This is a genomic window from Enterococcus pernyi (assembly GCF_045371165.1).
GTDB lineage: Bacteria > Bacillota > Bacilli > Lactobacillales > Enterococcaceae > Enterococcus_B > Enterococcus_B pernyi.
In genome coordinates, this window is sequence record NZ_JBIQDM010000009.1 from 1 (window position 1) to 57671 (window position 57671).

Sequence of the window (57671 nt, forward strand, 5' to 3'; positions counted from 1 at the left end):
ATATTGATCAGGGTACCGTTGTGATTATCGAATAAGGCTTGTGCAAGCCCTGGTCCTGCCGCGCCGTACGTCACACTATCATAACCATTGATCGCTGCGACAAAAAGTGCTTTAGCGCCACCTAATGAGTGTCCTGTCGTTGAGATCGTATAGCCATCTGATTTGGGATACTGCTTTTCAATTTCACGGGCATAGTTCAAGGCAGAAGCAAATGCACCATTTGAGTGTTTATTACTTCGACCAATTTCCCCAAGGTTAGTATGCCAATCTTTGAGCGAAGTCGTGCCAGCATAGGCAATCGTCAGGTTTTTGGTGATGACGGAGTCGGGGAAGCCATTGACTTTCATCAGCTCTTCATCATCAAATGCCTTGTACTGATCCTTAAGTTCAGCGACCACCATTGCCTGCATACTGTTTTCCTTTGGTTTAGATTCATTACCTATTTTATCTTTATCTGTATTTAAAGTTCCTATAACGATATGGTTTGTTCCAAGAGGTTTATCACCATAATTTACCTTGCTACTTTCTAATTGATATATAAATTCAGATAAGTATCTATTTTGATCCATTAATTTATTCCTCCTGTATAATAAACAATTTGATCATCTGAGATATCAATCCCTTTTTCTTCCTTTCTTTCATCAATAAAATAAGGTCCCTGACCTCTGCCACTAGTTATTCTGTAAATAAACTTATCTGTTTCTGCAGATATTGTGTTTAACAATACTTCTTCTTGATAAACATCATTAACTGTGAAATAGATCACTAATGAATTCATCGGACTAACCGAATATCCAGTAAATTCTATCTTCTCAATATTCGAATACTCTCTGATACTCAACATTTTTTCTAAATATTCTTCCGTTGTTATTCCTCCTTCTTTTTGATATTCTTCTACGATTTCCTTTTGTTTCTCACTATCTCTCGTATAAATTCGATAGTTATTGTACACATAATTCGCCAAATCTTTCTGTATTTCCAGCAATTCTTGGCGATCTTCTTCCCTTTTATCCATATGCATTTTTCCTCCGATTCCTCCTAAAATAATTACTACTAATACACCTAACCAAAGTCGTTTCTTCATAGCTCCTCCTTTCAGATTCTATCTTGTTCTATATATGTTCAGACTAAGCTTCTCGCTTATTCTGGAATTTTTATGTAATATATATTTTTTTCATAGTTATGTACTTCTACAATAAAAGATAATTATATGAATAGGTAATACGTCATAACCGTTGATTTCTCTCACCAATTTCCTCAAGGTTTGTATGCCAATCTTTGAGCGAAGTCGTGCCAGCGTAAGCAATCGTAAGGTTTTTGGTGATGACGGAGTCGGGGAAGCCAGGTACTTTTTTTAATTGCTCTTCATTGTACCCAAGATATTCCTCTTTTATTTTAGCAACTACCATTGCTTGCATACTATTTTTCTTTGGCTTAGATTCATTGCCGATTTTGTCTTTATTTGTATCTATTGTATCTATAACGATAAATTGAGTCCCTTTTACTAGTTTACCGATTTTTACTAGACCGTTTTCGATACGATATACAAATTTAGATATCTTTCTATTTTGGTCCATTAGTCTATCCCTCCCCTATAGTATATAATTTGATCATCAGGGAGTACAAGTTGAGTTTTTGCTTCTTTTTCAGTGATATAATAGGGACCCTCACCTGTACTATTAGTTATTGTATAAATGAACTTGTCTGTTTCTGCTGACCTTGTATCTAACCATACTTCTTCTTGATAGACATCATTAACTGTGAAATAGATAATTAATGAATTCATTGGATCAATGGAATATCCAGTAAATTCAATTTTAGTTATCTCCTCATATTCTCTGACCTCCAACAATGCTTTCAAATATTCTTCCGTTGTCATTTCACCTTGTCCGCGGTCATACTTTCTGAAAATTTCTTCTTCTTTCTCCCGATTGTTTACATAGAGACGATAATTATTATATACATAATTCGCCAGATCTTTCTGTATTTCCAACAGTTCTTGACGATCTCCTTCTCTTTTATCCATATACATTTTTCCTCCAATTCCTCCTAAAATAATTACTACTAATACACCTAACCAAAGTCGTTTCTTCATATACGCTCCTTTATCTATGAATATCTGTTCCCTCATATTATTTTCTATCATAGGGTTACTCTCTTTTTTGTTATATACGTTTTTTCACTCAATTGTTTTTATGTAAAACTTCTCACTATGCCTATGGTCGTATCACTAAGGATTGATATCGGATGTTTTTTAATGAAAAAAGACATCTAAAACAGAAGGATTTCTGCTTTAGATGTCTTTATGACTATAAGATTATTCGCTAACTGTTACGTCGCCTGTTACTGATGCGTCGTTTTCGTCAAGTTTTGCTGAATCTTGGTATTCTTGTTTTTCAAATGTTACGTTACCCTCTACTTTTGCTCCGTCTAATACAAAGCCGTTCGCTTTTACAAGTACGTCACCTTTGATTGTTCCGTGAACGATATTTGTGTTTTCTGATTCAACGATCAATGTTGGAACAGTGATTGTGTATTCAGCAGTTACGTTACGGTCATCGTCTTGTGAGTACAAAGCAATTTTACGGTAGATGTCTGCACTTGCATCATCTTTGTCATGGAATTCGCCTGCGATAGTTACATCATTTGAGAATGTCACATCACCTGTTGCTGCAACGATCCAGTTACCGTCAGCTGACATTGCTTTTTCTAAAACAGCTGGATCATCACTGATTGAAGCTGTTGATACAACATCTGCTGAACTTTCTGTTGTACTTACTTCTGTTGTTGATGAAGCTGAACTAGAATTAGATGAATCATTGTTGTCAGCACCACAAGCTCCTAAAGCCAAAAGTGCTGTTGCTGTTAAACCTAATAAAGATAATTTTTTTGATAACATTAAATTTCTTCCTCTCTTTTTGTATTCCTATGAAATTATACCATGAAAGCGTACTTATGTGAAATAATCTTCATGAAAAGAAAAAATATTTTATATAGTAGAAAATTTACGATAACATCCTCTAGTTATTCTTGTTACGCCAAGAATAAAAACAGCTAGTCAAAGGTAACTAATTCCGTATTTTCAACAAAAAAGTCAAAGAATGTGTCATTTGCCATCGGATGAAAATAGGCATTGATGATTCGGATCAGTGCATTATGGCAAACAAGCAAGTAGACATTGTCCTCATCTTCTAAGCACTCTTTCAATAAAGGAGTGATCCGTGCATACACATCTAAAACCGATTCCCCATTTGGAAAACGTACCGCAAAATTTTGGCGTGCACGTTGAAAGTCTTCGTCTTCGCTAGGACGCCCATCATAATCCCCAAAATCCATCTCGATCAGTCGTTCATCCACTGTCATAGGTAGATTGACTTTTTTGGCTACCGCTTGTGCCGTATCTCTTGCGCGTTGCAAAGGGGAATGTATGATCTTGGTGATCGGTATTTCCAAGTTTGCAACTTTTTCAGCGAGTTTTTCTGCTTGTTGTTTACCTTTTTCTGTTAATTCGATGTCTGCATGGCCACAAACTAAGCCTTGAGCATTCCAAGTCGTTTCGCCATGTCTAGTAATATATAACATTAGATAACTCTCCTTTATTTTATGCTCTTTCAATTTTATCATACAATTTCAGTCCAAATGGATCATCTGCTTGGAGTCGACGACGTTCGATTAGCCTTAGTGATTCAAATGTGTGTTTCTCTTCTTCTCAAGTCGATTCTTTTCGTTGCGACTTTTTCTAAGAATCGCTGGTCATGGTCGACGATCAACATCGCTGGTTTGACTTGTACTAAAAGCTGCTCGATTTGTTCTTGATTGAACACGTCCAGATAATTCAATGGCTCATCCCAGATATAAAGATCTGCGGATTGTGCAAATGATTTGGCTAATTCCACTTTTTTTCTTTGCCCCATACTCATGTTTTCAATGGAGGTATGAAACACGTCTCTTTCCATTCCTAATTTACGAAGATTATTTAAAAAGAGTTCCCAGTCTAGCTGATTCTTTTGCGCAAAATCTGTTAATGTTCCGGTGTTATCTTCATAGTTTTGGCGAACATAACTGATGCTGATTGTTGCCGGACGTGTGACATCCCCCTTGGATTGACCAGTAAATTCCCCAAGTAAATACTGGATGATCGATGATTTACCACTACCATTAGGTCCAGTTATTGCCACACACTCTTGTTGCTCGATGCTAAAGCTGATAGGATCGAATAACATCTCTTCATAGCCTAATTGTAGATTTTCTACTGTCAATAAGCGTTTATGATGCGACTGATTTGGGCACATATTCAATGAATCGATCGACTCTAGATCTTTCAATAATTTCTCTTTCTCACTAATTTGAGTTTCCATCCGATTGACGATCGCTTTTGAACGTTTCATTGTACGAGCAGCATCCGCTCCAATTGCGCCACGATTGACACGCCGTGCTTCGGTATCAATAAAGCCAACACGTTTTTTTGTTTTGTCTCCTTCTCGAGAGTTAGCCCACTCCGCTTTTTCAGCTGCGGTTTTTTTCAAACGTCCGACTTCTTTTTTGATTTTTTGGTTTTGTGCTAACTCAAATTCATCTTTTCTACGCTTTTGTTCTTCGTAGACGGAATAATTTCCTTGATAGATCACTAATTGACTTTTTTCGATGACCAAAAGATGGTCAACGACTTCATCAATAAACTGACGATCATGACTGACAACAATAAACCCTTGTTTTTTCTTATTCAGGTATTCAGCTACTTGCTGACGCCCAATCACATCTAAGTGATTTGTTGGTTCGTCAATCAGTGGAAAATGCAGCTCATCGGTAAATAAGAGAGCCAGCAATACTTTTGTTTTTTCTCCGCCGGAAAGGGAATCGTAAGGGCGCCAGAGAATTTCCGGATTTGCCTGCATCAACATCAGCTCACGCTCGATCTCCCATAACTCACAATCTGAAACTTCTAACAACACATCATAGGTTAGTCGATTCGTTTCCCTGACCTGTTGTGGAAAATAGACAAATTCTTGTTGATGGGTCACTTGTCCTTGATAAGGTAGTTTGTTTTGCAAAATAGTTAATAACGTCGTTTTGCCACGACCATTTCGACCAATCAGTCCTAATTTCCATGTGGAATCAATATTTAAGTTTGCTTGATCGAATAACAGATCGTCTTGGCTGTCATAGCCAAACGTCAATTGTTTGATTTCGATTTTAGACATTTATCTTCACCTCGTTATAAAAAAGACCAGTCCTATTTTCAGAACTGGTCAAAGAAGATGAGTACAAAAAGAGACCCACTCATTGAAAACAGCCAATTCTGAAAATCTGCATACTATCCCCTTGAACGAACAAGGTATAGTTAAAATGCAGCTTCAACAAATTGACTTACTTTTTCAATGCGCGGATCCCTCACTTTGTCTTTATTTGCCACTAGGTTACCATAGGTGTTTTAAGACTGTCAACCAATAAATTATTGAAACAAGCCACTGATTGCCTGTGAAAGCAGTCTGACGTTCTCTAGTGTTTCTTGATGATCCAATGCCTTATCAAGAGAAGTTGGGCCAGTTTGGATACTAAATACACTAGGAAGGATCGTCGTTAATTCACCTAAATCTTTTTCCCGACTCCCACAGAACGCTACAACTTTTTTGTTGTGTTTTTTTGCCAAAGAAGCTACACCATAAGGCACTTTCCCATGAATTGTCTGTTGATCGATCCGTCCTTCTCCTGTAATCACGATATCGGCTGATTTGATTTTATCTTCTAAGTCTACTAACTCAGAGACAGTCATAAAACCTGCTTTCATCGTAGCCCCGACAATGGCTAGAGCGCCTCCGATTCCACCCGCTGCGCCACTGCCAGCGAGTTTATTCAAATCAATTGCTGTGCTTTCTTTGATTTGTTCAACGATCTTTTCTGCTTGGGCTTCCAAATATGCTAGAGTTTCTGGTGAACCACCTTTTTGTTTCCCAAATAGTTGAGTCGCACCCTGTTTGCCAGTGTAAGGACTCGTAACGTCCGCTGCGATCGTTAATCGTTGCTCGATTCGCTCTAATTGAGAGACGTCGATTGTCTCGATGGATAACAAAGGATTCCCTTCTGTAACGCCATTTAGTTTCGCCCCTAATGACTGCAATAAACCCAAGCCTCCATCAGAACAACCGCTACCACCTAATGTTACGATAACTTCGTCTACTTGCTGATCCAAAGCATCTTTGATCAACTCTCCTAAACCAAAACTTGAAGCTAACCGGATCGTTTGATCTGTCGGTTCGGTCAACAAGTCCAATCCAATGACTTCCGTCGATTCAATGATGGCTAACTTACGGTTCTTTTTTTGTGTCAGTAAATAACGACATGCTTTTTCCCGAAAGAGCAAATCTGGACAAAAAAGTGTTCGCCATTCCCCACCTAAAGTAGCGTAAATCACTTCAGCAGTTCCTTCGCCACCATCTGCGATAGGTTGATTGACTGTTTGTTCCGCCTCCCCCCAGCCTTGCAATGCTGCTTGGTTGAGTTCAATAGACGATGCGCTACCTTTAAACGAATCGATTGCTGCAAGTAATTTCATTCTGAGACTCCTTTTTCTGCGATGATTGAACAACGTGTTTTTCTTTAACTATATCATATCTAACGTGCTTCAATACCGCTATATTCATAGATAGAAAATACTTCAGGATCATAATCGATAAACCGCTGTGACCAATTTTCTACATCAAAAAATTCGATGATCTCACGATCGACGGTTTGATAAGGGCTATCTAAGAAGGCAGGAAGTTCATCCAAATTCCTTTCTTCCAACAAGAAAATATTTTGTGGATTGTAGAAACGATACCCGGAAATCGCTTTGTTATCAGTGACTAATTTTTTTTGGAAGAAAATAGATTCAAATGTTCGTAAAGTCACACCACTTTGACCTTCTCGCAACAATTCCAAAATACCGGTCGAACCATTCGTCTTTTGTAAATATTCTGTATAGGTCAGATACCCTTCTTGATCATTTCCACGACTTGGTAAAATATAAAAGTTTGTTGAAATACCTAACTGTTCAAATGCGGCTTGATAATCATCTGCTCGTTGTTTTCTGCCGTTATCAGTTGCTCCAAAGAACAGATCAGTCGTGACTTCAGCTTTTGGTAATTCCATCTCTTTTGAATAAAAAGAACTATTGTGTTTAATCCCTAACTCTTTTGCTTCTAAAATATCAAAATGGTAAATGTCATCAATTGCTGGTTCTGCTTCTGCTTTCTTCAATAATTGAAGGTGTTCTTCTTTAAAATGGTTCCAAAAGAAGAGGATGATCTTCGCATTTGTGTACGGTCGAATACGAGAAGCAAATGCCACATCAAATCCATAATCTAAAAAAATAATTAGTTTATATTGATCGAGTTGCTGTTGGAACGATGACATAAAGAAATCATCCATCAAATCTTTTGCTGAGATGACGTCCATTGTTTGTACGTATGGGAAAAAATATAACGCCTTATTTTTCGCTATAAGCAATCGTTCGTGTTGGCTCATAGTTATCAACTCCTTATTTTTACTTACTCAAAACAATCCTATTAATTATGGGTTTCCTCTTATAATAGCCCTGCATGAAAGGAAAAAGCGAATGAAACGCTTTCGTTTCAAGTTATTTTTTATAGAAATATAACAATAATTATCAAAACAGATAAGAGTTCTATGATTGTTTCATTAAAAATTACAAAAAAGTTTTCAGAATAGTTGTAATTGTCAGACAATTTGTTATTATAGAGAATATTATTTTATAACCTATTTGTTTTTTCATTCATGTTTTTAGAAAAGAGGGTTTTTGATGGAAAGTACAGAACAAACAAAATTAAAAAAACAGCTAAGCTCCAGACACATCACGATGCTTGCTTTGGGTGGTGCAATTGGTGCTGGTTTATTCAAAGGAAGTGGTGAAGCCATTGGGATCGCTGGTCCTGCGGTCTTGCTTGCTTTTTTGATCGGTGGTGGTATTTTATTTATTGTTATGAGTGGTCTGGGTAAGTTAGTTTTAGACGGTGGGGATACACAACATGGATTATCTGGCTTGATTCGCCCTTATTTAGGTAATCATTCTGCGGATTTCGTCGACTGGGTCTATTATTCCATGTGGATGATCAATATCATCGCTGAGGCTGTAGCAGCAGCTTCCTTCTTACAATTATGGTTTCCGCATGTTCCTGCATGGTGTTTCATCTTACTTTTAGCTATTTTAACGACTCTGATCAATCTTTATTCTGTCCGCTTGTTTGCTGAAACCGAATATTGGTTGGCTTTTGCGAAGATCAGTGTCATTATCTTGATGATTCTTTTCGGGTTATATCTCGTCGGACAACAAATGTTAGGAACTGGAATTTTTCCTACATTAAGTCAATTGACTGATCACGGTGGCTTTACTCCCCATGGATTAAAAGGGGTCGTTAGTTCATTACTTGTCGTTATCTATTCATATGGTGGGTCAGAATTGATTGCAATTACTGTCAGTGAAGCGGACGATCCTAAAAAAGCCATACCAAAAGCGATAAAAGGGGTCATGGGCCGAATTGTTTCCTTCTATATTATTCCGCTTTTCTTATTGCTGATTCTTTTCCCTTGGAATACTTTAGCTGGTTCTGCGGTTAGCCCGTTCGTCTTGGTGTTTGAACAGATGAATATCCCTTTTGCTAGTGATATCGTGAACTTCGTCATTGTCTTGGCACTCTTTTCATCGATCAATTCTGGCGTTTATGCTTCTTCTCGTCTCTTGTTTTTCCGTTTGAAAGACAAAAAAGGCACCGCCAAGAAACTGGCAAAGTTGAACAAACATTATGTGCCACAACGTGCTGTATTATTTTGTACCAGCGTGCTATATCTAGGGGTCATCCTTTCCTATTTCGTAGGTGACAAACTTTTCGGTTACTTAGCCGGTTCTCTTTCTTATACGGTACTCGTGATTTGGCTAATGATCAGCGCTGCCGCTTTTCGTTTAGCATTGAAGAAAGGCACTTGGCAAGCCAAAAGTTTTAATTTATTTGCTTTGATCGCGTTAAGCTTGATCTTGATTGGGATACTCATGACAAATTCAATTGGTGTAACGGTCTTGACAGCTTTATTATATGCGGTGATTTTCTTTAGCTATCAAAAGAAAAAAGATGTCTTTACGATAAAAAATGAGCCTTTTTCTTCGATATGATTGATGGTAAAGATAGATAACTAAAACTTCCCCATGAACCAGCTAGAAAATACGAGATCACTTGATGGATCTTTGAGCTTTCTAGCTGGTTTTTATTAATCTTTTTAGAGAACTTTGAGCCTGAATGAACCATTCGTCCAAAAAGATCCCCCTCGTTTTTTTGCAACGACACTTGAACAGATGTTGTTTCACTTCATCGATACGTTCACTTGATAAGTCAATCCATTGATTATCCAAAAAAAAATAGCCCCCCGCTGATTGGGTGACTATTTTTTTGAGTTTATATCGTTTCCTTCACAACGTTCAATTGTTCCTGCTTTTCATTATTTTTTGCAATACCTAAACCAGTAATGGCACTGACCATTGAAAAGACGGGAGAAAGCAAACTGAAAAATACGAATGGTAAGTAGGTCATCGTTGGTATTCCAAACGTGCTGGCAACAAAACTACCGGCAATCCCCCAAGGAATAAGGTAATTGATGACTGTCCCTCCATCTTCTAAGGTACGACTCAAAACAGTTGGATCAAGTCCTGCTTTTTTGTATGTTTCTTTGAACGCATTTCCTGGTAAGATCACAGATAAGAACTGTTCACCGATAAACAGATTGACACCAATACTTGTCATTAGTGTCGTAAAAATCAGTTTAGGTATCGTCGTCATTTTCTTCGATACCACTTCCATAACTGTAGAGATCAACTCAAATTCGATCAATAAACCGCCTAATGAAAGCGTCAGAATAATCAAGGAAACTGTAGGCATCATACTTTCGATCCCACCGCGGCTAAGTAACGCATCGATTTGCGTGTTTCCTGTTTCAGATAGAAAACCAGATTCGAGGACTGTCGCTAGTCCTGAGAAGGAAGTGCTTGGATCTTGGATAAAAATCATTCCAACTGCTACGGCAATATTCAACAGGATCGTTAAGATCGCTGGAACTTTTTTCCAAGCACAAACCAACATCAAGAATAAAGGGATTAGAGACCAGATCGAAATCGTAAAGTTGTTTTCTAAAATAGTTGTTACATTTTGGATTTCTGTCAAGCTGGCACCTTTATCTGTATGTCCTAAAAATGCAAACAAAATCAAAGAAACAATAAATGCCGGAAGTGTTGACCACATCATATGTTTGATATGTTTAAATAGATCCGCATCAACAATGGCTGCTGCCAGATTTGTCGATTCAGATAATGGCGACATCTTATCTCCAAAAACTGCCCCAGAAACAATAGCACCGACAACTAATGCGGGGGTCAATCCCAACGTTGTGCCGATACCGAAAAAGGCGATACCGATGGTTGACATGACAGTAAAGGCACTACCGACTGCACTGCCGACAATGGCACACACAACAAAAACTGAAGGCACAAACCATGGGACACTAATGATGTTAAAGCCATAGACCATCAACGTTGGAATGATGCCAGCTTGGATCCAGACCGCAATCAATGCGCCGACTAAAATAAAGATAAAGATCGGGATGATCCCCGGTTTGAGACCGTTGATGATTCCTTCATGTAATCGATCGGTTGGCTGTTTCTTCACTACTGCGTAGACCATGACCATACCAATAGCAATCAAAATCGCGATATTCGGTGAAATCTTAAAGCCAACTACTCCGGCTGCTATCGTTGCAACGATAATTATTAATACACTCACTGCTTCTATAAAACTAGGTTTTTTTATTTTTTCCATATCCATTCTCCTTTTTTAAGTTTGTTACGTCTTAAAAAAGCTTCGATATCGAATGACTCCGCCACAATTCATCTGCGTTTCCTCCCTAAAAAAAAGACAAAAAGATCTGTTTTCAACTAAGGACGAATTTCTCCGCGGTACCACCTTAATTAAAAACAGATCTGTTTTTCACTTTGATTTGAATGATTTAATTGTTAAAACTTTTCCTGTAATTCATAGAATTGGCTTGGTCGGTTCGCAGCAACCACCGACTTTCTGAACAAAACACCAAAACTACTACTGGGTGAAAAGTGAACTTTCATGAAGTTTACCTGCATCTGTCCAATTTGTCAATCTAAATGTATTTTTTCTGAAAACAAATGTTTTGATTCATAACGATCTAGTCCTTTCACCCATCCATCATTTTCCGTTATTTTTTTGCAAGGATTGCTTGATGCTCCTGCTTTATTTTATCTAGAAGTTCTGGCTTTCCAAATAGATCTAATGCAGTATTTGCCAATAGTTCAGCAGCAATGGCAATCGAAGCTAGTCCTTTTTCACTACGAGCAGCTGCTTTAAATTCTTCCGAATGACCGGCGATATATTCATCAGCAATCGAGACGGTTGGTTGGATCGTCGGAATCACATGGCTCACGTTACCAACGTCAGAAGAACCTAGACTTGTTTGTTCTTTTGTTTCGATTTCTTCATCAGGTACACCTGCTGCATTCGCATGACTGAAGAACAGCGCATCAAATGAAGGCGTCACGATCACATCATCGACAGAATTTTGGAACAATCCAAATTCATAACTTGTTCCCGTACTCAAAGCCGCCCCTTTCACGATATTTTCGACTTTTTGATACACCTCATTCAATGTCTGACGATTTTTTGCTCGTAAGTAGAATCGACCTGCTGCGTATTCGGGAATCACATTCGCAGCGACTCCCCCATCCGTGATGATCCCATGGATACTGACGTCTTTTGGCAGTTGCAGGCGCAACGCATTGATTCCATTAAACACTTGAATCAACGCTTCTAAGGCATTCACTCCTTTATCTGGTGCGGCAGCTGCATGGGAAGCAACACCATGGAACTTGATGTCCACCGGGTCATTCGCTAATGATTCTGTCGTTTTGCCGTAACGATATGCAGGATGGACACAAAGTGCTGCATCCACATCTTCAAAGAAGCCTTCCCGTACAAAACTTCCTTTAGCTGATCCGTTTTCGCCTCCCTCTTCTCCAGGTGTGCCATATACCCGAATCTCTCCACCAATCTCAGCAATTCGTTCGCGCAAGACACTGGCAGCTAAGACAGAATACGTACCAAACAAGTTGTGTCCACAAGCATGACCGATTCCTGGTAAAGCGTCAAATTCTGCTAAAAAAGCAATCGTTGGTCCTGGTTTTCCTGAAGCGTAACGAGCATCAAATCCTGTTCGATGACCAGCAACATCTTTTGTGACAGAAAATCCTTCTTTTTCTAATTGTTTGATCAAAGCATCTGAGGAATAAAACTCATAATTACTTACCTCAGGATGGTCATGGATATCTAGTGCTAATGCTTGATATTCAGCTAATCGTTGCTGGATTGCTTCCTTAAAAGAATGTGTTGTTAAAGTAGATGTTGTCATATTGGCTTCCTCCAGTTTGCTTTTTATTTTTCACCAAATGTTTCCCAGGCAGGTACGCTTGATCCTTTTGATGTTTCTTCGATCACTTTTGCTGTTTCTTCCGTTTGATAGGTGTCAACGATCTTTTGATAGATTTCGTTATTTTCATCTTCTTTTCTTGCTACAATGATGTTGACATATGGTCTGGCACTGTCATCGACAGGTTCTAAAAAGATAGCATCACTCGTTGGGTTCAATCCTGCATCGACTGCCACACCACTGTTAATCACTGAAAGATCCACGTCATTCAATGCACGAGCTGTTTGTGAGGCATCCAGTTCAGAGATGTCTAGTTTTTTTGTATTTTCAGTGATATCTGAAGTAGTCGGCGTTTGGCCTTTCGCTGGATCAACTTTGATCAAACCAGCTGTTTGTAGCAATAGCAACGCCCGTCCGCCATTTGTGACGTCGTTTGGAATAGCTACTTTTGCGCCATCCTTGATATCATCAATGGATTGGATCGTATTGGAATAGATCCCTAAAGGTGCATTCACTGTGTTGCCGATCGAGACTAGATCCGTTCCGTGTTCCGTATTGTAATTGTCTAAAAAGAATTGATGTTGAAAAGCATTGAGATCGATCGAGCCATCTGCTAATGCAGCATTCGGTTGATTATAGTCGGTAAATTTCACGTATTCTAAGTCAATATCTTCTTTTGCTAAACGTGCCTTGACATCATCCCAAACGTCAGTGTCCTCTCCAATAATCCCAAGTTTTACTGTCGTTTGTTTTTTTGTGTCTGTTTCGGCATTGCCTTGGCTACAGCCAGCCAACCAAATAAGTGCAACAAAAGCAAGTACTGTATAACGAATGAGTTTTTTCATGATGATTCCTCCAGTTTAATGTGATATTTTTTTGATCAATAAATTGCTGATCCATTGACTTAAGAAAACAAGGATCAAGATCAACAAAGTGGCGACGATAGTCACGTCTGTTTGAAAACGATTATACCCACGAGAAATAGCTAGGTTTCCTAATCCTCCTGCCCCAACTGCTCCTGCCATAGCAGTCAAGCCAATGACATTGATGATCGTCAATGCAGAGACACGAATGATCCCTGGCAAGCCTTCGATCAAATAGACTCTAAAAACGATCCCTATTGGACTGGTTCCCATAGATTCGGCTGCTTCAATCACTCCAGGATCTACTTCTAACAACGCATTTTCCACTTGTCGAGCGAAAAATGGCACAACACCAAAGATCAAAGGGACTAAAGCAGCTTTCGCGCCGATCGTAGTACCGACTAAAAAGCGAGTCGTCAATGCCAGTAAAGAAAGTAAAATGATAAAGGGAATCGAGCGGACAACATTGATGACCTTGTCTAGTACCTCATAAAGCAAGCGATTTTCAAGCAATCCTTGGGGCCGTGTCACAACCAATACGATCCCAAAACCAAGACCGATCGCACCTCCGATCAACGCGGTCCAAAAAGACATATACAACGTTTGTTTCGTCGCTTCAATAAATTCATCGGGTATCAAATAGACATTAGGTAAATAGGTTTCTAAGAAATGGGTCATATCAGCGTCCTCCTTGAATCACTTTCATTTCCTTACTTGCGCCATTTTTTTGTAAAATCGTTGCTTGTACACCGGATTCAATAAGATAAGCCAAGGCTTTTTCTCGTTGATGGATCTCTCCTGATAAAGTAACGATCAATCGTCCTAATGGGGTTTCTTGTAATAGTTCTACATTGCCGTATAAAATATTCGCACTGACTTGGTATTTGCTATAAAGTTGTGCGATCAACGGTTCATTCGTTTGTGTGCCCACATAACTCAATTCCACTAACCATTTATTGGTCAACTGATCTGCAAAAGCACGATGCGAGCGAATCGTTTCTAATGCTTGGTCAACGTGGGTGGCTGTCCGGATAAACTCTTGCGTCAAAACTTCTTTTGGTGCACTGAAAATCTGAACGCTACTTCCCTGTTCGATCACTTCCCCGTTTTCCATCACAGCTACTTTGTTGCAGATTTCTTTAACGACTTGCATCTCATGTGTGATCAAAACGATTGTCAACCCTAATTGCTGATTCAGTTTTTTCAATAAAGCTAAAATCTGATGGGTCGTTTTTGGATCTAAGGCACTCGTTGCCTCATCACAAAGTAATACTTGCGGATCACTGGCTAATGCACGAGCGATAGCAACTCTTTGCTTTTGTCCTCCTGAAAGTTGTTTTGGATACGCAGTAGCTTTTTCTTCTAACCCGACTAATGTTAAAAGCTCATTAACTTTTTGACGACGCTCCTGTTTCGATTTTTTCGTATATTTCAACGAGAAATCGACGTTGTCAAAAATCGTGCGACTTTCCATTAGGTGAAAATGTTGAAAAATCATCCCGATCGATTTTCGTTCTTTTCGTAATTCTTTCGGGGATAGTTTTCCTAGCTCTGTTCCATTGATGATGACTTTGCCACTTGTTGGTTTTTGTAACAGGTTCATGACACGAACCAGCGTACTTTTCCCAGCACCTGAATAACCTACGATTCCGTAAACATCCCCTTTAGCAATCGAAAGATCCACCTGTTTCACTGCCTGGATCGTCTTTTCTTTTTGTTGGAAAGAAACATTTATTGCTTGTAATTCAATCATTTTTACTCCTCCTTCGGTTTGACGATAAAAAAAGGCATCCTCAAGAAAATGACTCATCACTTTCTTGAGGACGCCTTTTTGCGTGTTACCACCTCATGTTCAAGTTACACTTACATGTAACTCCTCTTCGAGTACAATCATACTCTAGCAAGCTAACGGTTGCGACCGTCACCGTCTCACAATTTTGCTCGGGGTGAATTGCTCAATAGCCATTTTCCAAACATGCCGCCTTGCTTCTTCTCAGCTACCGAAGCTCTCTGTTAAAGGTTTTTGTATTTGTACTTACTATTTCAACGCAAAAAATATAAAAAAAATCCTTTTATCAGCATAAATCTACTGATAAAAGGACGACGTATCGTGGTACCACCTTTATTCGGAAGTTTCCTTCCCTCGATCCAACATCTCTTTACGAGAGATTGGTTGTCCGTTTTAACGGTCAGACATTTCCGAACTTGCCTACTTATCGACAAGTTATTCTCCAAGGCCATTTTTCAACTTTTCTTACTTGACTCTTTCCACCAACCAGAGCCTCTCTTTGAAGTTTCCAAGTTTACTTTCCTTATCAACGAATCCATATTTTGTTGTTGAGAACACTTTATCTAAGTGAAAACAAAAAGTCAAGCAAGAAATTTAAAAAAATATGCACTCAGTCGATTGATCAATAAAAAAATCGTTGGTGGCACTGGATTTCCAGCCGTTTATTTTTTTCCTTTTTGTTTTTCTAACATCTCCAACACGATCAAAAGATCGGTACCTTCTGCTAAGATCGATAAATCTGCTTTTTCTCTTTCGGTATAAGCCCGATCAAAGCTTGAATCTGGAATCAAAACAACACCCATTCCTGCTCGTGATGCGGCGGTCGCACCAACCAAAGAATCTTCCACTGCAAAGGCTTCTGACGCTGTCAATCCCGACCGCTCTAGCGCAGTTAGATAAGGAATTGGTGAAGGTTTATTTTCAGACACTTCATCCCCAAAGGTATATGTATGAAAATAAGGCTTCAAAGAAAATTGATCCAAAATATTGTTTGCTCGTTTTGTTACCGTCGTCGTTGCGAGACCAAGAATGAGTTTTTGGTCATTCAATTCTTTCAATACTTCTTTTGCATGAGGTTTTAATTGGATAGCGCCACTATGCAGTTGTTGATAAAAATATTCTTCTCGTTTTTCGCGAACCTTTTGTACCATTTCCGGTGTTCCCGCCATTTTGATCAACAAATCATAGCTTTGTTTCCAATTTTTTCCACCCCATGTATCAACGATTTCTTGAGGTATTTCGATATCAAATTGCTTGAATCCCCATAGCCAACCGTCACGATAAGTTCTTTCTGTATCAACTAATAGTCCATCTAAGTCAAATATTGCACCCTTCATATCCACTGATCCTTTCAAAAAAACAATATCTGTAGTGTATCATGTTTTTTCATTCAAACCAATGGGATCTCAAGCATTTTTGTTATGAGTAATAATTACACTCACCCTCCGTACTCAATTATTCGGATTCATTTTAGTTATTTTATTTCTACGAATCTTTAATAATTGATTCGTAAAATTAGCCCAATCGACTGCCCTTGGAGGAACTAACCAAATGATTTGGAACAAGTCTCCAAAAGAACAGATTTCTTTATCTGTCAAAAGTAGATCTGTTTCATCATCTGCCTTCGTTTGGTAGATGATATTCAAGTCAGAGATTTTCTGGATATTATTTTTGATCAACGCATTAAATTGTGGTCCAAAGGAAAAATCAATGCAAATACGGAGCGGTTTCAATTGTTGATCGATGGGTAATATATCCATCATCACTAACACATAATGAAAAAATAAAAATTCTTTTGCGAGCCAAATTTGCTTGTTCTTTTTTTGTTTTTTGATGTAATCTCTGCAAAACAAAAAATATTCTGGATACATTTCATAAAAATAAGTGACATCCAGGTTGTTATTGTCATCAATATTTTCTTCTTTGAAATATTTGATCTTCAAATGCAAGACCGTCAGCTGTCTTCTGATTTCTTTTAGCTGATTCTCTGAGAGAATAAATGCTTGTCCAAGTTCTTCAAGAAATAAGTCATTCAAGGCAAGTATTTCCTTTAGTGTCACTCCCTCAATAAGTTCCGGCTCATTGATTGCGCCTTCGACAACAAGATAAGCAAAAATCTGTTGCGCTTCGCTATATAGCTCTTTTTCCGTATCGATCTTTGCCTCTTTTTCAAGCCAAGAAAATATGCTTCGAAAGAAATCATTAGTTTCTAACATTTTTTTATTGAATGTCAATTGACTTTTTTTATTCTCGGACATTCGCCAACCTTGCTTTATTCGAATCAAGCTGACTGAAAGAAAATGTTGGAGTTTTGTTTCACTAAAACCTGTAAAAGAAGCAGCGAATTTCGGTTCAAGCAACCGAATCAATTCTTCCACTGGTTTCGTGATCTCTGTTGGATAAACCGAATAAGCCCGTCCGTATAATTTGGTGAAATAAAACGTCACCAATCCACGTACAGAGCCTTCTTCCCCACTTAGTAAGAATTTTTTTGTGACTGTAAGTTTTTTGTCTGCTAATCTCGTACGCATGTCTTTCAGCTTTTGGTAGACGAGGGGATGACTGATATAATTCTTGATTGCATAGTCATTGACAGATTCGAACGTTTCAAAAAATATTTCTTGTAACATCAAAAAACCAAAGGAATGGCGGACATACATTTCACCTAAAATTGTCGAATTCCCTCGACCACTCTCAATCAGTCGGACGTTATTTCCTTCGAAAAACAGTTGAAATTCATCCGTTAGCCCATAGTCCACAAAATCATGTGACAATTCTTCCATTGACTTATTCAGCAAAAAATAAGAGATATCCAATTCTTCCAGCACTTTTTCATGATTTTCAATTAAAAGTGGCTTTGTTTCCAAATAACGTAGCAACTCTAACTTTCGTTGCGCTGGCTTATCTAAAAATAGTTTGAACATTTTGATTTCCTCTACCTTCTGGTTTTTCTCCATAGAGTATCGTACCTGAAAATAAGTAGCTCATTGCTGCCATCTGACTATTATCTGAACTAGCAGAACCAGAACCACTCGACTGTGGCAACATCACTTGGCTATGAGAGTGATCATCAGAAAAAAATTGATCATCTAAGGTTATTTTACGTGATGTACTAGCAATCTGGCTAATAATATCGCCCTGGTTATCTAATAATTTTGTTTTGTTTGGTCGCTTTTTTTTAGGAATTGAAGAATCTTGATACGGTAATTCGGCTGGTGGTTGTTCTTCAACTTTCTGCTTTTCGTTATTTATAATTGCAGTATCTTGTGATTGTTCGGTGTGTTCAACCTTTGCTTCTTTCTCATCCGTTACAGGCCGTTGGGGAGTAACTGGTTGAATTTGGATTTCTTCTGTTGGATTCAACGGATCATAAATGATCGTTTCTGCATATATATAGTTGGAAGATTCAAAATAGACTGCCGCGAACAAAAGTGTTCCTAATATGGCGATTTTTTGTCTTTTCACTTTTCTCCCCCTTTTTTGATTAGACATTTTAAGTAAGTGAAACCATTCGTTTCCAAGCAAAAATTGTCTGACTGATCTTATTTATTTGATCAGTCAGACGTTTTTTTATCAGGGATTGATATTATTTATTTTCAGATTCGTCTTCATCTTTTTGTTTTTTTCTTTTCCAAAAAATAAATAGAAGTAAAAGAATCAATAATAATAGGATACCGAATAATAGATAGATCCAAGTATTGTCTTGTTCGATCGTCACATCTTTTTCGTTTAATTCCCTAGCAACTTCGCCTTTGATTTCAAAGTCTTTTTCAAATTCCCATTTATATTTATAGGTTTCCTCAGAGCCATTAGAAGTTTTGACTTTGTATTCTCCATCTTCAGCTTTTTCGCCGTAAGCAGTCATCTTCATCGTATACTTCCCTGCTTCCAACTTTTCACCATTTAAAGAAATGGGGTAAGCAAAGTGAGAATTTGGCGCCATTTGCATACTTTCGGCTTGGCTTTCGTACAGCACTTCAGCTGATCCTTTTTTCGTGATCGTTGTTGCTACATTCAATTGATTCAAGTAAACCGCTTGAGGGTTTTGCAAATGTACATTGATCACATTTCTCGCATTGACTTGTGCGGGTTCCACTTTCGTTGCTTTGAGATCAGGCTTGATCGCTGTCATATTTTGACGGATCAATAATGCAACTACGTAAGAGTACTCATTTTTGATGGCTAATCCTTTATCTTCGGAAGAAGAGTCCTGAGTGTCATCCGTTTTTTCTTTAAAAGTGATCCCGCCTGCCATGACACCATCAAATTTTTCTGCTGGCATCGTGACTGTGATTGGCACTGTCACTTCCGAATGTTTTGGTAACGTCACTTCTGGCTCTGCTTTCGCATAATCTTTTAAATTGTAAACCAAACTATTATCGGGTTCAATTTTATTTTCACCATACTCCACCACACCATTCAAATTAGTTGTTGCACTGTTGATCGTGGTTTCGATCGTGATGTCGTTGTCTGTGTCATTGCGTAATTGGACTTCGATTGTTTGTTGTTTGTCAGGTTCCATCAATAGATCGAAATATGTTTTTTCTTTATCGATTTGATTTTCAGGAATCACTGGGGTAACCGCAAAATTAAATTCTGATGCAAAAGTTGATTGGACTGGAACCATACTTAGCATGGCAACAATGAGGCTGACAATAAGGATAAATCTTTTTTTCATAATATTTTTAACTCCCTGATAAATTAGATGTTGGCGAGGCTATGACAGAAGCGTTCTATCCCTTCAAAGGTAACTAATATCACTGCGTTGCACCAATTTTTTTTAGGTCAAGACAAAAAGTTCTTTCATTTTTGCCTTGACCAGATTGTATTCGATTAGTTTCCTGGCGCATCTGTTAACGTCCAAGTGAACGTTGTTTGATAAGCTTTTGCGTATTTTGTCGTTGAACCTGGTACTTCTAGTGCAATACTATTTTTCGCGGTATCCACTGAATTTCCCCAATCCATCAAATACGTTCCAGCACCTTCACCATTTTTCGCACTCATCACTAATGATTCACTACCACTTGGATCTAAGCTGAAAGTTGCAACGCCTGTTGGTTTTGCTGATTGTGAACCAGTCACGACATTACCATTTGATAATGTGATTTTTGCACCTGTCAATTCTTGGTCTTCCGCTGTTTTGAATTGTGCATTTTGTTTTACTTTCAATGTCCAACCTGTTTCAGTTCCGCGGTTGTCAGATACTTGAACAAAGTTTGGTCCTTCTTTTTCAACATCACTTGCATCTTTATATTTTTGTGCTGCAGCATAGTATGTTTGCGTTTTAGACGTGATTTTTTGTTCACCGAAGACTAGACTTGAAGCAAAGTCGATCGACAATGGTCCATTTGTACCTGGATTTGGCTTACCATCAGGATTTGTTGGATCAACTGGCGTCACTGGTTGTTCTGGATCAAGTGGATCAACTGGATCAGTCGTCTCTGTATTTGGCACATAATTGATGACACCATTTGAAGTATACTCTCCACCATCAGCTGCTGCTACGCTAACTGTGCTAAATACTCCGCCTAATAACATTGTTGATAATAAGATCATTGGTGATTTTTTCATTTTTATTTTCTCCATTCTTAATTTCCTGGTGTATCAGATAGATTCCAAGTTAATGTTGTTGAGTACGTGACTGCATCTTTCGGCGTTTTACCCGGGATGGTCAATGAAACACTTTTTGTAACCATTGAGGATACGTCTTTATTTTTTTGGTCTTTCATTGTGATTGTCTCCACTTTATCCCCCCACGCTTCGATCCACGTGCCAGAACCTGCATCTTGTCCTGCACTTAGAACAATTGATTCTGCACCGTTTGGATCTAAGGCGATTTCAGTGGTCGCAGTCGGTGCAGCCACACCCTCTGCATTTGATTTGACTACCGGATCTTGCAATTCGATTACCGCGCCAGTCAACGTGTTGTTTAATGTGTCATCGTTCTTAAATTGACCGTTTTGACATACTTTCAATGTCCAACCAGCATTATTTCCTCGGTGATCAGACACTTGGACATAATCTGGTGTGACTAGATCCGAAAATGTGCCATCGTCATTTACATAAGTCTGTGCTTTGGCATAATAGGTTTCTGTTTTATTCGATATCTTATTCATGCCGAAATCAAAACTTGAAGCAAAGTCGATCGATAGTGGCCCTTTTGTACCTGGTTCTGGGTCGGTTCCATCTGGATTAGTTGGATGAACCGGTTTGTCTGGATCAGGGTCGATTGGATTGACTGGATCGGTTGGTTCCGTATCAGGTATAAAATTGACCGTACCGTTACTTGTATACTTTGCTTGATCTACTGCTTGGACGGTAACCGTAACTCCTGTCAAAAGACTAATGATCATTAAACCACTTACTGTTTTTTTCATACGATCCCCCAAAGTGATTCATTTTCTGCCTTTTTCTTTTATGGTGCTGGAGTAGATTTAAGGCTCCATGTCAATGTGGTGCTATACTCTTTCGCTAATTTGACCGTTTTACCTGGTACGTTAAGTTTTACAGCAGTTGCGCCTTGTGTGGCATCCGTACCAAATTTGTAGATCCAAGTTCCCATGCCTTTACCCGCGTCAGCAGTCATCAAGACTGATTCGCTTCCAGGAGTCAATGTGTTTTGTGTTACTAGATCTGGTTTGTATTGATCATCCATGATCGATGCACTTGCACCGTTACTTAAGGATAGTACTGCACCAGATAACTCTTCATCAGCATCAGTTTTGAATTGACTGTCTTGCTTGACAGATAAGCTCCATCCTTCTTGTGTTCCACGTTTGTCTGTTACTTGGACGTAGTTTGGTCCGTCTGTTCCATCTTTGAATGTTTGGATCTGTGCATAGTAGTCTTTTGTGACAGTAGTGATTTTTTGTTTCCCAAATTGGAAGCTTGAAGCAAAATCAATTGATAATGGTCCGTTCGTCCCTGGATTTGGTCCATTTGGATCAGTTGGATCTACTGGTTCTACCGGACTTGTTGGATCAGTTGGATCAACCGGGTTTGTTGGATCGGTATCTGCTTCAAATGCGATCACTCCATTTGTCTCATAGCTTGCAGTTTCATCCGCAGCAAATACTGTGCTTGTTCCTACTAGTGTACTAAATAAAATAATTCCAGCTGTTAACAACGTTGTCTTTTTCATTTTTCTCTTCTTCTCCTTTTTATAACAATAATTATCAATACGATCAAAAGAAGGAAACTTCCAATAATCGTAAATTGTTTACTTCTGTATTCTCCAGTTTTTGGTAACTGTTTGCTATCCCCTTGTATCGCCTCTTGCTGTTCCACAGTTGCTCCATTTTTTTCAGAGGACGTTTGATCCTCTTGAGTAGAGCTGGGGGAAGTTGGCTCACCCACCCCTTCTTCGGAACTGCTACTTCCTGCTTCAGGATATTCATAGGTGCCATAAAATCCTGTAACACCCTCACTTTTGAACGATTGCTCTTCATCGGCTAGACCAATTGGCGTTTGAGTAAAAAGAAGTTCTAACAACACAAGGATCTTCCACCTTTTTTTCTTCATCTTTCCCACCTATTCTCTATCGTCGTGTTTTCTATGGGTTACCAGGTGCTGCAACCAATGACCATGATAATGTTCCTTGATAACTTCCGACTTTTTGTTTTTCCGGAGGAACAGTTAACTTGATTCCTTTGTTGTTCGTTTGTCCCCACTCTTGATTGACAAGATATTCACCATTTGTCGTCAGTGTCTTCTCTTCCACGATCACTGCATTGGGGCCGAGTACGGTATTCTTTGTACCGTCTGTAAATGAAAGTGTATTAGAAAGTTGGGTTGTCCCCGAAGTCAAAGGTTGTTTTTCAGTGACTGTCAATTGCCAACTATCCCGTTCAGAACCTCTTGTATCTTTCACGATCAAATCACCTTCGATCAATGGCCAATACGTTTGAGTCGTTGTCTTAACTTTTTGTGTCTCGAAATTCATCGTATTTGGTACTTCTTTAAGCTCTAATGTCCCTGTAATTGCTACATTGATTGTTTTTTCAGTTGTTATTCCATTTAGTTGATAGCTATACGTCGTTGAAACATTTTTTAAAACTTCCGCTTCTGTCGCATTCTTGATTGCTGAAAACGTTGCGTCTGTCAACGTTGGTACTTGATTCGCACTGCCATCGGCTAAGATCACTTGTGCCAGTGTTCGTTGATTCAACTCTTGTTGAGACGTCAACCCATTGGCATCAGATAAACTCATCCGAACATCTTTTGCATAGACTGCAAAACTGCGATCCGTCGAAATCGTTGCTTCATTTTTTACAACAATCAAGTTTGCTTGTTGTTCCTTTTCATTCCCTGTCGTACCGACTTTGTAATCAATGACATGTTTTCTGGAAACTTCATCTGCAGCTAGTGGTTGCTTGATCTCGTCCATCACATCAGCGGTGATCGAATCCGTAAAGAATGGACGTCCCTTCGCCTCCATCAATGTTAAAATCGATTGTTTATCGACTAAATCTTGTGCTTCTTTTTCAGAAATGATCACATTTTTAGCAGAAAGCTCAGCTGCATTCGAATACTTCACTTTGACTTCATAACTGTATTCGCTATCTGGCGATTGCCAATCGATCGTTGAAGAATCCTTTTGTTCAGCAATCGTTGTCGGGGTATCTCCTTTTTTTGAACTGATGATTTCTGCTTGGTACAACCATGAACCAGTTGTTTGTGTTTCTGGTTCAAAGCTTAATTTTGGTGTGATACCTTTTCCTGATGGAATCACCAAGCGCCCTTTTTGAACTTTTGTACCTGCAGTTTCTGTTCCCCATGCATTCAAGACTAATGGCGCATTTCCTTCTTTCACTTCACTGACGTCATGAAAAATACTTCCTTTGCCTTGAGCGATCCCAGGATTTTCTACTTCATAATCGATAACTGAACCAGGTATGGCGATACCATAACCACTACCGGATTTTGAGACATCGTTATCTCCGATGAAGCTTTTCCCAGTTGCTTTTTCAGTTCCTCTGAAATTCAAAGGTGTTAGCTTTGTTGCATTGGCAATCGTTGGATTGATTGTCAAAACTTGATAGGCTTTATTTGCACCGAACCATGTACCGGTACTATCTACTTGCGTTGCTGAATCTCCAGTAGTTGACTTGATCCAGACTAATTCATCTTTTGCAGGATCAGGAAACTCGACATCTGAAATATTCACTTTTCCTGTTCCAGGAATCGTTTCTAAAGTGGCTTCATCCTCTATAGTTAACTTAGCTGCTGAAATTAAGTTACTAGAAGTTGAAACGCCGATCCCAGCATTTTTTGACAGATGGATGTCCCCAAATGAATGATAGGTTGTTGCATGATTGGCAGCAGTCGCAGATAAACCATTTTTGATATTTCCGCCATTTGCCATTAATTTCAATCCGTTTGTTACATTTAATTCGGTGAAATTGACGATGCCTAGTCCAGTAAGATTGATTGGATCAGTTTGATAGTTGTTTGTACCATCGACATTCTCACCAAAATTGAACACGACTTTGTTTGTACTAGCACTAGCGATCGTATTCGTAAAGTTATCACTGGCTGAACCACCGGATAAACCGTTGATGCTGACCGCTCCTTGAACATTAGCAGTAACATTACGCAAAATTTTCCCACTGCTGATATTGGAATACTGTGTAGCATACAGATTACCAATACTAGAACCCTCCGCTTGGATATTCATCTGGATCGAGCCATTTTTGGTGTACGCAGCATTACTACCACCATCCCCATAAATGCTCGCACCATTTAATGAATCCACACCTGGTTTGGTAAAGATATTCAACGTAATCGTATTGTCTGCAGATGTCCCCAAATTCGTGTTTTGTCCATATGGTCGTCCACCTGTGATATACGTATTACCTGGCAACTTGAATTCACCGTCATAGTTTCGTAAATCGATGAGTAAACTAGCATTTCCAAGTAGTGACCCATAGTTTGTGATACCACCAGAAAAGCCATTAGAACCAGTTCGTGGAGTACCAGAGAAGTTCCCACCATAGATGCGATTATCTGAATTTCCAGTGACAGTATGTCCACCACTTGCGCCATAGGATGCACCCATTGAAGCATTAATGACGCCTTCATAAACGGTCACTCCTACGTTTCCGACAATTTTTTTGTCATCCCATCCGCCACCAGATAAGAACCAGTCTACTTGACCATCATTGACGATGGTTTGTCCGTTACCATACACACGTGTACCTGCATAGCCTGTACCTTCTAACGTATCAGCGATTCCACCATTTAATATGTTTGAGCTATTTCCTTCAATAACCCCTGAATAAGAACCACCATAAGTCCATCGCGCTACAGTATTATTTAATACTGTTTGTGTATCTCCTTTAATATAGATGTCCCATGTATCATTTGAAGCAGGATAACCACCTCCACCTACAACGTCCCAACCAGAAGCTTCCCCACGATTTTTCTTCGTGGTCGAATAGGCTAAATCGGTTGGCATTGATCCGGAATAGGCAAAGCCAGCTCCGCCGATTGAACCATCTGCATTAGCCGTTCCAACTTCAATCGTTGTGTTACCTTCGATGTAGCCACCGCGACCTGCTGCTGTTGTCCAAATTGCACCATTATTGAATGAACCACTGACTAATTTTGAGGTGATGTTACCGAAGACTTTGAACTCTGCTGCAGCTTTGGCTAAATCCGCTCTTTGTTGTGGTGTATACGCATCATAGGTTGTTTCATTTGATGCCCCAATCCCACTTTTATTGAATTTAACCACGTTATTGCCGGCGCCCCCATTGAAGTCATTGATTCCACCGGCAGATGGGGTTCCTGCTTTGACCGTATTCGTGATATTCCCAGTGACCGTACCGGTATAACGATTGCCGCCTTCAAATTCTGCCCGTCCAGCACTGTATAAACTACTATCCAAATTTGTTTCGATTCCGTCAGTTGAACGATTGGTTCCGATATTTCCTCGAGAGGACCCACCGATGAATCGTTCCCCTGCGCCGTACCAACGACCATAACCTGAAATGTTATTGGTTACTTTTCCACCAATATTCCCGTAGATGACACCACCATAAAAGGTACTTAATTGAAACCCTGTTGCACTATTTGTAATCCCGATAGTTGTAGATACAGTGCCCGTAACATTTGCTGTATTGGTCGCACTGGTTCCATTTCCACCACCGTACAAATTCGTGATTCGTCCACCCGCATTATTGATAATCGTAGAGACGTTTCCATCAACGGTACCAATATTAGCTCCTCCTGCTAATGTATTGATTCCCCCATTATTCGTATTGTTGATAACGATACTCGTATTCCCTTTCAGCGTGCCGCCATTTTGATTACCACCAAAGATATTCCATGTATAAGAACCTGTCGTATTGATGGTGATTACCGGATTCCCTACGACATCTCCTGAATTGCTTCCACCATAGATTGAAATACCATTACCGTTTGCTCCCCCATTCAAATTCAAGCTGTGTCCATTCATATAGAAGTAAGAGCCGGTATAGCTAATATTTCGTAAAGTAATCGTTGAACCAAAGTAAGCATTCGCAGTAAAAGCAAGTGTTTTTGCACCAGATGGTACCGTTAAATCTTGTGTGATTGGATCATCTGAATGGCCAGTGATCACTAGTTTATTTACTTTATCTTTTAATGAGGCAAACGTAGCATTAGTTGCATCGACCGTACTTGGAATATTGTTAGCGACTGTTGCAGCTGTTAATGTGACGTTTGATCCAATATACATGACGTAATCTTGCATATTGCCCGCATGATACAAATCATTTAATGCCGCTTTTACTCCGGCATCTGATGCAGCATATGTCTGGTAAGCTTGCGTGCTATCTGTGGGATTTGGTACAACAAGTACTTTCGTCTTATCCGCGGTAGCAATCGTATCTTTGATCGAAGCATCTGTACTTCTCAAAGAGCGGAACGCCTGTTGTTTAAATACTGCTTTTAATTGTAGATCCTTCGTCACTGTTAATTGGCTGATTTCTTCATTCGTATAGAGTTTGCCTTCAACTTCCCAACCGTTCAATTGTTGATCATCCGCAAAACTCGGGATATCATTACTTGCTAATTTTTCGTTTTCCTTCACTGTCAGTTCTTTAACTTCCGCTCCTGATTCGAATAAATGAGTGCTATCTGTCATAAAAGTTAAAGTAAAGTGTTTTTCTTCAGTCGTCGATTCTTGTGTCTGCGCCTCTGACTGTTTCACCTCCTCTTTTACTGATTCTGTTGTCTGTGTGACTGTCTCTTCACTTTGCATGGTTTGATCAATCGACTCTTCTGTTTGAGTTGTGGGTGATAGAGTGACTGAGTCATTTTCAGCATCCACTGCCTGCACGACGGTTGACAATGGAGAAGTTATTCCTGAAAAAAGAAGCATTGCGGCAACACACATAACAATATTTTTTTTCATCTTATCTTCCCTTCTGCTTCATACAACAAAATTAACTTATTGATAATTATTATTGCTTGCTTGATTCTTTTTGTATTGTATAATGTTAAATCCAGTTATTTTTAAAAAAAATTTCTTTATTACTGAAAAACGATTATTTTTTTTCAGAGCATTTTATTTGACTTTAAAAAATAACAAGCTATTTCAAAAAAATTCAATTGAAAGTAAAAAAGCTGTTATATCAACGTTAATCATGTGTCGCTAATTCGCTTTATCACCCATTTTCTGCTTATTTAATTTTCTACCATGAAAAACGAATGAAATTTTCATGAATTATATTATAGTAAAGAACCAGTCATTTTTTTAAACGGCTATTTTTCCGAGTGCGTTTTGTTGTTTTTTTATTTCGAGTTTTGCATTATAATCTTATTTTTTTGTTTATACTCATCGAATGACCATGCGTAATCCCTTCAAAAATGAATACATTCTATTCCCAAACACCATTTTTCATAAATAAGCCATCATTCATAAAAATTTGTAAAATACAATTTTTCATGAATGATGGCTTATTTGTTTGAACACTTATGTTCCGACCTTAAAGGATCAATTTTAGACTCCACTATTTTCGACTCAAACCTCTGTAACAAAAATTTTATCTACCTGTCTCAACATTATTAGCTACCGATCTAAACAAACAGCTATTTTTATAAACGATAGCGCAACTATTCGTGACCGTAACCCCAACTACACTCACTTATCATTAGTTATTCGCTTAAATCTACTTAGAGTAACTACGACAATATATCATTCCCGCTTCTATTGAAGCCACGATTCCCAGCATACTCTTATGATCGTATTTCCCAAGAGTATTTCCCCGTCGGATTGCTTCAATTGATCCATTCTTCGCCCCCTTATCCCGTTGCGAGTCAAGAAGTGAGACAAATGATCCATTTGATTCAATGTTTGATCGAACTGCTATATCAATGGTTTATCGTTATCTAGTTTTTCTAAAAATCAAGCATTTTGAGTCTTACTTGAATCATAGATTTTCTTTATCCAACATAACAATAGCTGGCAACGGGTAATAATAGATTGCTTTTAAACAATCGCTCGAACACATTGTATAACGCTTGTTTCCGTTATATTTAAATATAATTTATTCTTTTTTGAAAAATTATTTAAATATAACTTACGCGAGTACTTGACTTTTTTAGTAGCGCAGAAAAAAAATAGATTAGGTATTTAAAATACCTAATCTATCAGCGTTTTACTATTGATGGAACGATGCAGCGATTCGCTAAAATTTTATAGAATAAGCGAACCATTTAAATGAAGTTTATTTTTTTATTGAAATCTTACCTGAAGGATGCTCAAATTCCCCGTACGAAAGTGCAGAAAAGATTTTCTTTTACAATAGTTCTCCAAATTTATTGATATAGATTTTTTTCATGAATGTAACTAATCCTAAATAAGCGATAACAGTCACGATCAACCAAATCCAATAGTTAGCTGGTAATGGTAACAATCCTAGTCCTTCACCAAAATTAGTAAAAGGAAGAACAGAACCTACCAGAATACCTAATGTTGTAATTGAAAACATAATAAAAGTGGCATTACTTTGCAAGAAAGGCACTTTAGGTGTCCGTAACGCATGTAACACTAAGGTTTGCGTCCATAAAGATTCAACAAACCAACCAGCATGGAACAATGCGATAAATAGAACTTGTTGTGAGCCAGTCAATGTATGGTAACTTCCACCAACCACTGCTGGACAAATCACAAAGTACATCAATAGATAGGTCGTGATGTCAAAAACGGAACTCGTTGGTCCGAAGTACACCATAAATTTGCCAATACTTGATGCTTCCCATTTTTTTGGTTCATGCAAATATTCTTTATCCATTCTATCCCATGGCAAAGAGATACAAGATACATCATAAATCAAATTTAAGAATAAAATTTGTAACGGTAGCATAGGTAAAAATGGAAGGAATGTACTAGCTACTAAGACAGAAAACATGTTGCCAAAGTTTGAACTAGCTGTCGCTTTGATGTATTTCATAATATTGCCGAAAGTCTCTCTACCTGACAATAATCCTTTTTCTAAAATCATCAAATCTTTTTCTAACAAGATAACATCCGCTGATTCTTTTGCAATATCTACTGCTGTATCTACTGAAATACCGATATCTGCGACTTTCATTGCTGGTGCGTCGTTGATACCATCGCCTAAAAAACCTACTGTGTGACCATTGTTACGTAAGGCAGTGGTTAATCGTGCTTTTTGTTGCGGATTCAATTTGACAAAGACATCATGTGCCTCAGCAACTTTTCCTAATTCCTTATCAGACATCTCAGCGATTTTCTCGCCAGTGATCAATTCATTGATTTGTAAGCCTACTTGTCGACAAACAGAACGTGTGACCAACTCGTTGTCACCAGTCAATACTTTTACAGCAACACCATGATCTTTCAAAGCTTTCAATGCTTGTTTGGTTGTTTCTTTTGGTGGATCAAGGAAAGCAAGATAGCCAATCAAGACCATTTCTGACTCATCTTTCACTGAAAATTCTCCAACGACACTTGGATTCGTTTTTTGCGCGACACCGATCACACGCAACCCATCTTCATTCAAGTCCTTCACTTTCGCCAAAACTGTTTCTCTTTGTTCAGCAGTCAATGGTTTGACTTCACCACCAAGGTCGATGTATGAAGAGATACTTAACATTTCTTCGATTGCACCCTTTGTGATCATTTGCGTTTTTCCAGCTGGGTCAGCCACCACGACACTCATTCTTCTACGTTCAAAATCAAAGGGGATTTCATCTACTTTTTGATAACGAATCTTCTCTGTATCTAACGTCTCAACTGCTTCATCGATAATGGCAACATCTAAAAGATTCTTTAATCCAGTTTGGTAGTAACTATTCAAGTAGGCGTGGCGCAGTACTCGGTCATTTTCATTTCCTTCACAATCCATGTGGTATTCTAAAATAATTTTATCTTGAGTCAATGTACCTGTTTTATCTGTACAAAGGACATCGATCGCACCAAAATTTTGAATGGCATTTAGATTTTTGATGACTGTTCCTTTTTTTGCCATAGCACTGGCACCTTTGACCAGATTTGTCGTAACGATCATCGGTAGCATTTCTGGTGTTAACCCAACAGCGACTGATAAACCAAACAAGAATGCTTCTAACCAGTCTCCTTTTGTAAATCCATTGATCACGATCACAGTTGGTGCCATCAATGCCATGAATTTGATCAACAACATGGATGTTTTTTGGATGCCTAATTCAAAGCTTGTTTTTATCGGTTTTTGTGATAAGTTTTGTGCCACATGTCCAAACATCGTGTCGTTCCCAACAGAGATGATGATACCTTCTGCACTACCACTGATCACATTGCTTCCCATGAATGCAATATTTTCATAACTCGTTTCGCTTTGTGTTCTTCCAGAGCACACAGTCGCATGTTTCTCAACGGGATAGCTTTCACCCGTTAATGCCGCTTGTGAGATAAATAAATCTTTAGCAGAAAGCAACCGCATGTCTGCTGGGATCATATCTCCCGCTGACAAACGAACTTGATCGCCACAAACAATTTCCTCCATAGGAATTTCTTTGTATTCACCATCTCGTTTTACGGCAGCTGTTACTTTCACCAATGATTTCAACTTTTCAGCAGCTTGGTTCGAACGTACGGATTGGATCAAGGTCATCGTGCCACTGACTAACACCATGGCAAAAATTATGATTACACCAAACAAATCTTTATCTGCTGGAGCAGCTAATAGATACTCGGTGATAAAAGAAATAATTCCTAAAGCAATCAATACTAATGTGAAAGGGGTGATAAACGCCTTGATCACTTCTACAATAAACGGCGTTTTCTTTCCATATGAAATACTATTATTTCCATAAGTTTCTCTTAAATTTTCTACTTGTTCTGAAGACAAGCCTTTTTGTGTTGTTTGAAATAAGTCAAATAACTGTTGCTTATTTTTACTAGCAAAACCAGCGTAGACTTTTTTTGTTTCTTTCTTTTTTTCCATCTCGTGTTCCTCCTTTGATCTTATCAAGCACACACTGATATCTGTTGTGCGCTTGATCGTTTATCTAATCAACGGAGACAGAGTGTTCTAAAGGCGCTGAGAACAGATAGATAATAGTCTCAACATACCAACGCTTTGTCTCCTTGTACACCGGACTTTCATCCATTTGTTCTCATCTCCTTTCGTTTACTTAAATTACTTTCTTGGCCGACTACTGGATACTTCAACTTCCCAACTTGATCACCCTCTAACACCTTTTTATTTGAAAAAACAGATTGGTGAGAAACAAAAAACCTTTCGCCAAAACTCAGCGAAAGGTCAAAAAAGTGCACAAAAAAAAGCATGGATGATCTACTCGTTGAGTTTTGGCACTATACAACGTAAAAAGCAAAAGCGCTTTTAGCTACCTTATGAAAAGCCTTATCTCGACAATTCCTGTTCTACCCATTGGCGTCTCTCGACATTTTTGGGCAGTAGCCTATGTTTGTATAGGAGCCTCACCTAACAAATCTTATTCAGTTTTCCCTCACCTAATGTAACAACTATTGGCTGGAATGTCAAACACATTTTCAAAAAAATTGAAACTCTAAGGGATTCGTTTGTCATGTTTTCTTTCTCTAGGTATAATGAACCTATCACAACAGATCGGAGTGAAGGATATGGAACGTACACTTGTTATTATCAAACCTGATGGGGTAAGACGTCATTTGATTGGCCGAATCATCCAGCGTTTTGAAGAAAAAGGATTCGCAATCGCTGAAATGAAATTCGCGACGATGACTGAAAAACTAGCAAAAGAACACTATCAACATCTATCTAATCGAAGCTTTTTCGATGACTTGATCGACTATATGACTTCTGGTCCAGTCGTCTATCTGGTATTAACAGGTGAAGATGTGATCGATCTCGTACGCAAAATGGTCGGTGCAACAAAAGCAGCGGATGCCGTTCCTGGGACGATCAGAGGCGATTTTGCCTTACCTGGTACAGAAAATATCATTCACGCTTCGGATTCACGAGATGCAGCCAATACTGAGATCACACGTTTCTTTCCGCCATTCGATACAAAGAAAGTAGAAGATGCGAAAAAATAAATTTTTTGCTCACTGACTTTTTGAGTGCATAAATTTTTGATCATCTTATTGATATGCCAGTCCTTCTGTTAGAGGTCATGCTCCACACGTTTAGTGAGAGGATTGACTCAATACTAGAGGGACTGGTTTTCCTTTTGTATTAAGTCAAATGCCCACTAAATAGCCGCTTTCAGCAAATCTCTAGCGTTGTGCTTGGATAGACAATAGTTTTTCTTCTAATTCATCTCGCTCTTCTTTGCCTAAGGTATACTCGATCACTGCAAATAATGACTCAAACTCCTCTTTTTTGATGGGTTCCCCTAATGCGGTGGCGATCAATCGACGATAATAATCGGACATCAAATTCTCGTAAATGACTGCTGTCTTTGATTTCAAACCTAAACAACGATACATATCTTCATTGATGCTTCGTGCTTTTTTATATCTTTTTTTGTCGATATAATAGATAGTCAAATTCTTTAAAAAAAGAAACAAACACTGATCATAACCTGACTTCATTGCTTTACGCATTCGTTTTTTAATTTTCAAATAATTGTTTTCGATAAAGGAATCGCTGAAAATAAAGGGGAACTCTGCTAATAAGTCTAGTTCATATCGACCAAATTCTTTCAGTTTCATAAAGTAATCTTCGATCATTCGTATCTCATATCCCAAAAATTCCAATTGGATATCTGGCTTCACACTTGATTTCCAATACATATGTATATTCAGTACGAGATAGTAAAGATCAGCCGTTCGCTTAAATTGCTTGCGATTGTCGGCAATTTCTTTGTAGGGATCAAAATCATCCTCCTGAACTTTATTCAAAAGATTACGTGTTTTTCTCGTTTTCCGTGGTTCTTCCACTTGATTTCGTAGCGATTCGTATTCAGTAAGTGTGATATTCAACCGATCAAGAAATGCCATCAGTGTTAAAAAAGAAATTTTTTTGATCGTACGATTCTCGATCCCCACAAGCGAAGTTTTTGAACATATCCCTTCTGCCAATTGTGACTGTGTCAACTTGCGACTTACCCGTAATTTTTTGATCAATTCTCCATCGTGCATAATACGCCTCCTTTAGTGTGTGCATTTTCCAATAAGATCCTCTTCGTCAGAACAACAACCGAAAAAGAGAAATAACTATCGAAATATTTATTGCATTCACTAATTAAGTACGCATAAATAAAAAAAATATTTGAAGAACAATAAAAAAACTTCTAAAAAGTGAAATTACAACTTTTTAGAAGTTTAGTAAGGTTGTGAAAGAAGCGCTTTGACCTGAACAGTAAGATGAAAAGGCAGAAAATAGTACCTCATATTTTTTGATTTTTCTGTTTAGTGTTGAAGGTCAGCTACTTGAACACCGTTGATCCAGGTTGTGAGAAAGCCGTTCAGCTCCGAATATTAAGACGAAACTTGAGGAAATAGCTTTCTATATTTTTTCAAGTTTTGACTTAATATTGAAGGAGCTGGCTTTCGAACACCGTTTATCATAGGTTGTGAAAGAAGCCTTCAGATAGCTTACTCCTTCACCGACATCTAGCCATGTCTATGGTTTGTCCGCCGATCCATCCTCTGCAGGGTATAGATTGGTTGTTGTTTGATCATGATTTTTAGAATAGACACTTGTTGAGGCTGCACCTTTTTCTTTTTCAATTTGTTGGTTCCGTTGCACTTGATTCTTATAGTCATACTTTGCAGGATCGATCGTCGTAAATCCATTTGGCACATAGAATCGCAAAAGATTTTCTTGATTGAGTTTATCAGAAAGACTCAAAGCTGTTTTTACCTGATTTTGTTCTTGTGCGACTTTTTGTTCCGCTGCTTGGTTTTCTTCAAGTAATGCCCCTGTTTTCGTATCATAGATTTTTCCACCTAATACGGTGTAATCCGGCGCGACAAAATTCCCATTTCTGAATGCCACGACTTGATCATGTTGAGGTGAAAGTAAATCTGTACCAAAATGGATATAATTTTTGTCCTCGATTCCTAATAAATGGAGTAAAGTTGGTAAAACATCGATTTCACCACCATACTCATGTTTGACTGTTCCTTTTGTATAACCTGGAATATGGAACATCAGCGGTACTCTTTGCATCTGCGCATTATCAAAATCGCCCCATGTTTCTGGATCTTTTCCTAGTGCTGAAGCAAGGTCTTTATTGTCCGTATTTGAGATACCAAAATGATCCCCGTAAATCACGAACATCGAATGGTCATAAATCCCAGAAGCTTTCAAATAAGTAAAGAACTGTTTGAGCGACTGATCTAAATAATGGGCCGTTCGCACATAATTATCAACGGTACTATTTCCTGTATTTAACGAAGGAAAATCAAAGTTTTTGTCATCTGTATAATAAGGGGTGTGATTCGTGACAGAAAGAAACTTCGCATAAAATGGTTGTTGCAAATGTTCGAGATAGTTTGCGGATTCTCGAAATAGATTTTTATCTAAAATACCATAGCCAAGCATCTCATCTGAATCATCGAAATATGAGCGATCAAAGAAATTATCATACCCTAGATTTTTGTATACATGATCACGATTCCAGAAACTACCGACATTTCCATGAAAAACCGCACTGGTATAGCCTTGTGTCTGATCCAAGATGGCTGGAGCAGCTTGGAACACATTATCTGAACCTAATTCTGTAAACAACGAACCTTGGGGTAACCCAAACGTCCCGGTTTCCAACATGTTCTCAGCATCACTGGTTTTCCCTTGTCCAACTTCATGGAAAAAGTTATCAAAACTGATTGTTCCCTGATCGGTAAAGAGACTATTTAAAAAAGGAGTGACTTCTTGTCCATCTACTTTCATATTGATCAAAAATTGTTGAAAACTTTCCAAATGCAATACGATCACATTTCTTCCTTTTGCAAGTCCAAACATCTCTGGATCAGGAACAGCGTAATGAGATTTGGTGTAATCGAGGACTTCATCTAAGCCATTGCTGCTTGCATGCGCTCTGACACTGCTAGTGATCCCTGTTTTTATCCCATCATAAATCGTATAGGCATCAAGTCCAAGATATTTGACAATATAAGAACGATCGAATGTCCTTTGCAATAATTGAGGGCGATTCGCTTCACTCATTGCCAGATTGCCAGAAAAGATCAACGCAGACAAACAAGTCACCGCAACCGCCACTGGCTTACGCACAGGGAGTGCTTTCAATGGTACTTTTTTTATAAATACGCGAATCAGCAGAAAAGCAAAGACGGCGATATCGATCCAATAAAGGATATCATGAGGCTTCATCAAAGAAAAAGAGCTACCAGACAATCCCTGGGAAACCTTGGAGAAACCTAGTGCTGATTTAACGGTAATGAAATCTGTGAACTCACGATAGAAAATAATATTCAAATATAGCAATAACGTGTTTAAAAAATCGATGATAAATAAAACGATCAAACTTGTTCTGACTTTCTTAAAATACAAAGAAATCCCAAAAAACAATAGCGTTGTCGCTATTGGATTGATCCATAAAATAAACGTTTGGATGCTTCCTTCTACGCCTAAAGAAAAATCAGTATAGTAGGCAAAAATCGTTTTCATCCAAAAGAAAAAGCCAGCAATCAAAACGATGAGTACTTGATGTTGGCCAATTTTTTTTAGTTGTGTCAAAGTCACCACTTCTCTCTAAATTATTGTTCCTGTCTATTTTGCTCCTAAACATTTAGTTTTTGCTAAAAAAATCTGTTTTTTTACTCTTTTTTATAAATTAATAACTGGTGTTCTATCGTTGCTTTTCTGCTTTCCGGAAAGTAACTGCTTCGAAAATAAGGCGGAATCTAGGCTAATTGTCTTAATTTGCCTAGATTCCGCCTTATTGATCAGAGCTGAACATTTCTTGCCCCAACTCTTCAACTAGCTGATCTCAATATTTTTATGTTAGAAAATTTGAACTTTTTTCACTTGTTTATGCGCTTGTTGCTGTTACGGTCCAGTTACTACACTAGAATTAGTCGTATTGGACGTCTCTTCGGATGAAGAGGTGGTGGTTTCAGTTATTTCTTGGATTTCTTCTGTCGTCTTCCGCCATTCAGTCAAGCGTTGATTGACCATCTCTGGGTCTACTTTTTCAGAATAACTAGAAGATACCTTTCCATTTTTTAACCGTGCGACTTTCTGTTTATCTTCGGTCAAAAGCAGCACGCTCAAGTGCTTGTCCCCGTGTTGGACTTGCCTGATTGAAATGGCACTTAATACATCATTGACATTGATGAATTGATTTTTTTCCTTGTCTTTTGGCAGATAAATCTCTAATTCTCCCTTTTCATAGTTCGCTACAACTTCGTAGTCCGCCCACCAATAGGTTGAAAATTCTTTTTTGAATTCATCTACTGAAGCTTTATTTGCAATGGTTGTTTCTGGTTCTTTGTGCGCAAGATCAGCGGTCATTTTACCAGAAAATACTGCGGATAACATAAGTATTATAAAAAAGCCAATTAACCAAAAGAGAAGAAAAGGCCTTTTTTTTCGCATACCTTCTTCCACTCCCATTCAAATTTACCTAATCTATTATATACAAAAAATGAAACTTTAAGCGAAGAAATTAAAGAAAAAAATAAAAAATAACGCATATCGATGATGTAGGAAAGTGAAAATCCCGAGATCATTGTGAATCTCGGGATCATTTTTTAAATTAAAAAATTTCAAAAAAGAACAAATTTCTAATCAAACAGAAAAACTATTTGTATCAGCTACTTCTTTGAACCAGTAGCCAGATTTTTTGATCGTCCGTTTGCCATCAGCTAGATCGACTGAAATAAAGCCATAGCGATTTTTATACGCATTCGTCCATGACCAGTTATCCATACACGTCCACATGTGATAGCCTAAGCAGTTCGCACCTTCTTCGATTGCTTGATGCACATATTTTAAGTGTTCTTGGACAAATTCGATGCGATAATCATCATGGATCATTCCGTCAGCTTCAATAAAGCGGGCTTCATTTTCAACACCCATACCGTTTTCTGAGATAAAACAGTCGATGTTGCCGTAGTTGTCTCGAACATTGATCAAGATATCGTAAATACCTTTTTCATAAATCTCCCACCCACGATAAGGATTCATTTTACGTCCTGGCATTTCATAGTTATCAAAGTAATCTTCGGGCATTGGGCCATTTGTTGTATCGATTGCTGTTTCTTTAGCTTTGACACGGCGTGGCTGATAATAATTGATTCCTAAAAGATCCACCGTATTATTTTTGATAATTGCTAGATCTTCTTCCTGCATGTCCGGAAGAATCTCTAGCTCAGTTACGATCTCGATCAATTCTTGTGGAAATTCTCCTTTAACAGCGGGATCTAAAAATGAGCGATTGAAAAAGGCATCGGCGATTTGCGCAGCTTTCACATCGGCAGGATCGTTCTCATTTCTTGGATAACTAGGTGTTAAATTTAAGATGATCCCGATTTTACCGTCTTGTTTTGTTTCATGATAGGCTTTGATAGCTAACGCAGAAGATAATGCCTCGTGATAGCCAACTTGAACTGCTTTTTTCATATCCGACTCTTCAGGATAATGCCAACGATATAAATAACCAGCTTCGACAGGAACGATTGGTTCATTATGCGTGAACCATTTTTTTACCTTCGTTCCAAATAATTCAAAACAAGTTTTGGCATACGTTTCATAAGCTTCGACAGTTTCACGGGCGAACCAACCACCTTTTTCTTGAAGGTACATCGGCATATCGAAATGATACAAGTTAACAAATGGCTCAATACCATGTGCAATCAGTTCATCAAAATAACTATTATAAAATGCGACTGCTTGGGGATTGACTGCACCTGTATCATCTGGAATCAAGCGACTCCATTGAATAGATGTCCGAAATGAATTATGTCCGGTTTGTTTCATCAACTGAACGTCTTCTTTATATTTTGTATAGACTTGCGACGCTTTTTCCGGACCGACTTGATCAAAGAATTTTTCTGGCTCTTTGGAAAACCAATAATCGAAAATATTGTCTCCTTTATGATCGCCAGGTACCCGACCTTCTGTTTGTGGTCCACTTGCTGCAGAACCCCACCAAAATTTTTCTGGAAATTGATATGTTGTCATTTTTGCACCTCGTTGATTCTTTTCATTTATGTTTTTTTATGTCGCACATCTCAATACAGCAAACGTTTTCTCCGCTTACAACCATTATTATAAACCGTTTCCTCCAAAAAGACTAGACCAATTAGGATAAATAATAAAATCGAACCAATAAGACTAAAAATGTTTACTTTACTTCCCAGCAAACTTCTCCTGGAACCACTCTAAAACATCAATCGCTTCAAAAACTTACTTTTTGTAGCCATTTATTTCATGTTGCTGGATTCAATGGTATAATCACTTTATCCAATCTACTGGGGGCATTATTTTGAAAAAAACATTGATTTACTTTACGTTGATTTTTGCCTTATTCGCTTTTTCTGGCTGTAATCAATCAAATCACTCAACGGAAGAAACAACGAATACGACCACTTTTCAGGCGGATAAATCTGATATAACAAATAGCACCTATACACTGAAGGTCCGAAAAAACATGGACCTTGCCAATGCAGAGATCAAATTTAAAGACGACACGATGGAATGGACACGAACATATGCTGAGTCTGAAACTGATACAGCAAGCACGTCTCCAGAGAAAATCGTGTTAACCGATGTCAAGATCACAACTGAAAATGAGGAGTATACGATCGTTGGTAAAAAAGACGGTTCGACTCAGACTTTTCATTTTAGAAAAATCGGTAATTTTCGTATAGAAGATGATGAAGGTAATATCTATACGTTATAGTTTGAGTGCATAACATAAAAGTAGCAGTCGAGACAGAAATGTTTCATCTCGAAAAATAAGGCGTCATCCACGAAAATTGTTTTCCTAATTTTTGTGGATGGTGCCTTATTTTTCGAAGCGGTTACTGCTATTTCGACGTTTATTCAGTTTTAAAATATGCTTTCCCACTCATGTTTCTTTTCATTAGATCGTGCATCTTTTAGCCGTTTTTCACTATGAAAGCTCACAATGATGAGTCAATTTTCTGATACATGCTCATCACTAAAAATTCTAAGTTTTCTTAATTAATTTTGTTTCTATCCTGTGTTTCTGCTATAGTAAAGAAGCACTTGATATACTAAGGAGAAAGAATATGCAGACAGCAAATACTCAAGATTACTGTACCTGTACGACGAATCAAAATGTACACACAGAGATCAACGACCAAGGAAGAGCCAATTTTTGTGACCATTGCCATAAAATGATCGAGGGTTCGAATCAACCTTTTGAGTTTTTTACAAGCCGAGAAGAGTCGAACAAAGAAACAAATAGTTAAAAATACAAAAAAAGAGCGCGGAACAGAAATGTTTAGTCTCTAAAAATAAGGCGACAACTACAAAAATCATTCTTCCACTTTTTGTAGTTGTTGCCTTATTTTTTTAAGAGAGAACTTCTATCTCCATCGTTTATTCAGTTACAGGTTGAAAACAATCAGTGAATTTTGCTTTTGTCTCGCCTTACATAGCACCAGACGAATCTAATTGCTGCCCTTTAGCATGTTGATTGTCAGTATAATAACTTCCAGACTGCTGTTCTTCTAATTCAGCCAATTTTGCTTGAATCTGCTCAATCACGACTTGTGCATCTTCAGGTCTTTCAACAAAATCAAAGGCATCACCATCTATTTGGATTTTTGGACAAACATCAAAGTCTTCGTACCATTGATCATATCGTTCATTTAACGAGCGGTAATACTGATAGAGCGTTTCATCACTATCCAATTGTTCATAGTCTCGTCCACGTTTTTTGATTCGTGCCAACATCGTATCAAGAGAGACTTTGATATGCACGAGTAGATCGGGTCTTTTTTTAGGTGCAACATCATCTAATTCATGAAGCATCGTATCTAAGAGGTTATCGTATTGTTGGACTTCAATATCTGACACACGACCTAAATCAGCATTTAGATGAAACAATAAACTGTCTTCATAAATTGAACGGTCCAATACGTTATCATCATGGTTCAGTGCATTTTTCATAGCTAAAAATCGTTTATTCAAAAAAAAGATTTGTAATAAAAACGCATATTGCTCTGGATTAGAGTAAAACAAAGGTAGTACCTCGTTGTCCTCTACATTTTCATAAAATGGTGTTGAATCAATCTTTTTGGCAAGCATATCGGTCAAACTACTCTTTCCTGCGCCAATTGTTCCTGAAATCAATATCACTGACATCTAATCCCTTCTCATTCTATAAATATTCGCCTTTATAAGCACTTTTGGGTAACATCTTAAAATCATATGCTTGGATCGCTTCGAACGTTTTTACATATGAATGTAAACTTTGGGTGATCATCAAATTAGTAGGTACCGTTTCTTCTTGAAAAATGATGATCGGTTTGTCCATCATCGTGGCGACGCCTAATTCATAGGCAGTGCCAGGATCGATCGTCTGATGTTCAAAGTCTAGGATTGCTACAACTTGTTCTGCCGAGGCAAGTTCTTTCATGTCTCTCTCGTAGACTTCTTGCGCCCATCCGCTACTAAACATCTCATAATTACTGTGTTGATGGTGTCTTGGTGAGTAGAAACTATCCACCGTTGGATTGGCAGTCAATGCCGTTTCAACCTGAGCAATCCGCTCGATTTGTTCATCTGAAAAGAAAGGTCCTGCTAAATAAATATAACTCATTATTTAATCTCCTGCATCATTGATTTCGTTTGTTTTTCTGTTGCACATAATTGATCGATCAGCTCAAAAGGATCATTTGAAAAATAAAGATGATTGAGCCATTTCTCAGCCATAAATCCTTCTCTTGCAAAATTCCTAATCAATTCTTTCAATCCTGAATAATACCCATGAACATCAAGGATACCAATTGGTTTTTCTGGTACCAAGCCGATCGCCATCCAGGAGAGTAGCTGCGAAAATTCTTCAAGTGTACCTAGTCCTCCAGGAAAAACCAGCACTGCTTCCCCTTTTTCGAATAATAGTTCCTTACGTTTATCGATCGTTTCTGTTGGTATAAACGTCGTCACATCTGTTTTTGGTAATTCTTCAGAAAACAGCCCGACTGGATAAATACCTGTTACTTGTCCGCCATTTTGTAAGATCGTGCGACTAAAAACACCCATGATACCCGAATCTGAGCCACCATAAACCAATTCAATTTGTTTTTCTGCCATATATTTTCCAATCGTTTCAGCTAACAGAATATACTTCTGATCTTGTCCAAAACGTGAACCACAAAAAATAGTCAACTTCAAAAAAAACACATCCTTACTAATCGATCTACCTTTATTCTACTCTTGTTTTTTTAAAATAAAAGACTAGATTTAGTTGTATTTTAGTGTTATGCAAAATAAAAAACACTATATATAGTGTTTTGTCTTAGGATAGCATTTCAATAGATTATGTTTTAATACTATTTTTTAAATAACTAAAAACTAAAAAAACGTATGGTCTTACTTTGTGATATTCTCTTTCTTTCGACTTTCTTGCGAATAACATTTGACTTCTGTTGAAGAAAGAAATCTATTTTATTTCTTTTGTTATTTTTATTTGTATCGATCAACAAATTCTCAATGGCTGATCCGTTAGAAGATAGAAAACAGTCAAAACATGGCTGAGGTCAGTACGCATGACTTGCCTTGATCATTGATAAGGGTTCGGAAAAAGCGATAAACGATGTTGTGGATCATTACTTATTCTTTCGATCTTACTTCTGATCAATCGTCCTTGGGTATACGTGTTGGACAAAAAAAGAAGAGGGAACGATTGTCCCTCCTCTTTTGGCACAGTAAATAAAAGCCCATACATTTTATTCATTTAATCGACAAAAAACCTAGCAATCTCTTTTAAGATTCGATACAATGAACTCGGTCGATGGTTTCCATTGACTATGGCAAACTTGATTGGTCAATGCGTTGACTACTCAAGCCCTCAATTTTTAGCTGCCACTAAAAATTGGGGGGCCTTTTTTATTTGACTGTTTCTATCTGCCATTTATGATACTGATTCCCAGATGGAGAGTCAAGCGAATCTGAAAAGCTACGAAAAACTGTACCATTTTTCGCCCATTTTTTTGTATAACTTATTTTATCGATTTAAATCAATCGTTGGATGCGTCAATAATTGGTCCACTTGCTTTCTGGTCGTCAGTGGCACATCCCCTTGGATCGTGTGGGCTAAGCGTGAATTACCTAAAGCAAATTGGACGGTTCGATCCAATGACCATTCCTCACTATAGCCTAATAAAATCCCCGCAGCAAAGGCATCACCTGCTCCGATACGATCTAAACTATCCAGTGGATAAGCTTCTGTTTCGATCCATTCTGTCGAAGTCATCAGATAGCCACTTAGTTGTTTCTTTTCACTGGTTGATTGCCGTGTCGTACCAGCAAACCAGTCAATTTGGTAATCACTTAAAAATTCTTGGAACGAACGAATCTTGGCAGAACGACTGGAAAGGTCGATCGGCCTCTCTAATAATTCAGACAAATCACGAACAGAACCAAAGATGACCGTGCAATAGGGCAGTATTTCTTGATAACGTTCCTTCATCACTCTTTTTTTATCTGGCTCTTGGTTTAGACTCGGACGAAAATTAAAATCAAAACAAACTTTTTTTCCTTTCCTATGCGCTGTTTTTGCTACAGCAAGCGCCACTTCCGCTGAATGCTCATTCAAACTCAAACTGATGCCACAGATGTGGACTAAATCAACTGTTTCGATAAAGTCCTCGATGGCATAATCAGCCACTGTAGCTAAGCCAAAAGAACTGTTTTTACGATTTTGATAGGTGATTTCTGTTGGTCTGATCCCATAGCCCATCTCAGCAAAATAAGTACCGATATGTTGTTCTTTTTGAATGACATAGGAGGTATTGATGCCTAAACTCTTCAAATTAGCTAACGCTGCATCTCCCAAACGATTGGCTGGTAGTGCCGTCAACAAGTAACTTTCCAATCCAAAATGTGCTAGATTACCAACTAGATTCACACCTGTTCCAGTATAAGCCATACGCAAAGTGTGTGTTTGTTCCAACATCAGATATTCAGGAGGTGTCAGCCTCAACATCACTTCACCAAATGCACCGATTTTCATGGTCACTCACCTGTTTTCACTAATTTTTTCATCATTTCCAACAACTGACGGACTTCCTGTGGTCGAGTGTCACCTGTCTCTGGATCAATGATCGAACTATAGACGTGGGGGATGATTTTTTTGACTCCTGCATCTAATGCGATCTGAACGATTTCTTCAAAATTCGTCAAATCGATTCCACCTGTTGGCTCTAAATAAAAATCAAACGCTGCACAAGCTGCTGCAACAGCTTCATATTCTTTCTTATGCGCCAATCCCTTCATTGGAAAATATTTGATCGAGCTTCCACCCATATCCTGTAACAAACGAATAGCTGTTTCGATCGGTACCATCGCAGCAGGGCCTTGGCTACTTAAAGGACCAGTGGCAAGATTGACGTATCCTTCTTTTCCAGTTGGAGAAACTAAACCATTGACGATCGTGTCTGACTGTCCTAAGACCGCACGAGAAGCGCCAACACCTGTGAAAACTTGGTTGACATGTTGGGGTTGTAATACTTTCGCCAAGCGAGTCACCATCTGGCTTTGTTTTGGATCGCCGGCACCTAAGCCGATCGATAAGGCGTTATTTGTTGCTTCTTGGTATTTTTTCATGTCTGTGATAGCTGCATCATCACTCGGATAATTTTTAGATAAAACACCTAGTAGGATATGCCCTTCGGCTGCTTCATAACATTCTTTTGCATTTTCGACAGAATTGGCTAGCACATTCAAACAGATTCTATCTTCAAGATAATTTGGGGTCAATGACATCATGATTACTCCTTTGGTTGTAAGATTTCATTTAAACGTTGGATGATCTGTTCCATCTCTTTTTGCGTCACTGAGCGAATATCGAACTCAATAATCCCATTGTTCGCTTGGTACTCTCTGGTATAAATGACTGGGGCTTTTGCTTTTAGCTGCTCGATGATCGTCCTGGCAGAGCCTGTAACGACTTGGATGCTGGCACGATAGATTTCTCGCCCAGCTGGATCTTGGACGACTTTAGCCTTGATACCTGGCAACTTTTCCAGTGCTTCGACAAATGGCTGAACTCTTTTTTTCATCGATTCACCTGATTCACTACCATGTATCAAATAATCATCGACTGCTTGGACAAAGCCTAAAACATTTTCTTTGCCGATCTTCATTGATCGACCAATGCCTTGTGATTGCAGACGAACCCAAGAAACGAGCGGATCTTTACCAATCACCATCCCTGCACTTGGACCTTCAATCGCTTTGGCACCTGAATAGATCACTAGATCAGCGCCCAATGCGGTATATTTCAGTAAGTCTTCTTCGGCTGCTGCATCAACGATCAAAGGCAGTTCGTAGTGATTAGCCACTTTTACCGCTTCTGCCACATCCAACATACTTTTCTGTACGGTATGATGACTTTTGATGTACAAAATACCTGCTGTTTGCTCGGTGATCATCGCCTCGATGTGGTCAGGTGTACATTGGTTGGCATACCCTGCCTCAATGACATGCCCACCTCCTTGTTGGATCATTAACTCCACTGGCACACCGTAATCGACATTGTGACCTTTTGGTAAAATGATTTCTCTGCGTTTGATCGTTTCGTCATAAGGGTGATGCACATGGTACATCGATCCTTGACCGATCACCGCAGCAACGGATTGAGCGATTCCAGCAGATGCGGAAGAAACGATTTGAACATCGTCTACTTCTAATTGTTTTGCCAAGTATGCACCGGTTTTCTTCATCAATTCAGCCATTTCAAAAAAATGTTCGCCCCCAAAACGCTGGGCTTCTAACACCGATTCGCTCAAGGTGGACACGCCTAAGATCGTCATTCGACCAGAAGCATTGATCACTTCATTCAAGCCAAATTTCTCATGATTCACAGTCATAACTGACACCTCCAATAATAACGCTTACAGGGATGATTTGCTGTGTGGTCGTTCGTGTATTGCCATTCGAATCCATCAATTGTTTTTCTTGATCGAGAAACTTATAAATCGTAAAGTCTGCATCAAAGCCTTCTTTGATGTTGCCTTTTGTCGCTAGGTTGAACTGTCTCGCTGGTGCGCTGGTCACTTTTTCAAGGATTTCTTTCCAAGAATAACCGACAACGTAGAGTTTCTCCATCGTCGTTGCTAAATCATATACCGGACCATTTTTACGATTTCTGATATAGATATCTGTGCTGATCGAATCGGCTTTGATTCCCGCATGGAGCGCAGTTTCTGCCACATCAAAATTGAAACTATCAGTCCCATGTCCGATGTCGAACACCACACCATCAGCAATGGCTTTTTTGACGAAGGATTTGATTTCATTGGTCGCTGGATCAATGATGCCATTAGGCTTTCCATTGAAGCAATGAGTCAACACATCATTCTTTCCCATATGCGCTAAAATTTCATCTAAACGTGGAGGCGCAGAACCGATATGGACCATTAATGTTAATCCAGCATTTTGCTTTTGGATTTCTTTTGCTAACTTTAAAGGCGTAATCCCATTTTTACCCACGACTGTTTTACTCATCCGAGCTTTTAGCCCTACAATAAAATCAGGCAATTCTGTTAGTTTTTGATGAACCAGATCTGTTTGGATTTTTGATAAATCTGCCAACTCATCTTGTTCCACAATCCCCCATTTTGAAATATTCAATAAAGCAAAAACATTTGTCTTTGCTTGCTTTGCATGTTCATAAAATGTATGGATGTTCTCCGCACCTGTCGTTCCAGCATCAATGACCGTGGTTACCCCTTTATCCACACCGATTTCATCGGGATAGTCGTAATATAATGTCATTTCTTCAAAACAATGGACATGATCATCGATCCACCCTGCGGAGAGATACTGTTCATCTGAAAGTACCAGTTCTTGTTTCCCAGATTCTTCGATATGCTTACTGATCAAGGCGATTTTGCCGTTCTTCACACCGATATCAACAGGTTCTTTGCCTAACTCCTGACTGTTTCTTATAATTAAATCAAACATGACAAACGCCTACTTTTCTTTAAATTTGAATTTTGACCAAGGGTGGACGAAGGATAGTAACAGTTGTTCATCCGCCACAATGGCACCCACTTTATTTTTTCTTGGATCTTGATGTGGCGTTAATACGATCTGTAACTCATTCTTGTATTTCCCAAAGGAATCATTTCCAATGACGACATCACCCACTTGAAACGTTTCTTCATTGTCATGAGGAGGATTAGCATCTGCTTGATACGTTTTTCTCACTTCTGTTGAACGGATCACTTGCGACGTGATATCTCCTCTGCGAACGTGTTGTTCGTTCAAAACGATTCCTCGTTCGACTTCATGGGTCTGAGGAAGAAACTCAATAGCAAAAACAGTTTGGTATCGATCAACTGTACCTAACGCTTGCAACTCTTCTTCTGAAGCATACGCATTGCCGATAATGACATCATCGATAAGATTAGTCGCAAATAAATGTTTAGCCGCTGGAACGACACCTAACTGGCGATGCATTTCCAATGTTGGTAAGCCATCGTTTACATCCCAAGGGCCGATTGTTCCCGTTTGAGAGGTAATAAAAGCGGCGGTACGGATGCCTTGGCGTTTAAATCGGCAACTGCACGTTTCAAAAAATTCATAAGGAAGTCCAGTTCCTGCTTGAGGATAAAAATTATGACACCCGTATAAAAACGGGGTATTCGCTTGGTGGCTCAAAATATTTTCTAAATAGGCCACATCATTACTCATATTCAATTCAATTGCTAACTGGTAAGGATTGTAAGTCAGTAGCGCTTCTTTTCTGCCATCAAAGCCTAAATCTAAACGAATCCCATCTGCACCTAGTTCATGAAAAAAACTCATGTCATCATAAGAAATGTTCAACTGTTCGAAAATCGATGGTGCGACATCTAAAATCGTTTCAAAGCCAAGTGATGAAGCATATTCGATCAATTGTTGAAATTTCTGTTTGATTTGTTCTGTTTCCTCAGTCACTTCTAACATGCTCATAAAAATTCGAGTAAACCCATATTTATGTGCCATTTCGAGATAGGCACGATCTTCTTGCGGATTGCTATGATCAGGATAAAGAGAGATTCCTAGTGAACGTTTCATATTAACGCCTGCTTTCTTTTCTATTTACTCGTTCGTGATACCATCTGTGATCTGGACAGAGGCTTGTTCTGCTTGTTCTGCTTGTTCTGCTTTCTCCTGTGCCAACTGTTGTTTCTCAAATACTTTGAAGAATGGATAATAGATCGCCAAAGTGATAAAGAAGTTGAACACGACTAAGACACCCGCAGCGACACTCCAATTGGTACTCATCCAAGCCGCAAATGGCGCTGGTATCGCGAAAGGCAGCCTTGCCACCATCATTGGCACTAAACCACTTACCGTAAGGACATAAGAAATTGTTGTCGTTACTAAGGGTGCGACAATAAATGGGATGCCTAATACTGGGTTCATGACGATCGGTGCACCAAAAATCATTGGTTCATTGATATTGAATAAACCGGGAAGGATCGACAGACGTCCTAAGCTTTTCAGATACTTGGATTTGGAAAACATGAACAGTACGACTAATGCAAGGGTCGTACCTGCCCCACCGATCCAGACAAACCATTGTAAAAATTGTTCTGTAAAGATATTTGGCATATCATGTGCATTGGTTCCTGCATTGAATGCGTCGATATTTTCAGCAATCGAGATATCCCAAAACGGACGAATCACCGGTCCCATGATAGCTGGTCCATGAATCCCTAATACCCAGAAGAAACAAATCAAGAAAACCGTAAGTAGTCCACCAAATAAACTGTTCCCTGCTAACACGCCTTTAAGTGGCATCAACAATTGACTCAAGAAACCATTCAAGTCAAAGCCAAGCAAATGACGGATGACCCAAAAGAAAATCAAGATCACTGCTCCTGGGATCAATGCGACAAAAGAATTCGTCACTTCTGGCGGCACACCATCTGGCATTTTTATCGTGATTTTCTTTTCAATAAAGAAACGATAGATCTCTACAGTCAAAATCGCTGTTACGATTGCCCCAAACAAAGAACCTGAACCAAGATTTGCAATATTGATATAGCGTCCAGCGGTTATCCCTTCAAGATCTTCCAACACTTGAGTTGGTGGCGCAGCTACGATCAGAAAGGACATCAAAGCTAAAATACCAGCAGTTAATGAATCTAAACGATAGCTCTTTGCTAATGAAGAGGCAATCCCAAATGTGGCATATAAAGCTAAGATCCCCACTGTATATCGAAATGGGATATCTAAAATTGCCCGATATGGTTCAATGACTGCTGCGACCGACGCAATCGGGATGTTCAATAATATCGTAAAAAATGAACCAACGATCGTTAATGGCATTGTCGCAATGATTCCTTTTCGAATCGCTGTCATGTGACGCTGTGTACCAATCCGATTCGCAACAGGCATGATTTTTTGTTCGATCAACCCTACAAATTTATCCATTTATTACTCCCCCTCATTTAAACATTATAATGTTTAAATGAAAGATAACATATCAACGATATAATGTAAACATTTTCATTAAAATATATGATTATTCTGACAAAAAGAGACTGAGACACCCAGCCTCTCCCACCTCCTGAAACCGAATAAACGGCGTGAACAGAAGTAACCTCTTCGAGAAACAAGGCGCCATCCACAAAAATTTGAAGAACAATTTTCATGGATGACGCCTTATTTCTCGAGGTTACACACTTCTGCCCCGACCTCATTGCGATTGTCTATGTTTCGTAGTTGATATGATAAGGATGTAGATCCGTATGATAAATTGCCTCTGAATACTCGACCACTTCTCGATCTTCCGTCGTTGATCGACGTACACGCTTGATCCCGATTTCTGAAGTCGTCTTTAATAGTGCTTTTTCTTCATCTGTTAAAAACGTGGCAGAAAAGTCATCTGAAAAAGAGTCGATAATGTGATTATTCTGTGTGAGCAATCGGTACAAAGATTCTTTATCAAATTCTTTTTGTTTCATTTTATTCATGTCTTTTGGTAAATAGTGAACAAAATAGATATATGGTTGGTCATTTAAATAGTATAAACGCTTGAAGCATACCGCAGCTGAACCAAACATCGAATATAATGGATGATCTTTTTTGATACTGATTTTTTCTAAACCAATCGTTTCTTTGCGAACCTCATATTGGGAATCTTTTAAGATCTGAGTAAAACTTTCGGCTTTAGATAAACGATTGTAAGGACGATTGCTTAATACTGTCGTTCCCCGACCACTTTTCTTTTCGACATATTCATCTGTAGCTAATAACTCGATGGCTTTTCGCACAGTGATTTTACTCACTTGGAACAATTCTTCTAACTCATTTTCAGTCGGTAACATACTCCCCACCGGATACTTTCCTGAAAAAATATCCTCTTTGATCTTGTCTGCTACTTCTAAATATAAAACACGCGTTCTTTTCATAGCTTCACCTTTCACCTTTATGTTAGTAAAAGAATAACATAAATAAACAAAAAAAAGAATAGAAATGTTGATAATTGGTCTACCTATGTACAAATAATAAGCTTAGACATAACAAAACGTCTAAGCTTATTACCCTACTTTTTTCGTACCTTTGTTATATCCTTGTTTTAATAACATAATTACCGATTATAAAAACAAGGAGAATTTTATCAGAAATTTCAAATAATCATTAAATTTGTAAGGAATTTTGTGGTGAAAGGCCTTTCTATAAAAATGGCCCAGTCGTTATTTATCCTAATTCTTCGCCGTTCGTTTTAATGACTGCCTTGTACCAGTCAAAAGATTTTTTCTTGGTACGTGCTAACGTCCCATTTCCTTCATCATCAAGGTCGACATAAATAAATCCATAGCGTTTACTCATTTCCCCTGTAGATGCGCTGACTAAATCGATACAGCCCCATGGTGTGTAGCCCATCAAATCGACCCCATCAGCAACTGCCTCAGCCATTGCTTCGATATGACGACGCAAGTAATCGATACGATAATCATCATTGATTGAGCCATCTTCTTCCACTTTATCGATCGCACCCAAGCCATTTTCAACAATAAACAGTGGTTTTTCATAGCGGTTATATAATTCATTCAACGCCACGCGCAATCCTTCAGGGTCGATTTGCCAGCCCCACTCACTTGCTTCAAGGAATGGATTCTTCACGCCGCCTAGTAGGTTTCCATTCGATGTATCGGCATCTGGATTGGTTTCATCGATAGCTGATGACATATAGTAACTAAACCCGATATAATCTACTGGATACTCTTTTAATAATTGGAAATCTTCTTCTGTTTGTTCTAGTTTTGCGACGTCAACTCCATATTTCTTATACGTACGTGCTGTATAGGCTGGATATTCGCCACGAACTTGCACATCTGTACAGAAGAAGTTGAACTCTTGATTTTGGATCAATGTAGCCACTTGATTGATCGGATTTGCATCAATACTATAGGTCGTTGCATAAATGATCATACAGCCTACTTGGATATCCGAACGCAAATCATGTGCGATCTTCACCGCTTTACTGCTAGCGACAAACTGATTATGCCATGCTTGGAAAATATTTTGGTAGTCACTTGCGCCATTGCTTTTGACCAATCCTTGACTCAATGCTGGGAAATGGAAAGCTGAATTGATTTCATTGAATGTCATCCAATATTTCACTTTGCTGCTGTAACGTTCTAACACTGTACGAGCAAAACGTTCATAAAACTCTATCAACTGACGATTTTTCCACCCACCGTATTCTTTTGCTAAATGCAATGGCATTTCATAATGAGAAATCGTAATGACTGGCTCGATATCATAGCTCAAGCACGTATCGATCAGTTCATCATAAAAAGCTAAGCCCGCTTCATTTGGTGTTTGCTCATCACCTTGAGGGAAAATTCGTGTCCAAGCAATGGAGAAACGATAACTTTTAAAGCCCATTTCTGCAAATAAAGCAATATCTTCTTTGAAGTGATCGTAATGTTCGATTCCACGATGATTCGGATAAAGGTATTTCTCCTCATCGATCGTCCAATCAAATTCTTCACTCCCGATGATTGCAAAACGTTGTTTACCACCAGGCATTGCATCGGCGACAGATAAGCCTTTCCCATCGCGGTCGAAAGCACCTTCTAATTGATTGGCGGCTGTTGCGCCACCCCATAAAAAGTCTTTTTTGAATCGTGCTGTCATGTTTGTTTTCCTCCTTTTATTTTACAATTGCCAGAAAATCTTCATTAGCAATAATTTCTTGTTGATCAAGTTCTAACACATCTGCAAAGTGATCGGTATTCGTTACGACCACAGGGGTGATCACGCTATAGCCTGCTGCTTTTATTTTCTCAATATCAAAGCGGACAAGCAAGTCCCCTGCTTTTACTTTGTCTCCTTGTTTGACAAATGTTGCAAATCCTTCACCATTTAATTCGACAGTATCCATCCCGATATGCATCAAAATCTCTACACCATCTGTGGTTGTCAAACCTACTGCATGACCTGTTGGGAAAATCGTCGTGATTTCGCCATCTGCCGGAGCAACTAATTCCCCCTTCTCAGGATCAATCGCAATCCCTTTTCCCATTGCCCCAGAAGAGAAGACTTTATCTGGTACTTCTGTCAGTGGTAAGACTTTTCCAGTCAATGGACTTTTCAAATTGTGACGTGCTGTGCTGATCGTATCCCCTGTGGTTGTTTCTGTTGCTTCTAATTTTTCATCTTGAACTTCTTCATCAAAACCAATCAAGTAAGTACCGACAAACCCAAGAACAAAAGCAACTGCTGTACCGATGATCGCCATAGTTACACTTGATTCAAGCGCTGGATCGGTACTAATAAATGTTGGGATGGTCAGTAAACTGATCAAACCACTAGAGAATGCTTTTACGCCAGCAAACCCGATGATTCCTCCACCGATCCCACCGGAAATACAGGCAACGATAAATGGTTTTTTCAAAGGTAAAGTCACACCGTAAACAGTCGGTTCAGTGATTCCAAAGAACGAAGTGATCATTGAAGAGATCCCTAATGAGCGTAATTTTGAATCTTTCGTACGTAAAGCCACACCTAATGCTGCACCACCTTGTGCCAAAATTGCTGGTAAAAGCATTGGCATCAAAACATCAAAGCCATATTGTTCGATATTCAAGAAGATGATTGGCACAAAGCCCCAGTGCATCCCAAACATCACTAATACTTGCCACATGCTACCCATGATGACCCCAGCAACTAATGGACTAAAGCTATAAATCGAATTGAACAACCCACCTAAGGCATTACCGATAACGGTCCCAATTGGCCCTAATACTAAGAAAGTCAAAGGCACCATGACTAACAAGACGATCATTGGCACAAAAATCATTTGTAAAAATTGTGGAATAACTTTCTTCACAAGTGGCTCAAACTTACTTTGTACCCAAACCGCTAAGATGATTGGAATAACAGAAGAAGTATAGCCTGATTGAGATAAGATCACTGGAAGACCAAAGAAATCAACTGCAACACCTGATCCTGCTAATTGCGTGATTGTTGGATAAACTAATGCCATCGCGATTGCTACGGACAAAAATTGATTGGTCTTGAATTTCTTTGCGGCTGTAAAGGCCAACATCACTGGTAGGAAAGTAAAGACTCCATCTGCTGCTGCAAACAAGATTTGGTAAGTACCACTATCTGCTGCCAACCAACCGAGAACTGTCGCCAGTGATAAGAAACCTTTCAATATCCCAGCAGCTGCCATAGCACCTAAGAACGGGGTGAAAATACTTGAAATAATATCGATCAAGCGATTCAAAGGATTTTTACTTGTATCCTCACTTTCTGAACTTACCCCTTCGCCCAAGCCTTGTTCATCCACAATTGCTTGATAGACATCAGACACATTACTGCCGATCACGACTTGGTATTGTCCGCCACTTTGAACGACTTGGATGACATCTGGATCATTTTTTAATTTCTGAGTGTCGGCAATCGATTCATCTTTCAATTTGAAACGTAATCTTGTCGCACAATGCACTAAACTATTGACATTTTTTTCTCCACCTACGGCTTCCCAGACTCTCCGTCCTACTGCTTGATTATCCATATTCTTTCCTTCTTTCTTTTTGATAAAAATAAAAAACCTAGATTGAAAAAACGGTCACGTGATGAGACGTGTCCATATTTTCAATCTAGGTTTTGCCTGCTTGATCCAGTAACAATCCTTATCATTGGGTTTGTTTTTCTGTTACTACACGTTGGATGTGGATCGTCAGGTAGATTTGTTCCCCTGGTCCCATCTCTTTTTGTTGTGTTTGTATCAGGTATTCATTGATCCGTTCCACACAGCGAAACGCTTTTGGATATTTTCCTTGGACAAGCGCATAAAGAAATTCATCTTTCTCATCCGAAGCTTCATCTTTTAAGTATCGTTGTGTGAAAAATTGTAAATGTGTGATGATTCGTTGATAATTCAAGGAATCTTCGTCAAAGGCGATGCCGAAAAATTTACTGATGATACTTAGGATATCTCGCACCATTTTCGTTGCCGCCATCGTTACTTGCATGTCGCCATTTCCTTGTTCACTATTGACGAAATGAAAGGCTATGAAGCCTGCTTCATCCATTGGTAAGGTCACACCAAGCTTTTCTTCAACAAGTTGAAGGGCTTGTTTGGCTGCTCGATATTCTTTAGGATAAAACTTTTTTGTTTCAAATAATAAAGGATTCGGTAATTCGATGTTTTCCTTTGCTCGACTGATCGCATAATGGATATGATCGGTCAGTGTCAAATAGATGTTTGGCGATAATTGGATGTTTAGTTGTTCTTCGGCAAGGTCGACGATCTGCTTCACCAGCTCGACCTCTTCTAATGGGACATCTGCCATCAATTGTTGGAACTGATGCGTAGTAAAAGAATCTTTTAACACAAATTCTTTTTGGATCGATTCTTCAGAGATCGTATCGCCTGATTTTTTTTGAAAAGCAAGACCTTTTCCCATGCAGATGATTTCTTCGCCTAATTCATTTTTTGAAATGACGACATTATTATTCAAGACTTTTTCTATGACCATCTACATCGACCTCCCAACTAAAAAATAAAAAAACCTAGAACCCGCCCGTAATTACTAGCTGAATTCTGGTTTTGCCTGCCGAACAGTAACAATCCGTTGTTTAACTACATTTACTATATCACTATTACATTCGTTATGCAACCCTTTTCATGGTTTTTATTTTTTCAAAAGGAGAAGAACTTTTAGCATTTTGTAACACTGAATCCAATATACATGCGATGAGAGTAACAAAAAAGGAGTGGGACATTCGTTCACCTCCCCCACCTATAACCGAATAAACGGCGGGAACAGAAGTAACCTCTTCGGAAATAAGGGTCTCCCTGAGAAAATATAGAAAACTATTTTCTCAGGGAGACCCTTATTACTTGGAGCTGAACGGCTTTTTCACAACCTCTAATAAACGGTGATCGAAAAACTGATTTTCATCACTAAGCTAAAAAATTGTAAAATATGAGAAGCTATTTTTCAATTTTCTATCTTACTGCTCAGATCAAAACGTTTTTCTCACAACCTCTTCTAAAACGTTCTCGTTGGCATGTCAAAGGCGTTTTTCATTTCTTGGGTGGCTTCTTTCATTGGTGTGATACTTTCGAGTTCTCCTTGGACGACTAGGCGTGTAATGGCATCCATATCACCACAAGTGATCAAGGTGATCAATTCTTTTCCTTCTTCGATGTTCAATAATTCTGTTGCTGAAGGGTCGACTTTTTCTTTGAATGTCGCTTTATACGTGTAGACGTTTTCCAAATCGACGATATAGATTTTATCCCCTAAGTTTAGATTTTCTAATGGAGTAAAAAGTAATTCCGGATTGTTGGCACGATGACTTGCTAAGGCATAGTTGCCTTTCCCCATTTCTTGATTTGGGTCTAACGTTCCGGCACCGTACAATAAGTTTGCATTATCTAACCCTCTAAAAATCGGCAAATTGATCGAGACGGATGGGACGGCGATACTTCCAATGACTGGTAGATCTGGTCGATTCAATTGGGCTCTTAACACCGCTTCTGAACTCATTGATTCAACTGAATCAAAGTCAAAGTTTGCCTCTTTTTGATTATTTTTGACAATATCATCACGAGTCACATTAGAGATAGCGTACGCATCTCCTGTATTTTTAACAAAAAAATCTTTGATCTGTTCATTAAAGATCAAGGCTAATCCTACTAATAATAGTAGAAACAATAGGAAATTGACCAGCCACTTTTTGACTCTTCCTTTTTTTTTCATGTATCTTCCACCTTCCACGCTTATCTTCCTATGATAATTCTGTATATTTTTCTTTGTTGTTTTTACTTTTTTCTACTGGGTATTTCTGATTGTTTTTTTCTAATTTTTCTTCAATGATCGTATCGATATCTAAATTTAGATTGTCGGCCATCATATAAGAGTATATCAACACATCTGCTAGTTCTTCTTTGATTCGTTCAAGCTGAGTGGTTGTCACTTCTTCTGGTTGCTTCCATTGGAATAACTCTAATAATTCTGAGGCTTCTAAAGAAATCGAAATTGCTAAATCTTTTTCATTATGAAATTGCCGCCAATTGCGATCATCTCTAAATTGATTGATTTTTTCCATGCTTTTTTCCATTGATCTTCTCCTAATTTTAAATCAAGTTACATTAATCATACCATGTTTAACGAAAAAATAGTTTAGACTTATTTTAATAATCTGTTCTATTTTTCAGAAAAAAGAAATATCTTATCGCCGGTTTTAAATCAAAGAAAAGGTTCATTTACGTCTCATCCACGCTAAGTTCACCGTTTGGATTGGTTGGTCGGTGCTTTATGTAAAACTGGGGCTGTGACATTCGTCTTCTCCAACTTAGAACAAACGCTTCTGTCACAGCCTCAATTTAATCATATGTTAGAATATCACTTTGATCCATTTACTATTGTTGTAAACTTGTTTTCAGATCTCTTACGCCTGATAAAGTCATCAAGACGAGTAAACTGATTAAATAAATTCCACTCAGAAATAGAATAACAGCCGTCAAACTATAATGGTCCATTAGAAAGCCGATCACGATCGATGAAAAACCACCTACTGCTCGTCCTAGGTTCATGATAAAGTTATTCGCCGTGGCACGGATCTCTGTTGGATACAAACTACTGATGATCGCTCCATAACCACCATACATTCCGTTGATGAAGTAACCTACGACTACTGCTGCAGCAACTAAACTCCATTGACTGTGTGCAAGTACGAGTAAAAAGACAGACAAAGAGGAGCAAATCAGAAACAAACCAAATGCGAGGGTTGGACCAACTTTATCCATGATGATCCCAAACGTCATCATCCCTAATGACATCCCCAAAATCGTGCTGATCATCCATAAAGAGGAACCCGATACTGATAGACCTAATTGTGCTTGCATGATTGAAGGCAACCAATTCATCAAGCCGAAATAACCAGCAATCTGTACAGTAACCATCAGACTAAGACCTGTCGTTTGCCATGCCATGTGTTTCGTTTGGAACAAATGACTAAGCTTTGTCTTTTTCCCAGTTTCTTTTGTTTCTTCAAATGCCTCTGGTTCTTTTAGCCCTCTTCGAATAAACAAAACCATCAAGACCGGCAAGACACCGATGACATAAAGCATTTTCCAGCCAAACAAAGGAATGATCACTGCTGCTAAGATGGCGGCCAAAGCTGCACCAACTTGTGCACCGATTGCAGCGACAGAAGATGCACGACCAATTTGTTTCTTTGAAAAGCTTTCAGAAATCAAAGACATACATGCGCCGTATTCCCCGCCAGCGCCGATTCCTGCGATAAAACGAAACAGATAAACAAGATAAATATTCGAAGCAAAATACATGAGTAAAGAAGCAATCGAGAATAAAATGACGGTTTGCGAAAATACTTTGACTCGCCCATATTTATCCGCCATCAATCCAAAAAAAATACCTCCAACGAGCATCCCTAAAT

Annotated in this window: 47 protein-coding genes, 1 pseudogene, 1 riboswitch and 2 other annotated features (1 of these 51 running past the window's edge); of the genes and pseudogenes, 4 read left to right on the forward strand and 44 right to left on the reverse strand. The window is 38.6% G+C overall.

The features are described from left to right. From ACH0AK_RS10700 to ACH0AK_RS10740, 9 genes and pseudogenes are all read right to left on the reverse strand, one after another. Nucleotides 1–569: Tle-like phospholipase domain-containing protein (locus ACH0AK_RS10700; RefSeq protein WP_499796890.1), on the reverse strand; the 569-nt coding region annotated here is incomplete at its 3' end. Further along, nucleotides 569–1084, reverse strand: a complete 516-nt coding sequence (locus ACH0AK_RS10705) for a hypothetical protein (protein ID WP_023520122.1) — start codon at nucleotides 1082–1084, stop codon at nucleotides 569–571. The genes ACH0AK_RS10705 and ACH0AK_RS10700, both read right to left, overlap by 1 nt. A gap of 151 nt (nucleotides 1085–1235) precedes the next feature. After that, nucleotides 1236–1577: pseudogene (locus ACH0AK_RS10710) on the reverse strand (triacylglycerol lipase); the annotation flags it as partial. After that, nucleotides 1577–2146, reverse strand: coding sequence for a hypothetical protein (locus tag ACH0AK_RS10715; protein WP_023520124.1), 570 nt, complete (start codon nucleotides 2144–2146; stop codon nucleotides 1577–1579). The pseudogene ACH0AK_RS10710 and the gene ACH0AK_RS10715, both read right to left, overlap by 1 nt. Before the next feature lie 171 nt (nucleotides 2147–2317). After that, entirely contained in the window at nucleotides 2318–2899 is a 582-nt protein-coding gene (locus ACH0AK_RS10720; RefSeq protein WP_019723609.1) for a polymer-forming cytoskeletal protein, read from the reverse strand. Between the two features lie 155 nt (nucleotides 2900–3054). Then, nucleotides 3055–3582 carry a histidine phosphatase family protein gene (locus ACH0AK_RS10725; RefSeq protein ID WP_010734735.1) on the reverse strand — a complete coding sequence of 176 codons (528 nt, stop codon included), beginning with the start codon at nucleotides 3580–3582 and terminating at the stop codon, nucleotides 3055–3057. A gap of 104 nt (nucleotides 3583–3686) precedes the next feature. Next, the gene (locus ACH0AK_RS10730) at nucleotides 3687–5201 is read right to left on the reverse strand and encodes an Lsa family ABC-F type ribosomal protection protein (protein WP_499796891.1); all 1515 of its coding nucleotides are present in this window, start codon (nucleotides 5199–5201) and stop codon (nucleotides 3687–3689) included. A gap of 251 nt (nucleotides 5202–5452) precedes the next feature. Then, the gene (locus tag ACH0AK_RS10735) at nucleotides 5453–6553 is read right to left on the reverse strand and encodes a glycerate kinase family protein (RefSeq protein ID WP_010734733.1); all 1101 of its coding nucleotides are present in this window, start codon (nucleotides 6551–6553) and stop codon (nucleotides 5453–5455) included. Nucleotides 6554–6612: 59 nt separating this feature from the next. Continuing rightward, nucleotides 6613–7503, reverse strand: a complete 891-nt coding sequence (locus ACH0AK_RS10740) for a WaaS/CpsH family glycosyltransferase (protein WP_010734732.1) — start codon at nucleotides 7501–7503, stop codon at nucleotides 6613–6615. 295 nt (nucleotides 7504–7798) lie between these two features. On the opposite strand from ACH0AK_RS10740, the gene ACH0AK_RS10745 reads away from it, so the two are divergent. Continuing rightward, nucleotides 7799–9163 carry an amino acid permease gene (locus ACH0AK_RS10745; protein ID WP_010734731.1) on the forward strand — a complete coding sequence of 455 codons (1365 nt, stop codon included), beginning with the start codon at nucleotides 7799–7801 and terminating at the stop codon, nucleotides 9161–9163. 280 nt (nucleotides 9164–9443) lie between these two features. Here ACH0AK_RS10745 and nhaC read toward each other — a convergent pair whose 3' ends face one another. The 15 genes from nhaC to mgtA form a co-directional block, all read right to left on the reverse strand. Further along, nucleotides 9444–10856: a Na+/H+ antiporter NhaC gene (gene nhaC, locus ACH0AK_RS10750; protein ID WP_023520127.1), complete on the reverse strand. Its 1413-nt coding sequence runs from the start codon at nucleotides 10854–10856 to the stop codon at nucleotides 9444–9446. A gap of 409 nt (nucleotides 10857–11265) precedes the next feature. Continuing rightward, nucleotides 11266–12471: a M20 family metallopeptidase gene (locus ACH0AK_RS10755; RefSeq protein WP_499796892.1), complete on the reverse strand. Its 1206-nt coding sequence runs from the start codon at nucleotides 12469–12471 to the stop codon at nucleotides 11266–11268. Between the two features lie 23 nt (nucleotides 12472–12494). Next, entirely contained in the window at nucleotides 12495–13334 is an 840-nt protein-coding gene (locus ACH0AK_RS10760; protein WP_137072702.1) for a MetQ/NlpA family ABC transporter substrate-binding protein, read from the reverse strand. A 15-nt stretch (nucleotides 13335–13349) separates the two neighbouring features. Beyond that, the gene (locus ACH0AK_RS10765) at nucleotides 13350–14030 is read right to left on the reverse strand and encodes a methionine ABC transporter permease (RefSeq protein WP_023520129.1); all 681 of its coding nucleotides are present in this window, start codon (nucleotides 14028–14030) and stop codon (nucleotides 13350–13352) included. 1 nt (nucleotide 14031) lies between these two features. Next, nucleotides 14032–15105, reverse strand: coding sequence for a methionine ABC transporter ATP-binding protein (locus ACH0AK_RS10770; protein WP_010734726.1), 1074 nt, complete (start codon nucleotides 15103–15105; stop codon nucleotides 14032–14034). Nucleotides 15106–15168: 63 nt separating this feature from the next. Continuing rightward, nucleotides 15169–15408, reverse strand: a binding site (T-box leader). 37 nt (nucleotides 15409–15445) lie between these two features. After that, nucleotides 15446–15680: a binding site (T-box leader), on the reverse strand. Nucleotides 15681–15803: 123 nt separating this feature from the next. Next, on the reverse strand, nucleotides 15804–16478 hold the full coding sequence (locus ACH0AK_RS10775) for an HAD family hydrolase (protein ID WP_010734725.1): 675 nt from the start codon (nucleotides 16476–16478) through the stop codon (nucleotides 15804–15806). Nucleotides 16479–16592: 114 nt separating this feature from the next. Further along, nucleotides 16593–18065 carry a helix-turn-helix domain-containing protein gene (locus tag ACH0AK_RS10780; RefSeq protein ID WP_023520130.1) on the reverse strand — a complete coding sequence of 491 codons (1473 nt, stop codon included), beginning with the start codon at nucleotides 18063–18065 and terminating at the stop codon, nucleotides 16593–16595. Then, nucleotides 18043–18606 carry a hypothetical protein gene (locus ACH0AK_RS10785; protein ID WP_023520131.1) on the reverse strand — a complete coding sequence of 188 codons (564 nt, stop codon included), beginning with the start codon at nucleotides 18604–18606 and terminating at the stop codon, nucleotides 18043–18045. The genes ACH0AK_RS10780 and ACH0AK_RS10785 overlap by 23 nt, the downstream gene beginning before the upstream one ends. 121 nt (nucleotides 18607–18727) lie before the next feature. After that, complete coding sequence (locus ACH0AK_RS10790) at nucleotides 18728–19819, reverse strand: WxLIP family cell surface protein (RefSeq protein ID WP_023520132.1); 1092 nt, start codon at nucleotides 19817–19819, stop codon at nucleotides 18728–18730. A gap of 155 nt (nucleotides 19820–19974) precedes the next feature. After that, a complete protein-coding gene (locus tag ACH0AK_RS10795; RefSeq protein ID WP_010734721.1) occupies nucleotides 19975–20712 on the reverse strand; it encodes a WxL domain-containing protein in 738 nt (245 codons plus the stop codon). 17 nt (nucleotides 20713–20729) lie between these two features. Continuing rightward, entirely contained in the window at nucleotides 20730–21518 is a 789-nt protein-coding gene (locus tag ACH0AK_RS10800) for a WxL domain-containing protein (RefSeq protein ID WP_019724078.1), read from the reverse strand. 38 nt (nucleotides 21519–21556) lie between these two features. Further along, nucleotides 21557–22282, reverse strand: coding sequence for a WxL domain-containing protein (locus ACH0AK_RS10805; protein ID WP_023520133.1), 726 nt, complete (start codon nucleotides 22280–22282; stop codon nucleotides 21557–21559). Further along, nucleotides 22279–22662 (reverse strand): EF2685/EF0750 family sortase-dependent surface protein, encoded by a 384-nt coding sequence (locus ACH0AK_RS10810; RefSeq protein ID WP_499796893.1) that lies wholly within the window; start codon nucleotides 22660–22662, stop codon nucleotides 22279–22281. The genes ACH0AK_RS10805 and ACH0AK_RS10810 overlap by 4 nt, the downstream gene beginning before the upstream one ends. Nucleotides 22663–22693: 31 nt before the next feature. Beyond that, nucleotides 22694–27538, reverse strand: a complete 4845-nt coding sequence (locus tag ACH0AK_RS10815; RefSeq protein ID WP_244062821.1) for a WxL domain-containing protein — start codon at nucleotides 27536–27538, stop codon at nucleotides 22694–22696. 1387 nt (nucleotides 27539–28925) lie between these two features. Then, on the reverse strand, nucleotides 28926–31574 hold the full coding sequence (gene mgtA / locus ACH0AK_RS10820; RefSeq protein WP_023520136.1) for a magnesium-translocating P-type ATPase: 2649 nt from the start codon (nucleotides 31572–31574) through the stop codon (nucleotides 28926–28928). 343 nt (nucleotides 31575–31917) lie between these two features. Further along, a riboswitch (M-box (ykoK) riboswitch) is annotated at nucleotides 31918–32090 on the reverse strand. Between the two features lie 143 nt (nucleotides 32091–32233). Between mgtA and ndk the strand changes: the two genes are divergently transcribed. Next, on the forward strand, nucleotides 32234–32668 hold the full coding sequence (ndk, locus tag ACH0AK_RS10825) for a nucleoside-diphosphate kinase (protein ID WP_010734714.1): 435 nt from the start codon (nucleotides 32234–32236) through the stop codon (nucleotides 32666–32668). Between the two features lie 180 nt (nucleotides 32669–32848). Here ndk and ACH0AK_RS10830 read toward each other — a convergent pair whose 3' ends face one another. The 4 genes from ACH0AK_RS10830 to ACH0AK_RS10845 form a co-directional block, all read right to left on the reverse strand. Then, nucleotides 32849–33715 carry a helix-turn-helix domain-containing protein gene (locus ACH0AK_RS10830; protein ID WP_224434171.1) on the reverse strand — a complete coding sequence of 289 codons (867 nt, stop codon included), beginning with the start codon at nucleotides 33713–33715 and terminating at the stop codon, nucleotides 32849–32851. A 484-nt stretch (nucleotides 33716–34199) separates the two neighbouring features. Further along, nucleotides 34200–36278 carry an LTA synthase family protein gene (locus tag ACH0AK_RS10835; protein WP_499796894.1) on the reverse strand — a complete coding sequence of 693 codons (2079 nt, stop codon included), beginning with the start codon at nucleotides 36276–36278 and terminating at the stop codon, nucleotides 34200–34202. A gap of 312 nt (nucleotides 36279–36590) precedes the next feature. Then, a complete protein-coding gene (locus tag ACH0AK_RS10840) occupies nucleotides 36591–37139 on the reverse strand; it encodes a hypothetical protein (RefSeq protein WP_080674330.1) in 549 nt (182 codons plus the stop codon). A gap of 192 nt (nucleotides 37140–37331) precedes the next feature. After that, entirely contained in the window at nucleotides 37332–38726 is a 1395-nt protein-coding gene (locus tag ACH0AK_RS10845) for a glycoside hydrolase family 1 protein (RefSeq protein WP_010734710.1), read from the reverse strand. 304 nt (nucleotides 38727–39030) lie between these two features. On the opposite strand from ACH0AK_RS10845, the gene ACH0AK_RS10850 reads away from it, so the two are divergent. Both ACH0AK_RS10850 and ACH0AK_RS10855 read left to right on the forward strand, forming a co-directional pair. Beyond that, nucleotides 39031–39447: a hypothetical protein gene (locus tag ACH0AK_RS10850; RefSeq protein WP_023520141.1), complete on the forward strand. Its 417-nt coding sequence runs from the start codon at nucleotides 39031–39033 to the stop codon at nucleotides 39445–39447. A gap of 352 nt (nucleotides 39448–39799) precedes the next feature. Next, the gene (locus ACH0AK_RS10855; protein WP_010734708.1) at nucleotides 39800–39982 is read left to right on the forward strand and encodes a hypothetical protein; all 183 of its coding nucleotides are present in this window, start codon (nucleotides 39800–39802) and stop codon (nucleotides 39980–39982) included. Nucleotides 39983–40163: 181 nt separating this feature from the next. On the opposite strand, the gene ACH0AK_RS10860 is transcribed toward ACH0AK_RS10855, so the two are convergent. The 16 genes from ACH0AK_RS10860 to ACH0AK_RS10935 all read right to left on the reverse strand — a co-directional run. Further along, entirely contained in the window at nucleotides 40164–40880 is a 717-nt protein-coding gene (locus ACH0AK_RS10860) for a deoxynucleoside kinase (RefSeq protein WP_010734707.1), read from the reverse strand. Nucleotides 40881–40896: 16 nt separating this feature from the next. After that, a complete protein-coding gene (locus ACH0AK_RS10865; protein WP_010734706.1) occupies nucleotides 40897–41337 on the reverse strand; it encodes a nucleoside 2-deoxyribosyltransferase in 441 nt (146 codons plus the stop codon). Beyond that, nucleotides 41337–41912, reverse strand: a complete 576-nt coding sequence (locus tag ACH0AK_RS10870) for an LOG family protein (protein WP_023520143.1) — start codon at nucleotides 41910–41912, stop codon at nucleotides 41337–41339. The genes ACH0AK_RS10865 and ACH0AK_RS10870 overlap by 1 nt, the downstream gene beginning before the upstream one ends. 832 nt (nucleotides 41913–42744) lie before the next feature. Beyond that, nucleotides 42745–43752, reverse strand: a complete 1008-nt coding sequence (locus ACH0AK_RS10875; RefSeq protein WP_010734704.1) for a sugar kinase — start codon at nucleotides 43750–43752, stop codon at nucleotides 42745–42747. Between the two features lie 2 nt (nucleotides 43753–43754). Next, on the reverse strand, nucleotides 43755–44504 hold the full coding sequence (dagF, locus tag ACH0AK_RS10880) for a 2-dehydro-3-deoxy-phosphogluconate aldolase (protein ID WP_034691486.1): 750 nt from the start codon (nucleotides 44502–44504) through the stop codon (nucleotides 43755–43757). Nucleotides 44505–44509: 5 nt separating this feature from the next. After that, on the reverse strand, nucleotides 44510–45610 hold the full coding sequence (locus ACH0AK_RS10885; protein ID WP_153830174.1) for a DgaE family pyridoxal phosphate-dependent ammonia lyase: 1101 nt from the start codon (nucleotides 45608–45610) through the stop codon (nucleotides 44510–44512). Next, nucleotides 45594–46706, reverse strand: a complete 1113-nt coding sequence (locus ACH0AK_RS10890) for an amidohydrolase/deacetylase family metallohydrolase (protein WP_499796895.1) — start codon at nucleotides 46704–46706, stop codon at nucleotides 45594–45596. The genes ACH0AK_RS10885 and ACH0AK_RS10890 overlap by 17 nt, the downstream gene beginning before the upstream one ends. A gap of 9 nt (nucleotides 46707–46715) precedes the next feature. Continuing rightward, nucleotides 46716–47804: a DUF871 domain-containing protein gene (locus tag ACH0AK_RS10895; RefSeq protein WP_023520146.1), complete on the reverse strand. Its 1089-nt coding sequence runs from the start codon at nucleotides 47802–47804 to the stop codon at nucleotides 46716–46718. 24 nt (nucleotides 47805–47828) lie between these two features. Continuing rightward, on the reverse strand, nucleotides 47829–49169 hold the full coding sequence (locus ACH0AK_RS10900) for a PTS sugar transporter subunit IIC (protein WP_023520147.1): 1341 nt from the start codon (nucleotides 49167–49169) through the stop codon (nucleotides 47829–47831). Between the two features lie 278 nt (nucleotides 49170–49447). Then, nucleotides 49448–50149, reverse strand: coding sequence for a GntR family transcriptional regulator (locus ACH0AK_RS10905; protein ID WP_010734698.1), 702 nt, complete (start codon nucleotides 50147–50149; stop codon nucleotides 49448–49450). Nucleotides 50150–50438: 289 nt separating this feature from the next. After that, nucleotides 50439–51884: a glycoside hydrolase family 1 protein gene (locus tag ACH0AK_RS10910; RefSeq protein WP_010734697.1), complete on the reverse strand. Its 1446-nt coding sequence runs from the start codon at nucleotides 51882–51884 to the stop codon at nucleotides 50439–50441. Between the two features lie 16 nt (nucleotides 51885–51900). Continuing rightward, nucleotides 51901–53772 carry a beta-glucoside-specific PTS transporter subunit IIABC gene (locus ACH0AK_RS10915; RefSeq protein WP_023520148.1) on the reverse strand — a complete coding sequence of 624 codons (1872 nt, stop codon included), beginning with the start codon at nucleotides 53770–53772 and terminating at the stop codon, nucleotides 51901–51903. Between the two features lie 121 nt (nucleotides 53773–53893). After that, the gene (gene licT, locus ACH0AK_RS10920; protein WP_023520149.1) at nucleotides 53894–54739 is read right to left on the reverse strand and encodes a BglG family transcription antiterminator LicT; all 846 of its coding nucleotides are present in this window, start codon (nucleotides 54737–54739) and stop codon (nucleotides 53894–53896) included. A 516-nt stretch (nucleotides 54740–55255) separates the two neighbouring features. Then, nucleotides 55256–55969: a class A sortase gene (locus tag ACH0AK_RS10925; protein WP_010734694.1), complete on the reverse strand. Its 714-nt coding sequence runs from the start codon at nucleotides 55967–55969 to the stop codon at nucleotides 55256–55258. A 28-nt stretch (nucleotides 55970–55997) separates the two neighbouring features. After that, nucleotides 55998–56330: a nucleotide pyrophosphohydrolase gene (locus ACH0AK_RS10930; RefSeq protein ID WP_010734693.1), complete on the reverse strand. Its 333-nt coding sequence runs from the start codon at nucleotides 56328–56330 to the stop codon at nucleotides 55998–56000. Nucleotides 56331–56631: 301 nt separating this feature from the next. Then, nucleotides 56632–57671, reverse strand: partial view of an MFS transporter gene (locus ACH0AK_RS10935; protein WP_019722476.1) — the 3' portion only. It continues 154 nt past the right edge of the window; 1040 of the gene's 1194 nt are visible here — the last part of the coding sequence; the start codon falls outside the window, past its right edge — the gene reads right to left on this strand; the stop codon is at nucleotides 56632–56634.

Coding starts and splice junctions, on each gene's coding strand:
- ACH0AK_RS10705 (WP_023520122.1), bottom strand. CDS start 1,084: ATGAAGAAACGACTTTGGTTAGGTGTATTAGTAGTAATTATTTTAGGA.
- ACH0AK_RS10715 (WP_023520124.1), bottom strand. CDS start 2,146: ATGATAGAAAATAATATGAGGGAACAGATATTCATAGATAAAGGAGCG.
- ACH0AK_RS10720 (WP_019723609.1), bottom strand. CDS start 2,899: ATGTTATCAAAAAAATTATCTTTATTAGGTTTAACAGCAACAGCACTT.
- ACH0AK_RS10725 (WP_010734735.1), bottom strand. CDS start 3,582: ATGTTATATATTACTAGACATGGCGAAACGACTTGGAATGCTCAAGGC.
- ACH0AK_RS10730 (WP_499796891.1), bottom strand. CDS start 5,201: ATGTCTAAAATCGAAATCAAACAATTGACGTTTGGCTATGACAGCCAA.
- ACH0AK_RS10735 (WP_010734733.1), bottom strand. CDS start 6,553: ATGAAATTACTTGCAGCAATCGATTCGTTTAAAGGTAGCGCATCGTCT.
- ACH0AK_RS10740 (WP_010734732.1), bottom strand. CDS start 7,503: ATGAGCCAACACGAACGATTGCTTATAGCGAAAAATAAGGCGTTATAT.
- ACH0AK_RS10745 (WP_010734731.1), top strand. CDS start 7,799: ATGGAAAGTACAGAACAAACAAAATTAAAAAAACAGCTAAGCTCCAGA.
- nhaC (WP_023520127.1), bottom strand. CDS start 10,856: ATGGAAAAAATAAAAAAACCTAGTTTTATAGAAGCAGTGAGTGTATTA.
- ACH0AK_RS10755 (WP_499796892.1), bottom strand. CDS start 12,471: ATGACAACATCTACTTTAACAACACATTCTTTTAAGGAAGCAATCCAG.
- ACH0AK_RS10760 (WP_137072702.1), bottom strand. CDS start 13,334: ATGAAAAAACTCATTCGTTATACAGTACTTGCTTTTGTTGCACTTATT.
- ACH0AK_RS10765 (WP_023520129.1), bottom strand. CDS start 14,030: ATGACCCATTTCTTAGAAACCTATTTACCTAATGTCTATTTGATACCC.
- ACH0AK_RS10770 (WP_010734726.1), bottom strand. CDS start 15,105: ATGATTGAATTACAAGCAATAAATGTTTCTTTCCAACAAAAAGAAAAG.
- ACH0AK_RS10775 (WP_010734725.1), bottom strand. CDS start 16,478: ATGAAGGGTGCAATATTTGACTTAGATGGACTATTAGTTGATACAGAA.
- ACH0AK_RS10780 (WP_023520130.1), bottom strand. CDS start 18,065: ATGTTCAAACTATTTTTAGATAAGCCAGCGCAACGAAAGTTAGAGTTG.
- ACH0AK_RS10790 (WP_023520132.1), bottom strand. CDS start 19,819: ATGAAAAAAAGATTTATCCTTATTGTCAGCCTCATTGTTGCCATGCTA.
- ACH0AK_RS10795 (WP_010734721.1), bottom strand. CDS start 20,712: ATGAAAAAATCACCAATGATCTTATTATCAACAATGTTATTAGGCGGA.
- ACH0AK_RS10800 (WP_019724078.1), bottom strand. CDS start 21,518: ATGAAAAAAACAGTAAGTGGTTTAATGATCATTAGTCTTTTGACAGGA.
- ACH0AK_RS10805 (WP_023520133.1), bottom strand. CDS start 22,282: ATGAAAAAGACAACGTTGTTAACAGCTGGAATTATTTTATTTAGTACA.
- ACH0AK_RS10810 (WP_499796893.1), bottom strand. CDS start 22,662: ATGAAGAAAAAAAGGTGGAAGATCCTTGTGTTGTTAGAACTTCTTTTT.
- ACH0AK_RS10815 (WP_244062821.1), bottom strand. CDS start 27,538: ATGAAAAAAAATATTGTTATGTGTGTTGCCGCAATGCTTCTTTTTTCA.
- mgtA (WP_023520136.1), bottom strand. CDS start 31,574: ATGGAAAAAAAGAAAGAAACAAAAAAAGTCTACGCTGGTTTTGCTAGT.
- ndk (WP_010734714.1), top strand. CDS start 32,234: ATGGAACGTACACTTGTTATTATCAAACCTGATGGGGTAAGACGTCAT.
- ACH0AK_RS10830 (WP_224434171.1), bottom strand. CDS start 33,715: ATGCACGATGGAGAATTGATCAAAAAATTACGGGTAAGTCGCAAGTTG.
- ACH0AK_RS10840 (WP_080674330.1), bottom strand. CDS start 37,139: ATGCGAAAAAAAAGGCCTTTTCTTCTCTTTTGGTTAATTGGCTTTTTT.
- ACH0AK_RS10845 (WP_010734710.1), bottom strand. CDS start 38,726: ATGACAACATATCAATTTCCAGAAAAATTTTGGTGGGGTTCTGCAGCA.
- ACH0AK_RS10855 (WP_010734708.1), top strand. CDS start 39,800: ATGCAGACAGCAAATACTCAAGATTACTGTACCTGTACGACGAATCAA.
- ACH0AK_RS10860 (WP_010734707.1), bottom strand. CDS start 40,880: ATGTCAGTGATATTGATTTCAGGAACAATTGGCGCAGGAAAGAGTAGT.
- ACH0AK_RS10865 (WP_010734706.1), bottom strand. CDS start 41,337: ATGAGTTATATTTATTTAGCAGGACCTTTCTTTTCAGATGAACAAATC.
- ACH0AK_RS10875 (WP_010734704.1), bottom strand. CDS start 43,752: ATGAAAATCGGTGCATTTGGTGAAGTGATGTTGAGGCTGACACCTCCT.
- dagF (WP_034691486.1), bottom strand. CDS start 44,504: ATGTCATTGACCCCAAATTATCTTGAAGATAGAATCTGTTTGAATGTG.
- ACH0AK_RS10885 (WP_153830174.1), bottom strand. CDS start 45,610: ATGACTGTGAATCATGAGAAATTTGGCTTGAATGAAGTGATCAATGCT.
- ACH0AK_RS10890 (WP_499796895.1), bottom strand. CDS start 46,706: ATGTTTGATTTAATTATAAGAAACAGTCAGGAGTTAGGCAAAGAACCT.
- ACH0AK_RS10895 (WP_023520146.1), bottom strand. CDS start 47,804: ATGAAACGTTCACTAGGAATCTCTCTTTATCCTGATCATAGCAATCCG.
- ACH0AK_RS10900 (WP_023520147.1), bottom strand. CDS start 49,169: ATGGATAAATTTGTAGGGTTGATCGAACAAAAAATCATGCCTGTTGCG.
- ACH0AK_RS10905 (WP_010734698.1), bottom strand. CDS start 50,149: ATGAAAAGAACGCGTGTTTTATATTTAGAAGTAGCAGACAAGATCAAA.
- ACH0AK_RS10910 (WP_010734697.1), bottom strand. CDS start 51,884: ATGACAGCACGATTCAAAAAAGACTTTTTATGGGGTGGCGCAACAGCC.
- ACH0AK_RS10915 (WP_023520148.1), bottom strand. CDS start 53,772: ATGGATAATCAAGCAGTAGGACGGAGAGTCTGGGAAGCCGTAGGTGGA.
- licT (WP_023520149.1), bottom strand. CDS start 54,739: ATGGTCATAGAAAAAGTCTTGAATAATAATGTCGTCATTTCAAAAAAT.
- ACH0AK_RS10925 (WP_010734694.1), bottom strand. CDS start 55,969: ATGAAAAAAAAAGGAAGAGTCAAAAAGTGGCTGGTCAATTTCCTATTG.
- ACH0AK_RS10930 (WP_010734693.1), bottom strand. CDS start 56,330: ATGGAAAAAAGCATGGAAAAAATCAATCAATTTAGAGATGATCGCAAT.